The sequence below is a fragment of the Streptomyces sp. NPDC079141 genome, from assembly GCF_040686775.1.
GTDB lineage: Bacteria > Actinomycetota > Actinomycetes > Streptomycetales > Streptomycetaceae > Streptomyces.
Genome location: NZ_JBFBLP010000016.1, coordinates 167,063 through 223,076 on the forward strand (window position 1 = coordinate 167,063; position 56,014 = coordinate 223,076).

At 73.0% G+C, this 56,014-nt stretch carries 46 protein-coding genes (1 of these 46 only partly in view); 29 read left to right on the plus strand and 17 right to left on the minus strand.

Translation table 11 applies throughout. The features are described from left to right. The 6 genes in view from ccrA to AB0Q90_RS33370 are tightly spaced (at most 40 nt apart) and all read left to right on the plus strand, a layout consistent with a single transcriptional unit that may run on beyond the window. A protein-coding gene (gene ccrA / locus AB0Q90_RS33345) for a crotonyl-CoA carboxylase/reductase (protein ID WP_363165291.1) crosses the window boundary here: on the plus strand, positions 1-1,138 show its 3' portion. 206 nt of this gene lie to the left of the window's left edge; only the last 1,138 of its 1,344 coding nucleotides appear in the window; its start codon lies off the left edge, out of view; it ends in the stop codon at positions 1,136-1,138. Next, positions 1,135-2,640, plus strand: coding sequence for an amino acid adenylation domain-containing protein (locus AB0Q90_RS33350; RefSeq protein ID WP_363165292.1), 1,506 nt, complete (start codon positions 1,135-1,137; stop codon positions 2,638-2,640). Before ccrA ends, AB0Q90_RS33350 begins: the two co-directional genes overlap by 4 nt. Continuing rightward, a complete protein-coding gene (locus tag AB0Q90_RS33355) occupies positions 2,633-2,881 on the plus strand; it encodes a phosphopantetheine-binding protein (protein WP_363165293.1) in 249 nt (82 codons plus the stop codon). Before AB0Q90_RS33350 ends, AB0Q90_RS33355 begins: the two co-directional genes overlap by 8 nt. Further along, positions 2,865-4,133: an MFS transporter gene (locus tag AB0Q90_RS33360; protein ID WP_363165294.1), complete on the plus strand. Its 1,269-nt coding sequence runs from the start codon at positions 2,865-2,867 to the stop codon at positions 4,131-4,133. The genes AB0Q90_RS33355 and AB0Q90_RS33360 overlap by 17 nt, the downstream gene beginning before the upstream one ends. Before the next feature lie 40 nt (positions 4,134-4,173). Next, positions 4,174-7,008 carry a condensation domain-containing protein gene (locus tag AB0Q90_RS33365; RefSeq protein ID WP_363165295.1) on the plus strand — a complete coding sequence of 945 codons (2,835 nt, stop codon included), beginning with the start codon at positions 4,174-4,176 and terminating at the stop codon, positions 7,006-7,008. Next, positions 7,005-7,931, plus strand: coding sequence for a diiron oxygenase (locus AB0Q90_RS33370; protein ID WP_363165296.1), 927 nt, complete (start codon positions 7,005-7,007; stop codon positions 7,929-7,931). Before AB0Q90_RS33365 ends, AB0Q90_RS33370 begins: the two co-directional genes overlap by 4 nt. Positions 7,932-7,998: 67 nt before the next feature. Here the strand turns inward: AB0Q90_RS33370 and AB0Q90_RS33375 are convergent, their stop codons facing one another. From AB0Q90_RS33375 to asnB, 3 genes are read right to left on the minus strand one after another with little or no spacing between them, the layout of a single operon-like run. Further along, on the minus strand, positions 7,999-10,041 hold the full coding sequence (locus tag AB0Q90_RS33375) for a condensation domain-containing protein (protein ID WP_363165297.1): 2,043 nt from the start codon (positions 10,039-10,041) through the stop codon (positions 7,999-8,001). Continuing rightward, entirely contained in the window at positions 10,034-11,530 is a 1,497-nt protein-coding gene (locus AB0Q90_RS33380) for an amino acid adenylation domain-containing protein (RefSeq protein ID WP_363165298.1), read from the minus strand. Before AB0Q90_RS33380 ends, AB0Q90_RS33375 begins: the two co-directional genes overlap by 8 nt. After that, on the minus strand, positions 11,530-13,368 hold the full coding sequence (gene asnB / locus AB0Q90_RS33385) for an asparagine synthase (glutamine-hydrolyzing) (RefSeq protein WP_363165299.1): 1,839 nt from the start codon (positions 13,366-13,368) through the stop codon (positions 11,530-11,532). The genes AB0Q90_RS33380 and asnB overlap by 1 nt, the downstream gene beginning before the upstream one ends. 170 nt (positions 13,369-13,538) lie before the next feature. On the opposite strand from asnB, the gene hisC reads away from it, so the two are divergent. Next, positions 13,539-14,633 (plus strand): histidinol-phosphate transaminase, encoded by a 1,095-nt coding sequence (gene hisC, locus AB0Q90_RS33390; protein WP_363165300.1) that lies wholly within the window; start codon positions 13,539-13,541, stop codon positions 14,631-14,633. Between the two features lie 281 nt (positions 14,634-14,914). On the opposite strand, the gene AB0Q90_RS33395 is transcribed toward hisC, so the two are convergent. From AB0Q90_RS33395 to aroF, 7 genes are all read right to left on the minus strand, one after another. After that, positions 14,915-16,105, minus strand: a complete 1,191-nt coding sequence (locus tag AB0Q90_RS33395) for an FAD-dependent oxidoreductase (protein WP_363165301.1) — start codon at positions 16,103-16,105, stop codon at positions 14,915-14,917. After that, entirely contained in the window at positions 16,102-17,316 is a 1,215-nt protein-coding gene (larC, locus tag AB0Q90_RS33400; RefSeq protein ID WP_363165302.1) for a nickel pincer cofactor biosynthesis protein LarC, read from the minus strand. The genes AB0Q90_RS33395 and larC overlap by 4 nt, the downstream gene beginning before the upstream one ends. Next, entirely contained in the window at positions 17,313-18,101 is a 789-nt protein-coding gene (gene larB, locus AB0Q90_RS33405) for a nickel pincer cofactor biosynthesis protein LarB (RefSeq protein WP_363165303.1), read from the minus strand. The genes larC and larB overlap by 4 nt, the downstream gene beginning before the upstream one ends. Further along, positions 18,091-18,951, minus strand: a complete 861-nt coding sequence (locus tag AB0Q90_RS33410; protein WP_363165304.1) for an ATP-dependent sacrificial sulfur transferase LarE — start codon at positions 18,949-18,951, stop codon at positions 18,091-18,093. The genes larB and AB0Q90_RS33410 overlap by 11 nt, the downstream gene beginning before the upstream one ends. Then, positions 18,948-20,510: an isochorismate synthase gene (locus AB0Q90_RS33415; RefSeq protein ID WP_363165305.1), complete on the minus strand. Its 1,563-nt coding sequence runs from the start codon at positions 20,508-20,510 to the stop codon at positions 18,948-18,950. Before AB0Q90_RS33415 ends, AB0Q90_RS33410 begins: the two co-directional genes overlap by 4 nt. Positions 20,511-20,512: 2 nt before the next feature. After that, positions 20,513-21,616, minus strand: coding sequence for an AMP-binding protein (locus AB0Q90_RS33420; RefSeq protein WP_363165306.1), 1,104 nt, complete (start codon positions 21,614-21,616; stop codon positions 20,513-20,515). Between the two features lie 875 nt (positions 21,617-22,491). Further along, positions 22,492-23,580 carry a 3-deoxy-7-phosphoheptulonate synthase gene (aroF, locus tag AB0Q90_RS33425; protein WP_363165307.1) on the minus strand — a complete coding sequence of 363 codons (1,089 nt, stop codon included), beginning with the start codon at positions 23,578-23,580 and terminating at the stop codon, positions 22,492-22,494. Between the two features lie 347 nt (positions 23,581-23,927). Between aroF and AB0Q90_RS33430 the strand changes: the two genes are divergently transcribed. From AB0Q90_RS33430 to AB0Q90_RS33455, 6 genes are all read left to right on the plus strand, one after another. Continuing rightward, positions 23,928-24,599, plus strand: a complete 672-nt coding sequence (locus tag AB0Q90_RS33430; RefSeq protein ID WP_363165308.1) for a cyclase family protein — start codon at positions 23,928-23,930, stop codon at positions 24,597-24,599. Between the two features lie 37 nt (positions 24,600-24,636). Then, positions 24,637-25,854, plus strand: coding sequence for a DUF362 domain-containing protein (locus AB0Q90_RS33435; RefSeq protein ID WP_363165309.1), 1,218 nt, complete (start codon positions 24,637-24,639; stop codon positions 25,852-25,854). Beyond that, the gene (locus AB0Q90_RS33440) at positions 25,855-27,558 is read left to right on the plus strand and encodes an aldehyde dehydrogenase family protein (RefSeq protein WP_363165310.1); all 1,704 of its coding nucleotides are present in this window, start codon (positions 25,855-25,857) and stop codon (positions 27,556-27,558) included. Positions 27,559-27,609: 51 nt separating this feature from the next. Further along, positions 27,610-28,710 (plus strand): hypothetical protein, encoded by a 1,101-nt coding sequence (locus AB0Q90_RS33445; protein WP_363165311.1) that lies wholly within the window; start codon positions 27,610-27,612, stop codon positions 28,708-28,710. Positions 28,711-28,792: 82 nt separating this feature from the next. Then, positions 28,793-29,998 (plus strand): ATP-grasp domain-containing protein, encoded by a 1,206-nt coding sequence (locus AB0Q90_RS33450; RefSeq protein ID WP_363165312.1) that lies wholly within the window; start codon positions 28,793-28,795, stop codon positions 29,996-29,998. 2 nt (positions 29,999-30,000) lie between these two features. Next, positions 30,001-31,248 carry an ATP-grasp domain-containing protein gene (locus AB0Q90_RS33455; protein WP_363165314.1) on the plus strand — a complete coding sequence of 416 codons (1,248 nt, stop codon included), beginning with the start codon at positions 30,001-30,003 and terminating at the stop codon, positions 31,246-31,248. 62 nt (positions 31,249-31,310) lie between these two features. Here the strand turns inward: AB0Q90_RS33455 and AB0Q90_RS33460 are convergent, their stop codons facing one another. Next, positions 31,311-32,663, minus strand: coding sequence for a hypothetical protein (locus tag AB0Q90_RS33460; protein WP_363165315.1), 1,353 nt, complete (start codon positions 32,661-32,663; stop codon positions 31,311-31,313). Between the two features lie 143 nt (positions 32,664-32,806). Between AB0Q90_RS33460 and AB0Q90_RS33465 the strand changes: the two genes are divergently transcribed. Next, positions 32,807-34,000, plus strand: coding sequence for an MFS transporter (locus AB0Q90_RS33465; protein WP_363165316.1), 1,194 nt, complete (start codon positions 32,807-32,809; stop codon positions 33,998-34,000). Positions 34,001-34,082: 82 nt separating this feature from the next. Here the strand turns inward: AB0Q90_RS33465 and AB0Q90_RS33470 are convergent, their stop codons facing one another. Both AB0Q90_RS33470 and AB0Q90_RS33475 read right to left on the minus strand, forming a co-directional pair. Further along, entirely contained in the window at positions 34,083-35,435 is a 1,353-nt protein-coding gene (locus AB0Q90_RS33470) for an FAD-binding oxidoreductase (protein ID WP_363165317.1), read from the minus strand. Between the two features lie 128 nt (positions 35,436-35,563). Beyond that, entirely contained in the window at positions 35,564-36,565 is a 1,002-nt protein-coding gene (locus AB0Q90_RS33475; protein ID WP_363165318.1) for a DUF5937 family protein, read from the minus strand. A gap of 59 nt (positions 36,566-36,624) precedes the next feature. On the opposite strand from AB0Q90_RS33475, the gene AB0Q90_RS33480 reads away from it, so the two are divergent. Beyond that, positions 36,625-37,842 (plus strand): MFS transporter, encoded by a 1,218-nt coding sequence (locus AB0Q90_RS33480; protein WP_363165319.1) that lies wholly within the window; start codon positions 36,625-36,627, stop codon positions 37,840-37,842. 427 nt (positions 37,843-38,269) lie between these two features. Continuing rightward, positions 38,270-38,908: a uridine kinase gene (locus tag AB0Q90_RS33485; protein ID WP_363165320.1), complete on the plus strand. Its 639-nt coding sequence runs from the start codon at positions 38,270-38,272 to the stop codon at positions 38,906-38,908. Between the two features lie 178 nt (positions 38,909-39,086). On the opposite strand, the gene AB0Q90_RS33490 is transcribed toward AB0Q90_RS33485, so the two are convergent. After that, positions 39,087-39,830, minus strand: coding sequence for a SigE family RNA polymerase sigma factor (locus tag AB0Q90_RS33490; protein WP_363165321.1), 744 nt, complete (start codon positions 39,828-39,830; stop codon positions 39,087-39,089). A gap of 223 nt (positions 39,831-40,053) precedes the next feature. Here AB0Q90_RS33490 and afsQ1 point away from each other — a divergent pair, with 223 nt between their 5' ends. From afsQ1 to AB0Q90_RS33515, 5 genes are all read left to right on the plus strand, one after another. Beyond that, the gene (gene afsQ1, locus AB0Q90_RS33495) at positions 40,054-40,731 is read left to right on the plus strand and encodes a two-component system response regulator AfsQ1 (RefSeq protein WP_363165322.1); all 678 of its coding nucleotides are present in this window, start codon (positions 40,054-40,056) and stop codon (positions 40,729-40,731) included. Beyond that, complete coding sequence (locus tag AB0Q90_RS33500; protein ID WP_363165323.1) at positions 40,728-42,296, plus strand: HAMP domain-containing sensor histidine kinase; 1,569 nt, start codon at positions 40,728-40,730, stop codon at positions 42,294-42,296. Before afsQ1 ends, AB0Q90_RS33500 begins: the two co-directional genes overlap by 4 nt. Beyond that, positions 42,296-42,898, plus strand: coding sequence for a hypothetical protein (locus AB0Q90_RS33505; protein ID WP_363165324.1), 603 nt, complete (start codon positions 42,296-42,298; stop codon positions 42,896-42,898). Before AB0Q90_RS33500 ends, AB0Q90_RS33505 begins: the two co-directional genes overlap by 1 nt. Before the next feature lie 92 nt (positions 42,899-42,990). Then, positions 42,991-43,545 carry a VanZ family protein gene (locus tag AB0Q90_RS33510; RefSeq protein WP_363165325.1) on the plus strand — a complete coding sequence of 185 codons (555 nt, stop codon included), beginning with the start codon at positions 42,991-42,993 and terminating at the stop codon, positions 43,543-43,545. 93 nt (positions 43,546-43,638) lie between these two features. Then, positions 43,639-43,839 carry a PspC domain-containing protein gene (locus AB0Q90_RS33515; protein ID WP_363165327.1) on the plus strand — a complete coding sequence of 67 codons (201 nt, stop codon included), beginning with the start codon at positions 43,639-43,641 and terminating at the stop codon, positions 43,837-43,839. Positions 43,840-43,919: 80 nt separating this feature from the next. Here AB0Q90_RS33515 and AB0Q90_RS33520 read toward each other — a convergent pair whose 3' ends face one another. Then, complete coding sequence (locus tag AB0Q90_RS33520; RefSeq protein ID WP_363165328.1) at positions 43,920-44,279, minus strand: ATP-binding protein; 360 nt, start codon at positions 44,277-44,279, stop codon at positions 43,920-43,922. Between the two features lie 138 nt (positions 44,280-44,417). Beyond that, positions 44,418-45,575 (minus strand): adenosine deaminase, encoded by a 1,158-nt coding sequence (locus tag AB0Q90_RS33525; protein WP_363165329.1) that lies wholly within the window; start codon positions 45,573-45,575, stop codon positions 44,418-44,420. Positions 45,576-45,688: 113 nt separating this feature from the next. Here AB0Q90_RS33525 and AB0Q90_RS33530 point away from each other — a divergent pair, with 113 nt between their 5' ends. From AB0Q90_RS33530 to AB0Q90_RS33560, 7 genes are all read left to right on the plus strand, one after another. Next, positions 45,689-46,450 (plus strand): alpha/beta hydrolase, encoded by a 762-nt coding sequence (locus AB0Q90_RS33530; RefSeq protein ID WP_363165330.1) that lies wholly within the window; start codon positions 45,689-45,691, stop codon positions 46,448-46,450. 126 nt (positions 46,451-46,576) lie between these two features. Further along, on the plus strand, positions 46,577-47,224 hold the full coding sequence (locus tag AB0Q90_RS33535; protein ID WP_363165331.1) for a choice-of-anchor M domain-containing protein: 648 nt from the start codon (positions 46,577-46,579) through the stop codon (positions 47,222-47,224). 44 nt (positions 47,225-47,268) lie between these two features. After that, entirely contained in the window at positions 47,269-48,870 is a 1,602-nt protein-coding gene (locus tag AB0Q90_RS33540; protein ID WP_363165332.1) for a choice-of-anchor M domain-containing protein, read from the plus strand. After that, on the plus strand, positions 48,867-50,393 hold the full coding sequence (locus AB0Q90_RS33545) for an anchored repeat ABC transporter, substrate-binding protein (RefSeq protein WP_363165333.1): 1,527 nt from the start codon (positions 48,867-48,869) through the stop codon (positions 50,391-50,393). The genes AB0Q90_RS33540 and AB0Q90_RS33545 overlap by 4 nt, the downstream gene beginning before the upstream one ends. Further along, positions 50,393-51,841: a TIGR03773 family transporter-associated surface protein gene (locus AB0Q90_RS33550; RefSeq protein ID WP_363165334.1), complete on the plus strand. Its 1,449-nt coding sequence runs from the start codon at positions 50,393-50,395 to the stop codon at positions 51,839-51,841. The genes AB0Q90_RS33545 and AB0Q90_RS33550 overlap by 1 nt, the downstream gene beginning before the upstream one ends. Then, positions 51,838-52,548, plus strand: coding sequence for an anchored repeat-type ABC transporter ATP-binding subunit (locus tag AB0Q90_RS33555; protein ID WP_363165335.1), 711 nt, complete (start codon positions 51,838-51,840; stop codon positions 52,546-52,548). The genes AB0Q90_RS33550 and AB0Q90_RS33555 overlap by 4 nt, the downstream gene beginning before the upstream one ends. Further along, on the plus strand, positions 52,545-53,408 hold the full coding sequence (locus AB0Q90_RS33560; RefSeq protein ID WP_363165336.1) for an anchored repeat-type ABC transporter permease subunit: 864 nt from the start codon (positions 52,545-52,547) through the stop codon (positions 53,406-53,408). The genes AB0Q90_RS33555 and AB0Q90_RS33560 overlap by 4 nt, the downstream gene beginning before the upstream one ends. A 197-nt stretch (positions 53,409-53,605) precedes the next feature. On the opposite strand, the gene AB0Q90_RS33565 is transcribed toward AB0Q90_RS33560, so the two are convergent. Beyond that, complete coding sequence (locus AB0Q90_RS33565; protein WP_363165337.1) at positions 53,606-54,559, minus strand: LysR substrate-binding domain-containing protein; 954 nt, start codon at positions 54,557-54,559, stop codon at positions 53,606-53,608. A 63-nt stretch (positions 54,560-54,622) separates the two neighbouring features. Here AB0Q90_RS33565 and AB0Q90_RS33570 point away from each other — a divergent pair, with 63 nt between their 5' ends. Then, positions 54,623-55,903: an MFS transporter gene (locus tag AB0Q90_RS33570; RefSeq protein ID WP_363165338.1), complete on the plus strand. Its 1,281-nt coding sequence runs from the start codon at positions 54,623-54,625 to the stop codon at positions 55,901-55,903. Positions 55,904-56,014 lie beyond the last annotated feature (111 nt).

Sequence of the window (56,014 nt, forward strand, 5' to 3'; positions counted from 1 at the left end):
GGTCGCGGTGATGGCCTCGGCCGTCAACTACAACACCGTCTGGTCCGCGCTGTACGAGCCGGTCTCCACCTTCCGTTTCCTCGGCCAGTTCGCCCGGCAGGGCCGCTGGGAGGCGCGGCACGACCGGGACTACCAGGTCGTCGGCTCCGACGCGGCCGGTGTGGTGGTCCGGGTGGGCAGCGCCGTACGGCACTGGGCGCCCGGCGACCGGGTGGTGGTCAACCCGCCCTACATCGACGAACAGGACCCGGTGGCCCAGCGGGACGGCATGCTGACCACGGGCATGCTCGCCTGGGGCTTCGAGACCAACTTCGGCGCGTTCGGCGACTTCGCCGTGGTGCGCGCCTCCCAGCTCGTCCCCAAGCCGCCGCATCTGTCGTGGGAGGAGGCCGCCTGCAACACGCTGTGCCTGGGCACCTCCTACCGCATGCTGATCGGTGACCACGGCGCGCGGATCCGGGCCGGTGACATCGTGCTGGTCTGGGGCGCGGCCGGCGGGCTCGGCAGTTACGCCGTCCAGCTCGTGCGCCAGGCGGGCGGGATCGCCGTCGGTGTCGTCGGGTCCGCCGACAAGGGCGACCTCGTGGACCGGCTGGGCTGTCATCTCGTCATCGACCGCAACAGCGTGGGCCTGGGCGACGGCGAGGGCGACGCCTCCGCGTGGCGGGCGCTGGGTTCGGTCATCCGCAAGGAACTCGGCGAGGACCCGCACATCGCCTTCGAGCACGTCGGCCGCTCCACCTTCGAGACCTCGGTGAACGTGGTGCGGCGCGGCGGTGTGGTGGTGACCTGCGGCTCCAGCAGCGGCTACCGGCACGTCTACGACAACCGCTACCTGTGGATGAAGCTCAAGCGGGTCATCGGCAGCCACGGCGCGAACATCGACGAGGCCTGGGAGGCGAACCGGCTGCTGCGCCTCGGCATGGTCGTGCCCGCGCTGTCGCGGGTGTTCCCGCTGGAGCAGGCCCCGGAGGCCACCCGCTCGGTGCATCTCAACGCGCACGAGGGCAAGGTGGGCCTGCTGAACCTGGCGACCGCCGAGGGCCAGGGTGTGGAGGATCCCGGGCTGCGCGAGCGGATCGGCGAGGACCGGCTGCGGCTCTTCCGCGACCACGCCGAGCGGGCGGTGCGGTCGTGACCCCCGCGCCGCCGCCCCGCAGTGTGCCCGAGGCCTTCCGCCTCCAGGCCGCCCGTACGCCGGACGCGGTCGCCGTCGCCTGCGCGGGCGAGGAGTTGACGTACGGCGAACTCGACCGCCGTTCCGACGCGTTGGCGGCGGCACTGGCCGCGCGCGGCGTCGGGCCCGGCGACCGTGTCCTGGTGTGCCTGGAGCGGTCCGCCGCGCTGGTGGTGAGCCTGCTCGCGGTGCTCAAGGCGTCGGCGGCGTACCTTCCGGTGGACCGGGGCGAGGCGCCCGAACGTCTGGCGGGGATCGTCGCGGACGCCGAGGTGCGGCTCGCCCTGTGCGACCCGGTGGGCGCCGGACTGCTGGCGGCCCACGGCGTGCCGCTGCTCCTGGCCGGCCGGGCCGCCCCGGAGCCCGCCCCCGAACTGCGGGCCGTCCCCGAGGACGTCGCCTGCGTGATGTACACCTCCGGCTCCACCGGCCGGCCCAAGGGCGTCATGGTCCCGCACCGGGCGGTGCTGAACCTGGTACGGGACCCCAACTACGTGACCCTGGACGCCGGCGACCGGCTCCTCCAGCTCGCCCCGGTCGCCTTCGACGCGGCCACCTTCGAGATCTGGGGCGCGCTGCTGAACGGCGCCCGCCTTGAGGTGGCGCCGCCCGGCCCGCTGGACCCGGCCGCGCTGGGCGCGCTGCTGCGCGACCGCGGGATCAGTGTCCTGTGGCTGACGGCCGCACTGTTCCACCGTCAGATCGACTTCGCACCCAAGTCGTTGGGCTCGCTGCGGGTGGTGCTGGCCGGCGGTGACGTGCTGTCCGTGGAGCACGTGCGGCGGCTGCGCGCGGCCGCCCCCGGCCTGGAGATCGTCAACGGCTACGGCCCGACCGAGGCCACCACCTTCTCGCTGTGCCATCGGATCGCGCCGGACGAGGAGTTCCCCCGCTCGGTGCCGATCGGCGTGCCCGTCCAGGGTGCCGAGGCCGAGCTGCGGGACGACTCCGGCGCGGTCGTGCCCGAGGGCGCCGAGGGCGAGTTGTGGGTGGCCGGGGCGGGGGTCGGACTCGGGTACTGGCGCCGCCCCGACCTGACCGCCGAGCGGTTCGTCACGGACGGCACCGGACGCACCTGGTACCGCACCGGCGACCTGGCCCGCCGACGGGCCGACGGCACCCATGAGTTCCTCGGCCGGATCGACGGGCAGGTCAAGCTGCTCGGGCACCGGGTGGAGCCGGGCGAGATCGAGAACCTGCTGGCGGAGTGCGAGCACATCGGCCAGGCCGCCGTGGGCGTCCGCACCAACCTCGTGGGCGATCCCAAGCTGGTCGCCTGGGTGACCCTCACCGGCCCGCTGGACCGCCGTGCGCTGCGCGCCCGGCTGCGCCGCCGGCTGCCCGACTACATGGTGCCGACGCTCTTCGCGGCCGTCGACGCGCTGCCCGTCACCGCCAACGGCAAGGTCGACCGGACCGCGCTGCCGACCCCCGACTGGCGACGTAAGGAGAACTATGTCTGAGGTGCGCAACCGGCTGGCGGACTCCGTCGCCGCCGTCTGGACCGAGGTCCTCGGGATCGACGGGATCACGGACACCGACGACTTCTTCGACCTCGGCGGCGACTCCCTGGTGGCGACCAGGCTGACCGCGGTGCTGAGCGAGCGGCTCGGGGTCGAGGTGCCGGCCCTGCTGGTGTTCGACCACCCCACCGTCGGCGAACTCGCCGCAGAACTGGAGAAGGCCCATGGCGACCGCATCTGAGCCGCAGCCCGCCGGGACCCCGGGCAAGCGGGACGTCCGGCTGTGGATCGCCGGAACCACCGTCTCGCTGTTCGGCGACGCCGCGCTGTGGATCGCGCTCGGCATCTGGATGAAGGACCTCACCGATTCCAACGGCGCGGCCGGGCTGGCCTTCGCCGCCTATGTGCTGCCCCGGCTCGGCGCCCCGTTCCTCGGCCTGGTCGTGGACCGCTACCGCCGCCGCCCGCTCATCGCGCTGATCAACTTCTCCCTGGCCGGCTGGGTCTGCCTGGCCTTCCTCGTCCAGGACAAGGACCAGGCCTGGCTGCTGTACCTGGTGCTGTTCGGCATCGGTCTGGGCGTCGGCATGCACAACGCGGCGGGCAGCGCGCTGCTGACGCGTCTGGTGCCGGCCGACGACCTGGGCACCACCAACGCGCTGATGCGCACGCTCCAGGAGGGCGGCATGCTCGTCGCGCCCGCCGTCGGCACCCTGCTGTACACCACGGCCGGCCCGCGCGCCGTGGCCGCCCTGGAAGTGGTCACCTTCCTGCTGTGCGGGCTGTGCGTGCTCGCGGTACGGGTGGACGAGCCGAAGCCGCAGAAGCCGGACGGGCGGCTCGCCCAGGAACTCCTGGCGGGCGTACGGCATCTGGCCCGCACCCCCCGGCTGCGGGCGGTGTCCCTGGCCATGGGGTTCGGTCTGCTGGGCTTCGGCTTCATCGAGACCCTGATCTACGCCGTCGCCGACGAGGGCCTGCACCGCAGCGCGTCGTTCGTCGGTGTGCTCACCGTCGCCAAGGGCGTCGGCTCGGTGCTGGGCGGGCTGGCCGGTGTGCGGGTGCTCAAGCGGGTGGGGCCGGGCCGGGAGGCGGTGCTGACCGCGCTCGGGCTCGGCACGATGGGCCTGGGCTGCGCCCTGCTCGTCCTGCCCGGTGTGGCGGCGGCGCTGGTGGGCGTGTTCGTCATCGGCCTGGGCATCCCCGGCGCGGTCGTCGGCCTGTACACCTCCGTGCAGCGCAACTCCCCGGACGCCCTCCAGGGCCGGGTCGCCTCGGCGGCCTCCATGCTCGCCACCGCGCCCCAGGTGCTGGCGGTGGCGACCAGCGCCGCGCTGGTCGCCACCGTCGACTACCGGCTGCTGCTGGGCGTCATGGTCGTCCTGATCGTGGGCAGCGCCTGCTATCTCGGCCTGCGGGTGCGCACGTTCGCGGCCGCCACGGAGCCCGGGCCGGCCGCACAGCCGCAGGCGGCGTCCGCCGCCGCGGAGTGACGGCCCCGACGGGCCGCCCCGACACCTACGGAGAAACCCCATGACCAGCGCACCCCTGGTGCTGCCTCTGACGCCCCAGCAACGAGGGGTGTACTTCCTGCACTGTCTGGCCCCGGACAGTGCGGTGTACAACGTGCCCATCGTGCTCAGGGTGCGCGGCGGCCTGGACCGCACCCGGCTCCAGCGGGCGGTGGACGTCCTGGTGGCCCGGCACCAGGCGCTGCGGCTGACGGTCCGGGAGAGCGACGGCCAGGTGCTCCAGCTGATCCACGCCGCGGACTCGGCTCCGCGGGTCGAGGTGAACTGGACGCGGCTGCCGGGTGCGGACCTGCCCTCGGCCGCCGTCGAGGTCGTCCGGTACGCCGGCCTGCCCTTCGACGTGGTGCGCGGCCCGCTGACGCGGGTGGACGTGGTGGAGCTGGGGCCCGCGGAGCACGCGCTGGCGCTGTGCTTCCACCATCTGATCATCGACGAGGTCGCCGCGACCGCGCTGGCCGGTGAGCTGCACCGGCTGTACGAGGACCCGGCGGCGCTGCCCGCCTCCGGCCCCGAGCACGCGTACGCCGAGTTCTGCTCCGGGCTGCTGGCCGAACCCGACCCGGCGGGCCTTGAGTTCTGGCGGGAGCGGCTGGACGGGCTGCCGGTGCTTCCGCTGCCCGAGGAGCATGTCCCCGAGGAGCACGGGCTGTTCACCGGCGACCGGGTCGGCTTCACCGTGCCGGAGGCCGTCTCCGTGCGGCTGGCCGAGGTGAGCCGCGCCCACCGGGTCTCGGAGTTCATGGTGTTCCACGCCGCGCTGCTGGTGCTGCTGCACCGGTGGACCGGCGCCACGGACATCGCGGTCGGCACCCCGATGAGCGGCCGGACCGACCAGCGGTTCGCCGAGACCGTGGGCTTCTTCCAGAACACGGTCGTGCTGCGCGGCGGGATCGCACCCGGGCAGAGCTTCGCCGAGCTCCTCAAGGCCTCCCGGCGGACCGTGCTCGAAGGGCTCCAGCGGCAGCACGTGCCCTTCGAGGCGGTCGTGGACGCCACCCGGCCCTCGCGCGAGGCCACGCGCAACCCGCTGTTCCAGGTCGCCCTGGTCTTCAACCGCCGCAAGGTCGAGCAGGACTGGAGCCTGCCCGGCCTGACGGTGGAGCCGCTGCCGTTCCCGTGGCCGACCTCGCACTTCGATCTGGCGCTCACCCTGCTGCACGAGTACGGGGTGCTCAAGGGCGACTTCGCCTACAGCGCGCAGCGGTTCTCCCGGGCGACGGCCGAGCGGCTGGTCGCGGTGTTCCTGCGACTGCTCGACGGGCTGCTGGCGGACCCGGAAGCGCCGGTCGCCGAGGCCGAGTTGACCGACCCTCAGGAGGTTGAGCAGCTACGGGAGTTCGCCGCCCGCGCCGGCCGGCAGGTGCTGGACGAGCGGCTGCGCCCACTGCCCCTGGGCTTCCACGGCGCGGTGCACACCGAGGATCCGGCGACCGGGGAGCTCGTCCCGACCGGGGAACGCGGCCGGTTCACCCCGGACGGGCGCTTCGAGCTGTGGCGGGACCCCGCCGAGGCGGCCCTGGCGGCCCATCCCGGGGTGCAGGCCGCCGCGGTGGTGCGCGGCACGGACGGCGACCAGGCAGTGGCCTGTGTCGTCCCGCGTCCGGGGCCCGCCCAGCCTGGCCGGCGGGAGCTGGCGGCACATGTGCAGGCCCGGGTACCGGCGCATCTGCTGCCGCAGCGGATCACCGTCGTGGACGCGCTCCCCACCGGCCCCGACGGGCGCCTGGACCCGGTCGCGCTGGCCGCCCTGGCCGCCGTACCGCCGCAAGGCGAGCGCGGGGACGACGGGGCCGACGGGGCCGACGGGGACGACGCGCCGCGCGACGAGGTCGAGCGGCTGCTGGCGGGGCTGTTCGAGGAGCTGCTGGGTGTGCCCGGGCTCGGGCGGTACGACAACTTCTTCGACTTCGGCGGCCAGTCGCTGCTGGCGGTCCGGCTGGTGGCCCGGGTCAGCGAGGAGCTGGGCCGGCCGCTGGGCGTGGGCGTGTTCATGAACAACCCGACCGTGGCCGCGCTGGCCCGCGCCCTCGCCGAGGGCGCCGCCGAACCCGGCGGCCTGGTGCGACTGCGGACCCCTGCGTCCGGCTCCGCCGACGTGGCGGTGGCGCTGATCCATCCGGTCGGCGGCACCCTCATGTGCTACGGCGGCCTGGTCGGCCTGCTGCCCGGCGACACGGAGGTCGTGGGGCTGGAGCGGGTGGCGAGCGCGCACCCCGACGACGCCTCCTACCAGGACCTGGTCAACCGGTACGCCGCCACCCTGGCCGAGGCCCTGCCCGGCCGGCGGATCGCGCTGCTCGGCTGGTCGCTCGGCGGGGTGCTGGCCCACTCGGTGGCGGACCGGCTGGCCGAACTGGGCCACGAGGTCGTCCTGGTGGCCCTGCTGGACTCGCTCGCGCAGCGCACCGACGAGGACGCCGAGCGGATGGCGGCCACCGGCGCCGACCTGTTCGCGCTCGCCGAGTCGGTGCGCCGGGACGGCACCTCGGTGCTGGGGGCCACCGCCGGACAGCGGCTGCTGATGCGGCGCTTCGGCGTCGACCTGGACCTGCTGCGCGAGACGCCGGCCGAGCAGGCCGCGCGGATGCTGACGGACTGGGGGCGACTGCTCGGGCTGGTGGCCGGGTGCCGCCCGGCGAAGACGGCCGTACCTCTCCAGCTGTTCCTGTGCGCGGACAACCCTGCCGGCTATCCGGAGGCGCTGGCCGCGAGCTGGGAGGGGCTGAGCGGCGCGCTGGAGGTGCTCCGGGTGCCCGGCACGCATGTCGAGGTGCTCGGCTCGCCGGCCGTGGAGCAGGTCGCGGCGGCGTTCGCAGAGGGGATCCGACGGTCATGACGCAGCCCGCGGTCGCCGGGGACTGGTACGAGAGCGCCGGGGTGCGCAGCGGTCCGCGCCGAATGCTGGAGGAGGACCGTGAGGCGGGGCTGAAGGTCTTCCCCGAGCACCTGGTCCCGCACCTCCGTCACGAGGGTCTTGCCGAGTACGGCACCGGCACCCGCCGGGAGCTGCTCACCCAGCACTTCTACCAGTACATGCTGTTCACCTCGCACCTGGAGACCAAGGTGGTCAACCGGGGCGCGGCGCTGGTGGCGCACGGCGAGACCGACGTCGAACTCGGTGCCGACGCCCGGCTGGACGCGTTGAAGATCTACAGCGACGAGGCGTACCACGCCCTGTTCAGCCTGGACGTGGTGCAGCAGGTGGAGAAGACCACGGCGGTGCCGGTGCTGCCGTACGACTTCCGTCCGCGGATGGCGCGGCTGGAACGCACCGGGCAGGAGTTCCTGCCCGACAACGGCTCGCTGGCCCATCTGCTCCAGGTCGTGGCCTTCGAGACGGTCGTGACGCGGATGCTGGCCCGGATACCGCGGGACGAGACGGTCTTCCGGGTGGTGCGTGAGGTCGTGGGCGACCACGTCCGCGACGAGGTGCACCACCACGCCTACTTCTCCCGCTACTTCAAGGAGCTGTGGGCGGGACTGTCACCGGCTGTGCGGACGAAGGTGGCGTGCAGCATGCCGCACTTCGTCAACGACTGTCTGCGTCCGGACCTCGCGCCGGTGCGCGCCGCGCTGCTCGCGTCCGGCGTACCCGCCGAGCGCGCCGAGGAGGTGCTGCGGGACTGCTACCGCGAGGAGGTCCTGGCGGCGGGCGTACGCGACGCGGGCCGGCACACGCTGGGCCTGTGCGAGTCGGTGGGCGCGTTCGACATCCCCGAGGCGCGCGAGCAGCTGCATCTGCTGGGGCTGGCCGGCTGAGCCCGTGCGGGATGTGACCGGGCCCCGGCTGCTTGGACAGCCGGGGCCCGGGTTCTTTTGCCGGCCCTCAGGGGGCGAGGAGCGTGGCCGTGGCGGCCGTGTCCACCTCGCCCGACGGCAGGCGGGGCAGCTGGTCGAGGACGTGCACCGTGGCCGGCGGCCAGCCCGCGGGCCAGGCCCGCCGGACGGCACGGCGCCACAGACGGGGGTCGGGGTCGGCGTCCGCGTTCGGCACGACGGCGGCCCGCACCCGGGGCGCCGCTCCGGCGCCGGGGGCGACCAGCACCGCGGCCTCGTGAACGCCGGGCAGCGCGGCGACCGCCGCGTCGGCCTCGGCCCGGTCCAGGGTGCGCCCGACCCAGTGCAGCACCTGGTCCGCACGGCCGAGCAGCCACACCCGGCCGGCCAGGTCGATCCAGGCGCGGAACACGCCGGGGCGCGGATCGCCGTCGAGCCCGAGCAGCCCCTCCACCCCGTACGGCAGGGTGCGCCCCGCCGCGTCGGTCACCCGCAGCCGGCACCCGGGCGCCGGATCGGTGAGCCGGATCCCGTACGGCCCCCCGGCCTGCCAGGCGCAGACGCCGAGCCGCCCGAGAGCGGGGTCGACGACGTCCAGCAGCACCCGGCCGCCCGCCTCGCAGTACGCGGTCACGGCGGGCGTCGGCAGGAACTGCTCGACCGGGCAGTGGGCGACCGGCGTGGTGCCCGGCCCCGCCTCCGCGGCGGCGGCGAGCCGGGCGAACGACCCGCGGGCGGTGGGCGGTTGGTGACCCTCGTCCTCCGGACCAGGCTGCTCCGCGGGGCGTACGAAGGGGGTCGTGAGGGTGTGCAGGGGTGCGTCGGGGTGGTGGGTGAGTACGTCCAGCAGGTGGGCGAAGTCGGACGTGAAGCGGGTCGCGGCCGCCGGGGCGAGGGTGGTCGGGGTGAAGTCCAGGCGGCCGTAGGCCGTGTCGCCCTCGCGGCGCAGTTGCAGGATCAGGTCGAAGGACCGGGTGGAGTTGGGGGCGAAGAAGTCCCAGTCGAACGCCAGGCCCGGCACCTCGCCCAGGTCCCGCACCACCGACGGTGAGGAGATCCCGAGTCGGTCGAAGGCGCCCTGGCTGACGTCCACGCCGTGGCGTCGGCGCAGTTCGCGCAGCACCCAGCTGAACGGCACCCGGCGGTGGCGGTGGACGAGGCCCAGTGCCTCTCCGCCGGCCGCAAGGAGGTCCCGGAACGTCGTCTCGGGCCCGGCCTCGATCAGGCACGGTACGACGTTGATCTGGAGGCCGATCCGGTCCCGGGTCTCGGGCACGCTCGTGTCCACCGGGATGCCCAGCACGAAGCGCTGGTTGCCGTAGGAGTGCAGCACCGCGGCGGCGCAGGCGAGCAGGCCCGTGAAGAAGCTGACGCCCGTCTGCCGGGTCAGCTCGCGCAGTCGGGCGCAGTGCTCGGCGGGCAGGTCGAAGCGGGGCGTCGGGCGGACCGTGCCGTCCGGGGCGGCCTCGGCGGCCCGGGGCAGCACCAGGGCGGGGAGGTCGGTCAGGCCGGCGGACAGCCAGTACGCGACGACCTGCTCCAGGTCCTCGTCGATCGCCGGGTGCTCGGGGACCGTCCCTTCCTCGCACGGGGGCTGGGGGCCGTCCGCGCGTACGCCGGCCAGGGCCTGGAGGAACTGGCGGGCGAAGACGAACTTGGAACGGCCGTCGAAGGCGATGTGGTGGACGCCGACGACCAGGGTGCGCCGGTCCGGGGCGTGGGTCAGCAGCGCGAAGGTGATGGGCGAGCGGCTGGTCAGGTCCCAGGGGCCGACCCGGTGCGCGCGGTACCAGGCGCGGGCCTCGGTGAGCTCCTGCCCCGGCGCCGCCGCCAGCGGCAGCTCCTCGAACTGGAGCACGGCCGCTGCCGGATGGACGGCGATCCGGGCCTCGGGGCCGTCCACGACCAGGCCGCGCAGTTGCGGGTTGTCCCGGCACACCGTCATACAGGCGGCCCGCACCTGGTCGGCGGTCACCTCGCCGGTGACGAGGACGGACAGGAAGCCGCCGTTGATGGAGTGCGGGTGCAGCTGCTGCTCCAGCCACATCGCCTCCTGCGCCGGGGACAGCCGGACCAGGTGCGGATCAGCCATGAGTCGTCAACTTCCGTACCGCTTCGGGCAGTTCCTGCCTCGCGATCTTCCCGTTGGCCGTCAGCGGCAGTTCGGGGACGACGACGAAGCGGGCCGGGACCATGTAGTCGGGCAGGGCGGCGGCGCAGGCCGCGCGCAGGGCGTCGGCGTCGGGGGCCCGGTCCTCGCCGGCGGGGACGACGTACGCGTGCAGGGCCGTCGTACGGGCCGTGCCGTGTCCGACGACCGCGGCCCGGCGCACCCCGGGGACCCGGCTCAGGACGGCCTCGATCTCACCCGGCTCCACGCGGTAGCCGCGGACCTTGAGCTGGTCGTCGATACGGCCCACGAAGTGCAGCAGACCGTCCTCCAGGCGCACCCGGTCCCCGGTGAGATAGCCGCGCCGGGTGCCGCCCGTCTCGTACGGCAGCGTGCGGAAGCGGTCCTCGGTCAGCCGCTCGTCGCCGAGGTACCCCGTGGCCAGGCAGCGGCCGGTGACGACGAGTTCGGCCTCCTCGCCCTCGGCGAAGGGCCCGAGGACGCCGTCGCGCAGGCGCAGCAGGCCCGCGTCGGCCACGGGGCCGCCGAGCGGGGGGTGGGCGGGCCAGGTCGCCGGGTCGGGCGGCAGGCGGTACTCGGTCACGACGTGGGTCTCGCTGGGGCCGTACTGGTTGACCAGGGTCGCGTCGCGGTCCGCGAAGAGGGCGCGCACCTCGTCGTTGACGACGAGCCGCTCCCCCGCGACGACGGCCTCGCGCAGCGCGGGCAGCCGGTGGCCGGTCACCGGCACCGCGACGGCCAGGGCGTGCAGCGAGGCCACCGGGAGGAAGGCGCGGGCGATGTCGTGCCGCTCCAGCAGGGCCGCGAGCAGGAAGGGGTCCCGGCGGGTCACGTCGTCGGCCACGACCAGGGCTGCGCCCGCGGCCCAGGCGGTGACCAGCTCCTGGAACCCGACGTCGAAGCCGACCGAGGCGGCGTGCAGGGTGCGCGGCGGCTCGTCCCGCTGCCAGGCGTCCAGGTGCCAGGTCGCCAGGTCCTCCAGGACGACGGGGGGCACGGCCACGCACTTGGGGGTGCCGGTGGATCCGGAGGTGGCGACGACGTAGGCGGTCGGCCCGGTGACGTCGGGCGCGGGGTCCCGGTCGGTGGCCGCGGATCCGGCGAGGCTGTCGACCCACAGAGGGCCGGATTCGGTGTCGGTCAGGGTCAGTTGCACCCCCGCCGCCGTGGTGATGCGGGTCAGGCGCTGCTCGGGCAGGGCCGGGTCCAGGGCCACGACCGCCGCGCCCGCGCGCCAGACGCCCAGGACCGCCGCGCACCGCCACCAGCCGCGCGGTGCCGACACGCCGACCGGGCACCCGCGGGTCACGCCCCGCGCGGCCAGCCCGGTCGCGATCCGGGCGGAGGCGCTGTCCAGGTCCGCGTAGGTGTACTCGGTGTCCGCGTCCACCACCGCGATCCGGTTCGCGTACTTCTCGCAGGCGGTGACCAGCAGGTCGGTCAGCGGCATCACAGCTCGACCCGCACACCGGAGTCGAACCAGTGGTGCAGCTGCACCGCCGCCTCGATGCTCATCCGGGTCACCCCGGCCCGCAGGCCGAAGGTCGGGTCGGTGAGGACCGACTCGACCCGGGCGGGGTCGAGCAGGTCGTTCACCCGGGCTCCGGGCTGCGCCGTGATGTCCTTCAACTGGGCCCGCAGGGCGGTGCGGTAGGCGGGGTCCTGGACGGTCGGGTACGGGGACTTCTTGCGCTCCAGCACCGACTGCGGCAGCAGATCGCGCACCGCGGCCCGCAGCAGGCTCTTCTCCCGCCCGTCGGCGACCTTCATCTCCCAGGGCACGTTGTAGACGTACTCGGCGAGTTCGTGGTCGCAGAACGGCACCCGGCCCTCGATCGAGGCGGCCATCCCGAGCCGGTCCTTGCGGTCCAGAATGACCCGCAGGTAGCGGGTCATGTTGAGGTACGTGATCTCCCGCATCCGGCGCTCGTGCGCGGACTCCTCGCCGGACAGCGGGACTTCGGCGAGCGCCTCCTCGTAGCGCGCCTGCGTGTACCCGGCGAAGTCGAGCTCGTGGTAGAGCTCGCGGTCCAGCAGTCCGGACAGGAACTCCATCTGGTGCGAGGCGCCGAGCCAGGGGAAGGTCCGGGACTTCACGTAGAACGGGTCGTGGAACCACATGTAGCCGCCGAACAGTTCGTCCGAGCCGTCGCCGGTCAGCGTGACGGTGCAGAAGCGGCGGACCTCCTGCGAGAGCCGGTACAGCGACACGTACATGTCGAGGCCGGCGACGGGCCGGTCATGGGCCCGTACGACGGCCGCCTGACCCTCGGGGTCGGCCAGGTGGTCCCGGTCGATCAGCAGCTCCCGGTGCTCGCTGCCCAGGTGCGCGGCCATCTTGGCGACGTAGGGGGCGTCCGGGGAGTCGTGCACCTCGTCCGGGCGGAAGTTCTCCAGGTGGTAGGCGAACTCCATGGAGAAGGTCTGGAGCCGGTCGCCGCCGCCGAGGGAGCGGTTGACCAGGGCGCAGACGGCGCTGGAGTCCAGGCCGCCGGAGAGCATGGAGGAGATCGGCACGTCCGCGGTCACCTGACGCCGGACGATGTCCTCCAGCATCTCGCGCACGGTGCGTTCCGTGGTGGCGAGGTCGTCGGTGTGCTCGCGGGGGGTGAAGTTCCAGTAGCGGGCGCGGCTGACGCCGGAGCGTGAGTAGCGGACCACCTCGCCGGGGATCACCTCGCGGGTGTGCTTGAACACCGACAGGCCCGGCGTGGGCGTGAACGACAGGGCCTCCAGCAGGCCCGCGCGGTCCACGACCGGGTCGACGAGGCCGGTGGTGAACAGTGCCTTGGGCTCGGAGCCGAAGGCGAATCCGTCCGGCGTCTCGGCGTAGAACAGCGGGTAGATGCCGAAGCGGTCGCGGATCAGGACGAGTTCCTCGCGCTGTACGTCCCACACGGCGAAGGCGAACATGCCGCGCAGCCGTTCGGCGCAGGCCGGGCCCCACTCCTGGTAGGCGCGCAGCACTACCTCGGTGTCGCTGCGGTCGCGGAACTCGTGTCCGCGGCGGCGCAGTTCCTCGCGGAGCTCGGTGAAGTTGAAGACCTCGCCGGTGTAGCTGAGGACGACGGTCTCGCGGCCGGCCGCGTCCGTGGCGAGCGCGGGCTGGTGGCCGCCCTCCAGGTCGACCACGGCCAGCCGGCGGGGCACGAACAGCGCCCTGGGGGAGGACCAGTCGCTGACTTCGTCCGGACCGCGCAACGGGAGCGCGCCCCGCATCGACTCGACCAGGTCCCGGCGGTGCGAGAGGTCTTGGGAGAAGGAGACGAGGCCGACTATGCCGCACATGGAAAGGGCGCTCCAGCGGTGGTGGACGACGGTGACGGAGGTCGAGGATCACGCGCGCGGTGCCGCACGTCACCCCGATTGGCAGGTATCTGCCAGGTCTGCCGTTCCGGCTTCCGGTCGCGCTCGCCCCGCGCGGAAGGTCGACGGGAGAACCCGAGGCTGGAGAGTGCATGTCCGAACCCACCCGCACCGAGGCGGCGCCGCGTCTGCGCCCGGTGCTCGACAGAATCGTGAGCTACAAGCCGGGCGGCGCGGTCCGCTCCCCCGACGGCCGGTCGTATCCACTGGCGGCGAACGAGTCCCCCGACGAGCCGCTGCCCGCGGTGGTGAAGGCGATCGGCGAGGCCGCGCTCGGGATCCACCGCTACCCGGACAACGCCGCGGCCGAGTTGGTCTCCGAGCTGTCCCGGCACCTCGGTGTCGCCGAGGAGTCCGTCGCCGTCGGCTGCGGTTCGGTCGGGATCTGCCAGATGCTGCTGGCGGCGGTCGCCGAGCCGGGCGCCGAAGTGGTGTACGCGTGGCGGTCGTTCGAGGCCTATCCGATCCTCACCGCGCTGTCGGGCGCCACGTCCGTGCAGGTTCCGCTCCGCGACGGGGCGCACGACCTCGCCGCGATGGCGGACGCCGTCACCGAACGGACGCGCCTGGTCTTCGTGTGCAACCCCAACAACCCGACCGGGACGGGCGTGCACCGGGCCGAGCTGGAGGCCTTCCTCGACCGGATCCCGGCCGACTGCCTGGTGGTCCTCGACGAGGCCTATCGCGAGTACGTCCGTGACGACCGCGTCCCCGACGGCCTCACGCTGTTGGCGGGACGCCCCAACGTGGTGGTCCTGCGCACCTTCTCCAAGGCCTACGGCCTGGCCGCGCTGCGCATCGGCTACGCGGTCGGCGACCCGGCGCTGATCACTGCCGTCCGCAAGGCCTACCTCCCCTTCAGCGTCAACGCCGTCGCCCAGGCCGCCGCCCTCGCCGCCCTCCGCTCGGAGGCGGAGCTGATGGCCCGCGTGCAGGCCACGGTCGAGGAGCGCAGCCGGGTCCGCACGACGCTCACGGACCGGGGCTACTCCGTACCCGCCACCGAGGCCAACTTCCTCTGGCTGCAACTCGGCGACCGCTCCACCGCCTTCGCCGCGGCCTGCGCGGCCGAGGGCGTGGCGGTACGCGCCTTCGCGGGCGACGGCGTCCGCGTGTCGATCGGCTCACCCGAGGAGAACGACAGGTTCCTCGCCGCGGCGGCGGGGTTCGCGGTGGGGCAGGGCTGAGCTCGGCGCTCCCCTGTTGTGGGGGGCGTCGGCAGTGGCGGGGCCGGCCCTGGCGCCCCACGCCCCCTGCTGCGGGGGGGCGAGCCGTCCTACGCAAAGGGGTGGCGGCACGGCTGCCAGAGCCGGATCCCCGGGCGTGCCCGAGCTGACCCCGACGCCCCACCCCCCTGCTGCGGGAGGCGGGCCGTCCTACGCAAAGGGGTGGCGGCACGGCTGCCAGAGCCGGATCCCCGGGCGTACCCGAGCTGACCCCGGTGCCCCCTGCTGCGGAGGCCGGTAGGTCAGTGGCGGGCCGTTTTGCGCAACGGGGTCGTGGGGTCGGCTGCCAGGGCCGGGTCCAGGGGAGTTCCGGATTCGATGAGGCGGCGGCCCTGGGTCATGTCGCGGGGGCGGTTGACCGTCAGGAGGGCGGTCAGGTGGTCGTTGGTGAACCAGAGGACGGACCAGTCGGGGTCGTCGGGGGAGCCGCGGTGGAGCATCCGGTCGGCGGGGCGGTGGTGGCCCGCGTACTGCACCATCCGGCCGAACTGCTCCGACCAGAAGTACGGTGCGGGGTCGTAGGCGGCCTCCTGGCCCAGCAGGGCGGCCGCGGCGACGGCGGGGGCGTTCAGGGCCGTGTCCCAGTGCTCGACCAGCAGCCGGCGTCCGTAGCGCGCCGACCACCAGGCGGCGCAGTCCCCCACCGCCACGACCTCGGGCCGGGACGTGCGCAGTGAGCCGTCGACGACGATCCCGCGGTCGATGTCCAGCCCCGAGCCCGCCAGCCAGCCGACCTCGGGCCGGGCGCCGATGCCGGTCACGACCGCGTCGGCGGGCAGGAACTCCCCGTCGGCGGTGGTCAGTCCGCCGGGGTCGACCGAGACGGCCTTGACCCCGCAGCGCAGTTCGACGCCCGCCTCGGCGTACCAGCCGGCGGTCAGCGCGCCGAGCGCCTCGTCGAGCACCCCGGCGAGCGGGGTCCCGCCCGCCTCCAGCACGGTCACCCGGCAGCCGCGCCGCGCGGCCAGCGTGGCCACTTCGGCGCCGATCCAGCCCGCGCCGACGATCACCACCCGTGCGCCCTCGCGCAGTTCCGCGCGCAGGGCCCGGGCGTCGTCCACCGTCCGCAGGACGTGCTGGGGGCCCGTGCCGGGCAGCCGCAGCGGCGCGGCCCCCGTGGCGATGACCAGCCCGTCGAAGTCCAGGGGTCCGGCGGAGGTGCGCAGCACCCCGCCGGGGCGGTCCGGGTGCAGGACGAGTTCCTCGGCGCGGTGGCCGAGGCGCAGGGCGCAGCCCAGACGGCCCCAGTCGACGGGGAACGTGGTGTCCTCGCCGTCCCCGGCCAGCACGGCCTTGGACAGCGGCGGCCGGTCGTAGGGCTCGTGGCGTTCCGCCCCGACCAGGGTCAGCTCCCCCTCGTACCCCCGCTCGCGCAGTGCCTCGACCGCGCGCAGTCCGGCGAGACCGCCGCCGACGACGATGACCTTCTTCATCCGTCCAGCTCCCGTTCCTGCTTCTGCATGGTGTCCTCGGCCGCGGCCACGGCCCTCGCCAGCACCCGCTTGACCGGCATGCCCAGCGACCGGGCCGCCGCGGCCACGTCCTCGTACTCCGGCTGGGCGTTGACGACGCGCCCCCGGTGGGTGGCGACCTTGACCCGGATCACGGCCCCGGCCACCTCGACGGTGACGAACGACCGGCCCAACTCGTGCTTGGTCACCGGGTGTTCGCGCAGCCCGATGGCGGAGGTCTCGGTCAGTACGGTCTCCCGGACGGCCGGGAGCAGCGCGGGCGGGCAGAGCACCGACAGCGTGTGCGCGGGCCGCCCCTTCTTCATCAGCACGGGCGTGAGCCAGGCGTCGGACGCCCCGGCGTCCATCAGCCGGGCCAGCACGCCGGGCCACACACGCGGGTCGAGGTCGTCCACGTTGCTCTCCACGACCACCGCCTCCCGGGCCGCCGGCCCGGCCTGCGTCTGCTGTCCGAGCACGACCCGTACGACATTGGGGACGCCCGGCAGATCGCGGGTGCCCGCGCCCGTGCCGGTGCCGAGCACGCGCAGCGGGGGCAGCCCGCCCCACCCGGAGCAGAACTCCAGGACGAGGGCGGCGCCGGTCGGCGTACACATCTCGTAGGGCAGCTCACCGGAGTGGGCGGGTGCCCCGTGGTCGGCGAGCAGCCGCAGCACGGCCGGCACGGGCACGGGGATCTCCCCGTGGGCGCTGCGGGTCCAGCCGCCGCCCAGGGCGAGGGGGGTCGCCGTCGCCGTACCGATGCCGAGGTCGTGGAAGGCGGCGCAGGCGCCGACGACGTCGCCGATCGCGTCGAGGGCGCCGACCTCGTGGAAGTGGACGTCGTCCGCGGCGACCCCGTGCACGGCGGCCTCGGCGTGCGCCAGCCGGGTGAACGCGGACAGCGCCGACTCCCGTACGGGGGCGGGCAGTTCGGCCTCGGCCAGCAGGGTCCTGAGCGAGCGCCAGGTGCGGTGCGGGGGCTGGGGGGCGGTGTCCACGTGCACCTTGGTCGCGGCCAGTCCGCAGCGTGTGACCCGCTCGGTCCGCAGGGTGATCGCCCCGGGTGCGACCGCCTCGACGGCCCGCTGTACGGCTGCCGGGGAGGCCCCGGCGTCGAGCAGGGCGCCCAGGATCATGTCGCCGGCCGCTCCGGAGGAACAGTCGAACCAGGCGGCGGTGCGCGGCGTCATGCGCTCACCTTCACCATGCGGCGGGTCATCCGGGCCGCCGCCACGGCCGCGCCGAAGCCGTTGTCGATGTTGCACACCACTACGCCGGGACCGCACGAGTTGAGCATGGCGAGCAGCGGCGCGATGCCGCCGAAGGCGCTGCCGTAGCCGACGCTGGTGGGCACCGCCACGACCGGCACGCCGACCAGCCCGGCGACCACGCTGGGCAGTGCGCCGTCCATGCCGGCCACCACGATCAGGCAGTCCGCCGCGTCCAGTTCGTCCCGGACGGCGAGCACGCGGTGGATGCCGGCCACGCCGACGTCGCGCACCTGGCCGGTGTCGCAGCCGAACTCGGCGGCGACGAAGGCGGCTTCCCGGGCCACCGGTTCGTCCGAGGTCCCGGCGCTGACCACCAGGACCCGGCCGGCGGGTTCGGGCCGGTCGCCGAGGGCGGCGCAGCGGGCCACGGGGTCGAGGCGCGCTTCGGGGAACGCCTCGCCCACCGCCCGCAGTGCGTCGTCCGTCAGCCGGGTGGCCAGGGCGGGCCGGTGCCCGGGGCGGTCGCGCAGGGCCCGGAGCAGGGCGACGTTCTGGTCGGCCGTCTTGCCCGCTCCGTAGACGACCTCGGGGTCGCCGGTGCGCAGGGCGCGATGGGTGTCGAGGCGGGCGAACCCGAGGTCCGCCACGCCGCTGCCCGCGCTGCCGTCGAGGGGTCCGCGCACCAGGTCCGCCAGCGCCTCGTCGGCCGTCGCCGTCCCCTCGGACACCCGCTCCAGCAGCGCCCGTACTTCGTCACGGTCCATGGTTCGGCCCCTCCTGGGTGGTGCTCACGCTCGTATGCGCCTCGTTGAGGGCGCCGGACCGGAAGCCGCGCGGGTCGACGTCCACCGTGGCGAAGCCCGCGCGCCGTACGGAGTCCAGCGCGTCCGCGCAGGCCCGGACGGCGGGTACGGCGGCCCGGTCGACCTGGATCAGGGCCCGCTCGCCGAGGTCGCGCACCCGGAGGTCGTAGCTGTCGATGCCCGCGCGCCGAAGGCTCTCCCGCAGGGACCGCTCGGCGTCGTCGATGCGGACCAGCCGCTCCCGGGTGATGCCAAGGCCGTAGGCGACCCGGCTGGACAGACAGGGCGAGGCCGGCTTGTCCCAGGTGGGCAGGGCCCAGGCCCGGCTCACCGCCCGGACCTGGGCCTTGGTCAGGCCTGCGTCGGCCAGCGGGGTGACCACGCCGTGCCGGTCGGCGGCGCCGATGCCGGGGCGGAACCGGTCCAGCCGGTCGTCCGCGTTGGTGCCGGTGGCGACGTGCGCGAAGCCGCGCTCGACGGCCAGGGCGCGCAGCCGGCCGGCCAGTTCGTCCTTGCAGAACCAGCAGCGGGAGCGCGCGTTCTCGCGGTATCCGTCCGAGTCCAGCTCGTGGGTGCTCACGAAGGTGTGGGGCGCGCCCAGTTCCCGGGCGATGTCCCGCACCGCGGCGCGCTCGGCGCGCGCCAGGCTCGCCGAGTCGCCGGTGGCGGCGAGCACCCGGTCCGGGCCCAGCGCACGCAGCGCGGCGGCCAGCAGCAGCGCGGAGTCCGCACCGCCGGAGAACGCCACGACCACGGAGCCCAGCTCGGTCAACTGCCGGTGGAGTGCGCCGAGTTGACGCTCCGGGGTCATTCGAGCTCCAGCGCGGACAGCATCGGGCGCAGCTTCGCGCAGGTCTCCGCGTACTCCACGGCGGGGTCGGAGTCGGCGACGAGACCGCAGCCGGCGTAGAGCGAGGCGGCCGCTCCGGAGAGCAGGGCGGAGCGGATGGCGACGGCGAACTGGCCCTGTCCGGACGGATCGGCCCAGCCCACCACGCCCGCGTACCAGCCGCGGTCGAAGCCCTCGTTCTCCGCCAGCCAGCTCAAAGCCTGCCGGCGCGGCTGGCCGCCGAGCGCGGGGGTCGGATGCAGCCGCTCCACGAAGTCGAGGACGCCGGTGCCGGGTTCGGCGCCCAGCGTGCCGCGGACCTTGGTGGACAGGTGCTGCACATGGGCGAGCTTGACGACCCGGGGCGGTGTCTCGGCGGTGACCTCGGCGCAGCCGTGGGCGAGGGCGTCGCACAGCATCCGTACGACGACGTCGTGCTCGTGCTGGATCTTGGCGCTGTCGACGAGTTCGCGCTCGCGGACCGCGTCCTCCTCGGGGGTGCCGCCGCGCGGGGTGGTCCCGGCCAGGCCCAAGGCATGGACCTCGCGGCCCTCGACGCGGACCAGGTACTCGGGGGTGGCGCCGAGGAAGGTGTCCTCGCCGTGGCCGACGGCGAAGACGGTGGTGCCGGGGTTGACGGCCCGCAGCCGGTCCACGGCCGCCGCCACGTCGAAGTCGGCGGAGGCGGTGACCCTCAGCTCACGGGCCAGGACCACCTTCTCGAACGTACCGGCGCGGATGCTGCCGGTGGCCCGGCGGACCAGTTCCCGCCAGTCGTCGGCCGCGGGTATCTCGGTGCTGTCCCAGGTGCGCGGGCCGGCGGGCGCGGCGGAGCCGCCGGCGGGGGTGCTGACGGGGGTGCTGACGGGGGTGCTGACGGGGGTGCTGACGGGGGTGCTGACGGGGGTGCTGACGGGGGTCTCGTGATCGAGGTACTGCTCGGCGATCCGGCCGAGTTCCTTGGCCGTCCGCTCGGGGTCGTCGTCCCGGGTCAGGACGGCGTTCAGGCGGAGCTCGGCCGGTCCCGGGAGGTCGCCGGCCGCGGCCGACCGGGAGCGGAGCTGGAACGCGGGCACCCAGACCAGGGTGTCCGGTAGCCGTCCCTGCGGCCCGGTGCCGTCGGGGCTGAACGCGAACCCGCCGATCGCCAGCGGGCCGCCGCCGGAGGGCTGCGACGGGTCGGCGGTGCCGCCGTCGACCGGCTCGTGCGAGAGCCGCGCCCAGGCGTCGCGGACGGACCGGACCCGGTCGGCGCCCCGGCCCGGCAGCTCGTGCGCGGTGTCGAGGGCGACGACGCAACCCTGGTCCCAGGCAGACCGCCACAGCATGGAGCGCCGGGTCAGCACGCGGCCGCGGCGCCATACGGCCATGACGTCGACGGCAGGCAGCGGTTTCGCCCAGCTGACGAGGACGGGGCGGTCGTCGCGTTCGGCCCGGGTACGGGCGTTGCGGCACAGGTCGAGCAGGATCGCGCGGTCGCTGTCGTCGAACCCGGGGACGGAGCCTGTCGGTGCGGATGCGGTCGGGGTGGGGGCGGTCATGCCTAGTACACCCCTTCCACGACGGTGGAGCCGCCGTCCACGGTGAGGGGCTGGACGTCCGCGAGCCCGTCCTGCGGGTAGCGCGAGGTGGGTTCGACGCGGATCACGGAGTCGCGCTCCAGGGTCCACGGCAGCAGCAGGTCCCGGGTGACCAGGGAGATCCTGGCCTGGCCGCGCTCGCCGTAACCGACGGGGACGAGGGGGTTGTCGGGGTCGACGACCGTGACACGGCTGAAGGGGTGGAAGGGCACGAAGACGCACCCGTCGGTGGCTTGGGCGGCCTCCGGTGCGGCGGGGCGCTGCGGGGCGATGCCCATCATGGTGTTGCCGTACAGGCCCACGACGGGGGCCTGCGGGAAGATCTCCTCCTCGAAGGCGCGCAACGTCTCGGGGCTGACGCTGGTACCGGCCCAGATGATCCCGCGCACCTTGCGCTGGACCAGGTCGAGCAGCTTCTCGTCGGCCGCCAGTGCCTCCAGCACGGGGGGCGTGGCGAAGAGCACGGAGACGGGCTGGGTGGACAGTACGTCGTAGGCCTGGGCCAGGATGTGCCGCACGTACCGCCCGGCCTCCTCGCGCAGGCCGTCCTTGACCGCCTTCTTGACCCAGCGCGGGTCGAAGTCGATGTAGTGGCAGAACGTACGCCGCAGTTGGGCGAGGAGCCCGATCGACCGGCCGACGATGTGCGGCCCGGTGGGCCCGATGTGCAGCCAGTGCCCCTCGCCCTCGCCCGGGATGCCGTGCTCGGCGAGCACCTCGCTCACCCACAGGACGCCGTTGCGCCGCGACGTCGACTCCACGATGCGCTTGGGCCGGCCGGTCGTACCGCCACTGTCGAAGACCTGGAAGTCCCAGCCGGCCCGGTCGATCCCGACCGGCACCAACTCATCGACGGAGACGTCCCGCCACTCCTCACTGACGTCCGGAAAGCGGTCCAGGTCCGCCCAGGTACGCACGTCGGTCAGCGGGTCGAAGCCCAGCCGGGCAGCCCGCTTCACCCAGAACGGCGACCCCGTCGCCGGCGAGAAGTGCCACTCCATGGCGGCCTGAACGAATGCGTCGGGCGCAAGATCCGCGCCAAAGGGCTCTGCCGTGCTGTCGATCATGTCTGCCTCCAGGCAGGGGTGACGAAGGGAGAGGACGGACGGGTGCGGGCGCCGGGGCGGAGCTGCGGTTGGGGGCGCGGCTCGGCGGGGGCTGACGGGGGGTGGGGCGGCGGAGGGGTGGCGTGTCCGGGGCGGGCATCCGGGTGGGCGCGTCGGGGTGGCATGTGCGGCTCGACCGTCCGGATCAGCCCACCCGAGTCGGCCGCCCGGGTCGGCACGTCCGAGTCAGTCGCCCGAGTCGGCACGTCCGAGTCGGCCGCCCGGGTCGGCACGTCCGAGTCAGCCGCCCGGGTTGGCCCACCCGGACCCGGCCCACCCGCATCGACCACCCGCACAACGGCCGTACGGCGAAGCCGAGTCGGACCGGCCCCGCATCGGACAGACGGCCACGGAGGCCAGGCCCAGGCGTCCGGGCCGGACGCCCGAAGCGCAGCCCGAATCGGACCGACCTCGCATCACACAGGCGCCCACGGCGGCCAAGCCCAGGCATCCTGACCGGACGCCCGAATCGACCGCCCGGAACCAGCCCACCCGGATCTGCCATCGGGATCGACCGCCCCCTCAACAGCGGTACGGCGAACCCGAATCCGACCCGACCCCGCACCAGACAGGCGCCCACGGCGGCCAGACCCAGACATCCGGGCCGGACACCCGAACCAACCGCCCGTATCGACCGCCCAGACCAACCCACCCGGATCGCCTCCGGATCGACCGCCCCGCAACACCCGTACGGCGAGCCCGAATCCGACCCGACCCCGCATCACACAGGCGCCCACGGCGGCCGGCCCCAGGCATCCATGCCCGAACCCCCGACCGCCCGACGAGCGCCGCCCCCGGGACGCCGGCCCGAGGGCCCCGCCCCGGGCGGCCTGCCGTCAGACCGACGCCAGCGAAGGGGTCCGAGGCGTCGACAGGGTGCGGCCGACCGCTTCTGCCACCGGGGCGAGGCGGGTCATGAGGGAGGCGAACTCCGTCGCGTCGAGGGCCTGGGCGCCGTCGCACAGTGCGCTGCGGGCGTCGGTGTGGACGTCGATGATCAGACCGTCCGCCCCGGCTGCCGCCGCGGCCAGGGACATCGGCGCGACCAGGTGCGGCCGGCCGGTGCTGTGGCTGGGGTCGACGATCACCGGCAGATGGGTGATCCGCTTCGCCTCGGCCACCGCGCTGAGGTCGAGGGTGAACCGGGTGCTGCGGTCGTAGCTGCGAATCCCCCGCTCGCACAGCACGACATCACCGTTGCCCGCATGCATGACGTACTCGGCGGCGAGCATCCACTCCTCGATCGTGGCGGCCATCCCGCGCTTGAGCAGCACGGGCTTGCCCGCGGCGCCCGCCTCCCGCAGGAGTTCGAAGTTCTGCATGTTGCGGGTGCCGATCTGCAGCATGTCGCTCTCCTCCGCGACACACTCCACGTCCTTCGGCGTGACCACCTCGGTGACCACCGGCAGCCCGGTGCGCGTGCGCTGCTCCGCGAGGAGGGTCAGCCCGGCCAGGCCCAGGCCCTGAAAGCTGTACGGGGAGGAGCGGGGCTTGAAGGCGCCGCCGCGCAGCATCGCCGCGCCGTGGGACACGACCGCGTCCACGGCCGCCGTCATCTGCTCCCGGCTCTCCACGGCGCAGGGCCCGGCGATCACGGCGAACTCGGGTCCGCCGATCACCGTGTCCCCGCGGGCGCCCACGGAAACCCGGGTGCCCTCCTCGCTGAACGCCCTGCTGGTGAGCCGCTGGGCGCCGGGGACGACCGTCACGCGTTCGACGGCCGGCGACTTCTCGACGCGGCTCGCCAGTTCCGGGGTTCCGTTGCCTTCCGTCACCACGGTCACGCGATTGCGTACGGCCGTGGAAACGGCGGACTGGCCCCCTTCATGAAGTATCTGGATAACGGAATCTATCTGTTCACGTGTGGCACGCGGATCGAACACCACAATCACTGGCGGACACCTTCCGATGGGGCCGTCGTTCATGTTCTGGATTCAGAAGCCGCCGCAAGCTAACGCGAAGAATTTTGACGCCGCAACTCTTTCTCGACCCGGTCAACATAACCCAAACAAAGAGCTTGCGGACCGTTTTCCGATCTTCCTGTCATGAAGCTGCCACGCCGCAACCACGGAGGGTCCGGATTACGCCGTCACGTTCCAGCCAATAGTTCATGAATCTCATATTCCGCTTCAGTTTTGGCAGGTCAGAGCCATAGCGCTAGATCGATCAGCCACGCCGCACCGCACAGAAGAAGCCACTTGCCACGACGGAAACCTGTCCGTAAGGTCACCTCGGCGCATTCACAGAGCCAAAAACGAGGGAGCCGGATCTCATGCAGATGATTGACATCAGCCAGGGCTGGTACGAGGGAATGCCGTCCTATGACGCACCCTGGTACCCGGAATTCGGAATCCGCCGGGCCATGACTCCGGAGACCGACCCGGCAAGCGGCGGCCGCACCTTCTCGGATCTCCAGATCTTCCCGCACAACGGCACCCACGTGGAATCCGGCTACCACTTCTTCGAGGACCGCGAGAAGATCGACGAGGTCCCGCTGGAGACCTTCGTCGGCCGCACCTGCATCGCGGACCTCTCCTACAAGGGCGACCTCGACCCGGTCACCGGCGAGGACCTGGAGAAGGCCCTGCGCGACATCTGGCAGCCGGGCGACCGCCTGCTGGTCCGCACCGACCACCCCAAGCGCTACCTGGGCCGGCCCGACTACTGGGACAACCCCCCGTACCTCACCCTGTCCTCCGCGGACTGGATGGTGGACAACGGCGCCGCCCTCGTCGGCATGGACTGCATCACCGAGCGCCCCACCGACCGCAGCGGCCAGGTGCACCGCCGGCTGCTGGAGTCCGGCATCCCGATCCTGGAGAACATCCAGAACCTCGACCGGATCACCAACCCCGTCGTGCAGCTGATGGCCCTGCCGATCAAGATCTCCGACGTGGAGGCGGCCCCCGCCCGCGCCGTCGTCTTCGACGGATGGCAGTTCTGACCAACCGTCACCACGGCTACACAGGCAGGGAGTTGTCATGACGGGGGACAGCACGGCCGTCGCGCTGACCAGAACCGCGTCCGATACGGCCACCGCGGTCGACCGGGCGGTCGAGGAGGCCCTCGACCTGCTCGGCGATCCGCTGCGGGACGTGGGCAGGGGCGACCGGGTCGTCATCAAGCCCAATATGTTCCAGCGCAAGCCGGGCTTCAGAACCAGCCCCGACCTGCTGCTCGCCGTGGCGAAGCGGGCCTCGACGCGCGGCGCCGAGGTCTTCGTGGCCGAACGCACCCAGGTGCTCAAGGAGATCCTCGACGGCAGCCCCCTGCACCGCTACGCGCAGGTGGTGAGCTTCGACGACCGGCCGCTGCGCGTGGTGCAGATCCCGGGCGCCACCTCGCTGCGGGTGCCGGTGGCGATGCCCGACCTCGTCACCGACTGCGACTTCTTCATCGGGGCGCCCCAACTGCGCACCCATTCCAGCGTCGTTCTCACCAACGCGATGAAGAACCTGGTCGGGCTCTTCCCCGGATTCACCACCCGGATCGTCCACATGGCCGGCGTGGAGGAGTCGATCGTCGACCTCAACCTGCTCCGCCCGCAGCACCTCGTGGTCTGCGACGCCGTCACCGTCATCGAGGGCAACTACCCGATGGCGGGCCGCACCCGCCCGGTGGGCCTGGTCGCGGCCTCCCGCAACGCCGTCGCCCTGGACGTCACCATGGCCGCGGTCGCCGGGGTGCGGACCTGGGAGCTCGCGTATCTGCGCGACGCCCACCGCCGGGGCCTCGGACCCGCCGACCTGAGGGAGATCGAGGTCCGCGGCGCCGCCGTCGAGGAGGTCGCCTTCACCCTCGACCGGGCGCCCGTCGACCTCACCCCGCCCCGGGACGGCATCCATGTCCACGCCGACACGGCGTGCGAGGACTGCCGCCGCTGGCTGGCCGCGGCCCTGCATCTGCTCCGCGACGAACTGCTGGCCCACAAGGGCGAGTTGACGATCGTGTCCGGCCCCATGGAACGACTGCCCGAACTGCGCGGCGCGGTGGTCCTGGTGGGCAACGCCATGTACGAGCACCGCGAGGCCGGTGTCTATCTGGAGGGCTGCCCGCCGCGGGCGATCCAGACGGCCGGCATCCGCTACGCGATGGGCCACCCCGTCACCGACCAGGAGCGCACCCAGTTCCGGGTCCCGTCGACCGACGGGCCGGAGGCCGAGGGTCTGCCCTGGCCGGCACCCGAGGAGTTGATCTAGATGCTGCCGTCCGTACCCGTGCTCCGGGACGGCCAGGAGCGGACCTCACGCGACACCCGCGTCCTGCACGACGTGCACGGCGAGCCCCTCGCCGAGATCCACGAGGCCCCCGCCCTGGTGACGAGAACGACGGTCCGTGCCATGCGCCGTGCCGCGACCGTCCCCCAGGACGACCGGCTGGCGGCCCTCGCCGAGGCCGGCCGACTGTTCGCCAAGGGCACACCGGGCGGCCAGTCGCCCGAGGAGTACTGCCACATGCAGGCACTCGCCTCCGGCGTCCCGGTCTCCGTGGCCCGAGCCACCCTCAACCGCGTCGCCGACGACTGCGCACGACTCGGCGAGATCATCGCCCGACAGACCCCGGCCGGAGCCACCACCGAAGACTCCACGCCGCTCGGCTGGACCGTAGCCCGGCACATCCCGGCTGGAGCCGCCACCGACCACGCATCGCCCGGCTGGACCGTCGCCCGGCACACCCCAGCCGGAGCCGCCACCAACAACGCGCTGCCCGGCGAAGCCTCCACCCGGCGGGCCCCGGGCGGGGCGGCCACCGAAGACTCCGGGCCGCTCGGCAGAAACGTCGCCCGGCACATCCCGACGGGTGCCACCACCGACGACTATGCGCCGCTCGGCTGGACCGTCGCCCGGCAGACCCCGACGGGTGCCGCCATCGACGACTCCGCACTGCCCGGCGAAACCGCCACCCACCAGCCCCCGGCCGCCCCCGCCCGTACCGCCCGCTGGGTGCGCCGCGGCCGTGTCTTCGGGGTGGTCGCGCCGAGCAATCACCCCGCGACGCACGGCGCCTGGCTTCAGGCCGTGGCGATGGGCTATCGGGTCGCGGTGCGCCCGGGTGCCCGGGACCCGTTCACCCCGCTGCGTCTGGTCCGCTCCCTGCTCGAAGCGGGCCTTGCCCCGGACTCGATCGCCCTGCTGCCCGGCAGCCACGCCGCGGCCGACGCGCTCGTCGACGCGGCCGACCTGGCCCTGGTCTACGGCGGCGAGGACACCGTCGCCCGGATGCGCGGCAACGACCGGGTGCTGGTGCGCGGCCCGGGACGCAGCAAGGTCCTCGTCGACCGGCCGCTGGACGATGCCACGCTCGACCACCTGGTCACCGAGATCGCCTCGGACGGCGGGGTGCGCTGCACCAACACCACCGCCGTGCTCACCAGCGGCGACCCGCGTGAGCTGGCCGAGGCCCTCGCGGAGCGGCTCGCCCGGCTGCCGGTGCACCCGGTCACCGACGAGCGGGCGGTCCTGCCGGTACGGCCGCTGCGGGAGGCGGAGGGTCTGCGGGCGCTGCTCGCCAACTCCCTCGACGGCGCACTGGATGTGACGGCACGTCACTATTCCGACGGCCCCCTCGGCGTACTCGGCGAGGGCGAGGGCGCCGCCGCGCTGCGGCCCGCGGTGCTGTGCGCGGACCGCTCCGACCACCCGGGGCTGCGCCTGGAACTGCCGTTCCCCTGTGTGTGGGTGGCGCCCTGGCGACGCGCGGAGGGCATCGGGCCGCTGGACGACTCGCTGGCCCTGACCCTGCTCACCGAGGACTCCGCGCTCGTCGAGGAGGCCCTGGACTCCCCCGGCGTGCGCACCGTGCTGCACGGCCGGGTTCCCGGCTGGTGGAGGGACCCCTTCCTGCCGCACGACGGATACCTGGGGCAGTTCCTCCAGGAGGCACGCGGCTACGCCGCTCCCTGAGGCCGGCGTCTCCGCACGGCCGTTGTTGACCATTCCCGAGGTGATTGAGACATGTCTGCTGCCTGCCCCGACCTCCCCATCGTCGTCCTGCCCGAGAACCAGCGGGTGCGGGCCCTCACCCGTCCCGCCGCCCCGGTCGAGTCCGCCCTGGCGGAGACGGTCGAGGCGCTGCTGAACCTGCGCGCCGAGCTGCTCAACCCGGCCGGGGCGCGGGGCTCCCTGAAGGACGCGGCCGACGCCGCGGTGAAGCGGACCGACCGGCTGGCGGCCGTGGCCCGCCTGGCCCCGATGGACACCGCGTCGATGGTCCCGATCGTGCCCAACCACACCTACTTCGGCGTCCGTACGGCCCCCGTCGACGACGCCCGGCTGGTCTCCGAGGTGACGACGGTCCTCGCGCGGGCCCTCGCCGACCTGGTCGAGGCCCGGCTGGACCTCAACGACCAGGCGGCGGAGGTCCTTTCGATGGTCCAGGTGCTGCGCGGCCTGGCTCCGGCCGACGCCCCGGCCGACGCCCCGCAAACCACCCAGGAGGCCGGCGCCGAGCCGCCCGCCCCGTCCGCCGTCGGCCGCGACGAGCTGACCCGGTGGGTCATCACCCACCACTTCTACTTCGTGCTCAACCTCGCCGCCGCGGACGCCGTCTCCCGTGCGACGGCGGCGCTGAAGGAGCAGGACCGGGAGGCGGCCCGGACCGCGCTCGACGAGGCCACGGTGTACGTCCGCGGATTCACCGCGGCCATGATGCACTCCGGTGACATGTCGGCGCCGGCCTACGACGCGATGGTCCGCCCGACCATGCATCCGCCGGCCGTGCCGGTGGCCCTGACCGGCCGTACGCAGCCGGAGCACAAGGCCTACCGCAAGGCGATGCGCACCCTGGTCAAGGTCTCCGCCGAGTCCTTCGCCGAGCTGGCCGCGGCCGACCCGGAGCTGGCCCTGGCCCGCGACGCCCTGCTGGAGGCCGATCTCCAGGACATCGAGCGGCACATCGCGGTGACGGCGGCGCTGGTCGGCGACGACCGTTCCCTCGTGCAGGGGGAGGCGTCCGAGAGCGCGATCGCCGTTCTGCGCACGATGCGGCACGCCCGGGCCGAGTCGTACCGGCCGCTGATGCGGTTCGGCGACCCGGTCACGCTGGTCACCGCCTGACCCGGACGGCCCCGTCCCGTCAGACATCTGCGCGACACCGGCCCCGGCGCGGGCCGGTGTCGCCTACCTGGGAGGTTCCTTTATGGCTGCGCGCATCGCCCTGCTGGGCGGCCGGCCCAACGTGCTGAGGTCCGCCGCGGACCTGGGCTGCGAAGTGGTCCTGGTGCACACACCGGGGAGGTACGACACCGAAGCCGCCGCCCAGTACTGCGTGGAGGTGGTGGAGGCGACCCTGGGCGACGAGGAGGCGGCGGTCGCCGCGGGCCGCGCGCTGTTCGCCCGGCAGCCGGTGGCCCGCTTCTTCTCGCCCAGTGAGCTGGGCCTGGTCCCGGCCGCCCGGCTGAACGAGGAGTTCGGCCTCGGCGGGAACTCGGTGGACACCGTACGCCTGCTGAAGGACAAGTCCGCGATGCGCCGCCGGCTGGCCGAGCTCGGCCTGTCCCCGGTGCGCTTCCGCGTGGTGCACGGCGCGGGTGAACTGGCCGCGTTCCTCACGGAGTTGGGCGGCCCCGCGATGGTGAAGCCGCTGGACCACGGCGGCAGCATGCACGTCTACAAGGCCGGCACCCCGGCCGACGCGGCCGGCATCTGGGCGAAGGCCGAGACGGCGGGCCGTACCCGCATGCTGGCCGAGGAGTTCCTGGCCGGCCACGAGGTCAGCGTGGAGGCGTTCACCGACGCCGGTGTGCACTCGGTGATCGCGGTGACCGACAAGCTGCTGGGCGCCGGCGGTTTCATCGAGGCCGGTCACTCCGTGCCGTCCCGGATCGACGAGGCCACCCGGCAGGAGATCGTCGAGCTGACGACCCGGCTGCTGGACGCGGTCGGCCTCGTGGAGGGGCCCTCGCACACCGAGATCATGATCACCGCCGACGGGCTGCGGATCATCGAGTCCCACAACCGCGCGGGCGGCGACAGCATCCCCGAACTGGTCCGGCTGGCCTACGGCGTGGACCTGGTGCGCGCCGCGGTCGCGGTGCCGCTCGGCATCGAGCCGTGGCAGCCCGGCACCGGACGTCCCACCGCCGGGTCGGCGATCCGGTTCCTGTCCGCCGAGCCGGGTGTGGTGACCGGCGTCGAGGTGCCCGAGGACCTGCCCGAGGGCGTCACCCTCAGCCTGTCCGCCCGCCCCGGCCTGGTCGTACCGCCGCTGACCTGGTCCGTCGACCGGGTCTGCGGCCATGTGATCGCGGTCGGCGCGGACGCGGCGGACGCCGCCGAGCGCTGCGAGAAGGCCGCGGCCGCCGTCCGGATCACCACCCGCCCCGCGGGTGAGGCAGGAGCATGACCATGAGCAACGGCACGGTCGTCATCGTCGACGCGTTCGCCAGCGCCCGCTGCCTGGCCCCGCTGTTCCGGGCCCGTGGCTACGACTGCGTTCACGTCCAGAGCACCCCGGAGATCCCGGCGGCGTACGAACCGAGCTTCCGGCCGGGGGACTTCGTCGCCAACCTCGTGCACGACGGGGACGTGGCCGGGACCGTCGCCGCCATCGCCGCCCACTCCCCCGTCGGCCTGCTGGCCGGCATCGAGCGGGCGGTCGTCCTCGCGGACGAGCTGGGCGAGAAGCTGGGCCTGCCCACGAACGGCACCGCGCTCAGCGCCGCCCGCCGCGACAAGTTCCTGATGATCGAGACGGTCCGCGAGGCCGGGGTGCCCGGCACCGAGCAGCTCCTGGCCTCCGACGCCGACACCCTGCTGAGCTGGTACGAGCGTTTCGGCGGCGGCCGTGTGGTGCTGAAGCCGGTGAGCAGCGCGGGCAGCGACGGCGTCCACTTCTGCGACGGCCCCGACGAGGTCCGCAAGGCGTTCGAGGCGCTCATCGGCACCAGGAGCGCGCTGGGCCAGGACAATCACGCGGTGCTGGCCCAGGAGTACCTGGTGGGCGGCGAGTACATCGTCAACACCGTGAGCCGGGACGGCCGTCACCATGTCACCGACATCTGGAAGATGCACCACCTCGGCGCCAACGGGGTCAAGGACCTGCCGGCCGGCGCGGAGCTGATGTCCCGGCACGGCGAGGAGCAGGACCAGCTGGCCGAGCACACCTTCCAGGTGCTCGACGCCCTGGGCGTCCGCAACGGCCCCGCCCACTCGGAGCTCAAGCTCACGCCGCAGGGCCCGCGACTGGTCGAGACGGGCGCCCGGGTGTGCGGGGCGGACGTGCATGTGCCCACCGGTGCCGCCCTCGGCGAGAGCCAGCTCGACTGGGCGGTGGACGCCGTGGTCGACCCCGGGCGGTTCCTGGAGCGCTGCGACACCGCCTACGAGGTCCAGCGGCACGCGCGGATCGTCAACATGGTCTCGCCGGGCACCGGAACGCTCGTGTCGTATCCGCGGATGGCGGAACTGCAGGAGCTGGAGAGCTTCCACGACGTGCTGTACCGGGTGCGCCCGGGGGCGCCGGTGCACCGCTCGGTCGACGACTGGACGTTCCCGCTGCGGGTGTACCTGCTGCACCCGACGGCGGCCACGGTCGCGCGCGACGCGCTGACCACGCGGTACATGGACGGCGAGGGCTTCTACGAGATCGCCTGACCGATCGCGTGGAAGAGAAGGGGCCGGGCACTCAGCCCGGCCCCTTTCCGTCGTACCGCCCGTCACTCCTCGTGCAGGACCGCCCCCGCGTGCGCGCCGCCCGCGGTGTTCACCACGACCTCACCGGAGTCCACGGTGGTCGCCCGGGCGAAGGCGCCGCCGTAGCCGTTGGCCACGGTGAACACGCCCCACAGGGCCGTCCACGGCCGCAGTTCGCCCCGCTCGTCGGGGAACAGCTCCAGCGTCGGCCGGATCCTGCGCTGGACGATGTACGGCCCGTCGAGCGCGGCGGTGATCTGCTCGCGCCATTCCTCCGCGCTCAGCCCGGGCGCCCAGCCGAGCACCACGCCGTTGCCGCCGGACATCAGGGTCGGCTTGAGCGCGAGGTCCTGCTGGTTGGCCAGCGCGTACTCGACCAGGTCCACGCGCTCGCCGCCCTCCAGCGTGACCTCGCCCGGGCGGACCATACGGGTCCAGGGCAGGATGCGGTCGAGGCTGTCGAGTTCCTCGGCGCTGAACAGATGACGGTTGCGCTCGTCGGAGAGCATCGCGAGCGCGCCCTTGCTGGCGTACGCGGAGCAGTCCATCGGCGTGAAGATCTTCACCTCGCCCCGCTCGGCGGCGTCGAGGACCGGGTCCATCAGGGCCGGGGCCTCGGGCGACTCCAGCAGATCGGCGATGAGGAAGGTGCGGAAGACGATGTCCACGGGACGCTCGCCGAGCCACACCCGGCCGTCGCGGGCCTCCAGCTGGCCGAGGTGGCAGGGGTGGGCCTCCAGCCCGAGCTCGCCCCAGCGTCCGCACAGCAGCTCCATGTACGGGATCATGGTGTCGTAGCTGCTGGGCCAGTCGGTGAGGGCGACCACGGGGCGGTCCTCCAGCGTGAAGCCGCTCTCCACCACGATGTTGTTCACCTGCTCGCGCAGGGTGTCGACATAGCCGAGTCCGCGCTCGCCGGCGTAGTCGGCCAGCACCGGGTGTTCCAGCAGGGCCCGGCACATGTCGGCGTTGTCCATGCCGCCGACGGCGCTGCCGATGTTGAGTTCGAGCAGCTTGAAGCCGCTGTCGTCCACGTACAGATCGGCGCGGGTCTGCCGGGTCAGGGACGGGCCGCGGCCGCGCATGATGGCGGAGACCTGGACCTCGGCCATGCCCACCGCCCGTGCGAACGCGGCGAGATCGCCGCCGAAGAGCCGCTCGGGAAGGCTGCCCAGCGCCGCCAGCAGGTTCTCCAGGTCGGCGTGGAGCCGGGTCCGCTCGTCCCTGCCGAGAAAGAGCGGCCGGGACAGGTACTTGCCCTTGTAGAACGTGTTGAGGAACTCGGACTCCGGCTGCCCGCCCACCAACTCGTCGGCCTTGGCGCCGCTTTCGGCAACCCTGGCCAGATACTCCGTCGTCAGAGAGACGCGATCCATCAACGGACCCTTCCTTGCTGCGGTCGACACACTCCGACGCAGCCTTGCGAACACCGCGGTGCGGGGCGAGTGTTCTGCAGGTTCCTGCCGCTCCGGGCGCTCGGCGGCACGGTTCCGGCCGCCCGGTGTCATGATCGTCGGCCATGACTTCCGACAGCGGCGCCGTGCGGCGGACCCTGAAACTCCTGGTGCTCGTCAACACCGTCGGCAACGGGATGTACATGACCGCGGGGGTGCTGTACTTCACCCGCGTGGTGGGGCTCTCGGCCGCCGAGGTCGGCGCGGGGCTCAGTGTCGCGGGGCTGGTGGCGCTGCTGGCCGGGGTGCCGGTCGGGCATCTGGCGGACCGCCGGGGCCCGCGCGGCGTCTATGCCGCGACGCTCGTCACTAGCGGCCTGGGCATGGCCTCGTTCCTGCTGGTGGGCGGGTTCTGGCAGTTCCTGGCCGTGGCCTGTCTGTGCGGGCTGGCGCAGAACGCGGGCGCGGCGGCCCGGGGGCCGATCGTCCGGGCGTACGGCGGTGAGCAACCGCAGCGGTTCCGGGCGCGGTTGCGGGTGGTGACCAACATCGGCATCTCGGTGGGCGCGGTCCTGGCGGGCGCCGTCGTGCAGGCCGACACCCGGACCGCGTATGTGCTGCTGATCGCGGGCAACGCGCTGTCGTTCCTGGCCTCCGCCGCGCTGACGGCGGCGATACCGGCGCTCGCCCCGGCGGATCCGGGCCCTGCCGCCCCGAGTTGGACGGCGGCGCTGCGGGACGGCCCGTTCGTCCTGGTGACCGTGCTGGACGGGCTGATGAGCATTCAGTTCCGGGTGGTCACCGTGCTCTTCCCGCTGTGGGCGGTGACGCACACGTCCGCGCCCGGCTGGATCGTCGGTGCCGGGATGCTCGCCAACACCGTGCTGGTGGTGGTCTGTCAGGTCCGGGCGGGCCGTGGCGTGGACAGCCCGCCGGCCGCGAGTGCCGCGATGCGGCGGGCGGGTCTTGCGTTCCTGCTGGCCTGCGGTGTCTTCGCGGCCGCCGAGGACCGGCCGGGCTGGGCGGCCGCGCTGCTCCTGCTGACCGGCATGGCCGTCCACACCCTGGGCGAACTCTGGCACTCCGCCGCCGGTTTCGAGCTGCCCTACGCCCTCGCGCCGGAGCACGCCACGGGCCAGTACCAGGGCCTGTGGTCCATGGGCATGGGCCTGGGCGGCGCGTTCGCCCCCGCCCTGCTGACCACCCTGTGCCTGTCCTGGGGCCGGCCCGGCTGGGCGGTACTGGGCACCCTGTTCCTGGTCACCGGCCTGCTCTCGCCGGCGGCGACCCGGCGGGCGGTACGCACCAAGGCGACGTGACCGGCGCCCCATAGGGGCGCGGGGAACTGCGCGACCAGCCACAACGCAGCCGCGCCCAAAAACCGGCCCAACGCGGCACCCCCTACAACAGCACCCCCGGGTTGAGCACCCCCGCAGGATCCAGCGCCGCCTTCACCGACCGCATCACCGCGATCTCGGCCGCACTCCGACTCAGGTGCAGATAACGGGCCTTGGCCCGCCCCACCCCGTGCTCGGCGCTGATGCTGCCGCCGACGGCCGCGACCCGCTCCAGCACCTGCCCGGTGACCGCCGCCGCGTCGGCCGCCGCCACGTCGAGCAGGTTGACGTGCAGATTGCCCTCGGCCAAGTGCCCGAAGAGATACGGCCGGGCCCGTCCGGCCAGCAGTGCGGGCAGGTCGGCGACGAACGCGGGGAGTTCGGCGAGCGGCACGGTGACGTCGAGCTTGACCGGGACGCCCGCGGCGTTGATCGACTCGGTGTGCCGTTCCCGGTAGGCGGCCAGCCGCCGACGGTCGGCGTCCTGGAGCGCGACGGCCGTCTCCAGCGGGCCCGGCTTGTCGAGTATGTCGAACAGTTCCTCGGCCGGGTCGCGCCGCCCGGCGCACTCGACGAGCAGATAGACGGGGTACTCGGTGCGGAACGGGGCGGGCAGCCCGCTCTTGTCCAGCACCAGCGCCAGGCCGTCGGCCATGAAGAACTCGGCCAGTTCGAGGGAGTCCAGCGCGCGCAGCCGCGACACCAGCTCCAGGGCGTCCTCCGTCGAGTCCAGCGCCACCAGGGCGGTGACCCGCTCCGGCAGCCGGGGCACCAGCCGCAGCCGCGCCCGGGTCACCACGGCCAGGGTGCCCTCGCTGCCGGCCAGCAGCTGGTTGAGGTCGTAGCCGGTGTTGTCCTTGGGCAGCGCGGCCAGCCGGTCCAGCACCGTGCCGTCGGCCAGCACCGCCTCAAGACCCACCACGTTGGCCCGGGTGGTGCCGTGGCGCACGACGCGCTCTCCGCCCGCGTTGGTGGCGATCATGCCGCCCAGGGTGGCCGAGTCCCGGGCGGCCAGGTCCACGCCGAACTCCAGTCCGTGGGCGGCGACTTCGCGGTGCAGGCCGGACAGGACGACGCCCGCGCCCACGGTCACCTGGCGCACCGCGGTGTCGACCGGGCCGATCCCGTCGAGCCGTTGCAGCGACAGCACGACCTGGGTGCCGTCCGGGGTGGGCACCGAGCCGCCGACCAGCCCCGTGTTGCCGCCCTGGGGCACGACCGGCACCGCCGCCCGGTGACACAGCCGCAGCACCTCGGCCACCTGGGCGGTGTCGGCGGGCCGGACCACGAGCCGGGCCCGGCCGGCGTAACGGCCGGTGAAATCGGTCTCGTACGAGGCGCACAGGGCGGGGTCGCTCAGCACATGGGCGGCTCCGACCACGGCGGCGAGCTGCTGGGCGAGACGATCGGTTTCCACGGTGTCCGGCCACTCCTCATCGGTTGCGCGGGGTGAGCCCCCGGTCATGGGGCGAACCCCTGGGCATCGGGTGAACGCGCAGGGCAGGAACGCCTTTTGGGCCGCCCCCGTCCGCAAACCCCCCGATCCTACGGATGCGCCGCGCCGAGCAGGGACTCGGCGACCGAGGTCCGGGCGTAGAGCACGAACCGCCCGGCCCGGTGGGCGCTGACCAGCCCGGCGTCCCGCATCGCCGTCAGCTGCTGGGACACCGCGGCCGGGGACAGGCCGGTCCGGGCGGCCAGTTCGGCGGTGGAGGCGGGCGCCTGCAGCTCGGCCAGCAGCAGCGTGCGCGAACGCCCCAGTACGGCGGCCAGGGCGTCGCTCCTGAGGACGGGGCGGGACTCCCACAGGGCGCCCACCCCGCGGGCCGGGTAGGCGAGTTGGGGCGGTTCGGGCTGGCGCACCCGGCTCAGCAGACCGGGCCAGGCGAAGGCCGAGGGGATCAGCAGCAGCCCGGAGCCGGCCGCCTGCCGGGTCAGCCCGCGCCGGCGTCTGAGCAGCCGCAGCGCGTTGTCGTTCCAGCTCACCGACTCGTGCAGGTCGTTGAAGAGATGGCCCGCGCCGTGCTCGGCGACCTGCCGGGCCCGGTGGAAGACATCGGCGTCGAGCACCGACCGGATGCGCGCCCAGTAGGGTGCCAGGGCCAGCTCCCAGTAGGCCTCGATCTCCTCGGCGACCTTGCCGATACGGGCGCCCGGATCGGCGTACAGGGTCCGCAACCGGGGCCCGCGCGCGCCCAGATGGCCCGAGAGGTGGTCCAGGTCGTGCCGTATCCGGTCCTCGGGCACGGCCGCGATGGCGGCGAGTTCCTCGGCGATCGCCGGTGCCGGGCGGTCGGGGGCGGGGTTGAGGAAGTCGGGCAGATAGCCGGCCGGCGGGATCAGCTCGGCCAGCCACCCCTGGTCGAGCCCGGCGGCGGCGACGCGCGGCCGCACCTGCTCCGTCCAGCCGCGGTGCACCGGGTGCGCGGCGCCGGAGGCCAGCAGCCGGAAGCTGGTCACGACCTCCCACATCGGGGAGACGGCGAACCGCATCTGCGCCAGGTCGCTCGCCGAGAACGCCAGCTCCGCCAGCGCCACCACCCCCATGGATTCACCTATGTCCGAATCAATGGCCGCCAGCCTATCGAGCCGCGATGATCCCCGGCATGCTCTCCACCTTCAGCGGCCTGCCCCGAACCGCCTGGATCGTCTTCGCCGGCACGATCGTGAACCGGCTCGGCTTCATGGTGACCCCGTTCCTGGTCTACTACCTGGGCTCGCGCGGCGTGAGCACCGACCAGGTGCCCTACGTCCTGGGGGCCCTGGGCGCGGGCAACCTGGTCGGCCCGATCCTGGGCGGCTTCCTCGCGGACCGCCGCGGACGCCGGCCGACCATGGTGGCCGGTCTGATCGGCGTGGCCGCCTCGCACGGTCTGCTGTACGCGGCGCCGAACGTTTTCTTCCTCGCACTCGCTGCCGTCCTGCTCAGCATCACCGGCAGCATGGTCAGCCCGGCCGCGTCCGCGCTGGTCGCCGAGTCCGTCGGCCCCGAGCGCCGCCGGGCCGCGTTCTCGCTGGTCCACTGGGCGGTGAACATCGGCACGGCGGGCGCCGGCATGCTCGGCGGCTTCCTGGCCACCAAGGGCTACTGGCTGCTGTTCCTGGTGGACGCCTCCGGCTCGCTCGCCTACGCCGTGATCGCGGCCACCATGCTGCCCCTGGGCGCCAAGTCGAAGGCCACCGCCGCCGACGGCGGCATCGGCTACGGCGTCGTCTTCCGCGATCCGCTGATGCGGCTGCTCCTGCCGCTGTTCGGCACCTCCATCGCGATCTACTCGCTCACCGAGGCCGGTCTGCCGCTCGCCATCCGCGACGACGGCCTGTCCCCGACCGTCCTCGGCCTGATGGCCACCGTCAACGCCGTACTGGTCGTGCTGCTCCAGCCGATCGCGACCTCGGTCCTCTCCGGCCTGCCGCAGCTACGCGTGTACATCGCGGCCAGCATCCTCATCGCACTCGGCGTGGCCCTGACCGGCGTCGCCGACACCCCCTGGGCCTACGCCGGCACGGTCGTCCTGTGGTCCCTCGGCGAAACCTCGATCGGCGGCATCCACTCCTCGATCATCCAGAGCATCGCCCCCGAGCACGCCCGCGGCCGCTACCAGGGCGCCTTCCAGTGGTCCTGGGGAATCGCCCGCTTCTCCGCCCTGACCATCGGCACCGCCGTCTACGCCCACGCCGGCCCCGCGGTCCTGTGGTGGTTCAGCGCGATAGCAGGAGTGACCGCGGCCCTCACCGTGGGCGCCCTGTCCCCCGCAATCGCCAAGCGCACGGCCACCCCGGACCCGACCCCCGACCACCAGAACGAACCCGTCGCAAGCTGACGCCCGCACCCGGACCGACTTCGACGGCACCGCCGGACCCACCGCCAGGCGTGACCGCCACCCCCGAAGTCGACACCCCGACCCCCGCAATCACCGGACGCACACCCACCCTCGATCCGGCCCCCGACCACCAGGACGAATCCATGGCGGGCTGACAGCCTCGCCCGGCAGGGTTCGGCGGCACCACCGTCCACACCCACCCCGGACCCGCCGCCCGGCGTGACCGCTCCCCTCAGAGTCAATGCCCCGGCCCCCGCATTCACCGGACGCACGCCCACCCCCCATCCGGCCCCCGACCACCAGGACGAACCCGTCGCAAGCTGACGACCCGCCCGGGCCGGCTTCCGTGGCAGGGATAATGGTTCGGGAGGTTCCCCGCGGGAACCCCCTAGACCGCCCATAAACCCGCAGGTGAGAAGGACAGACAGTGGGTTCCCACCCCCCGATACCGACCCGGGTCGTGCTGCTCTGCGGCCCCTCCGGCTCCGGCAAGTCCCTTCTCGCGGCCCGCTCCGGCCTGCCGGTGCTGCGGCTCGACGACTTCTACAAGGAGGGCGACGACCCGACGCTGCCGCAGGTCCTCGGGAGCTCCGACATCGACTGGGACCACCCCGACTCCTGGGACGCCGACACGGCCGTAGCGGCGATCGAGCGCCTGTGCCGCACGGGCCGTACCAGCATCCCGGTCTACGACATCTCGCTCAGCGCCCGCACCGGCGAGGAGTCCGTGGACATCGGGCGCACCCCGGTGTTCATCGCGGAGGGCATCTTCGCCGCCGAGATCGTCACGCGCTGCGAGGAGCTCGGGCTCCTCGCCGACGCGCTGTGCCTGAGCCGCGGCCCGGTGAAGACCTTCCGCCGCCGTTTCCTGCGGGATCTGAAGGAGGGCCGCAAGTCGGTTCCGTTCCTGCTGCGCCGCGGCTGGCGGCTGATGCGCGCCGAGCGGGCGATCGTGGCCCGCCAGGCGGCGCTGGGCGCCTACCCCTGCGACCGGGACGAGGCCCTGGGCCGGCTCAAGGACGCGGAATGGGCCCTGCGGCCCCGCAAGGGCGCGACGACGACCTGAGGCCCGTAGGCACAAGAAAAAGCGGGACTGGACGGACCCCCCGGCCCTCCAGTCCCGCTTCCTTTTCCCTTTGGTGCTCCCCCGTGGTGCTTTCCCCCGTTGGTCCCCCGTTGGTCCCCCGTGACCCCCGTTGGTCCCCCCTGTTACCGCTCCCCCGTTACCTGCTCCCCCCGGACCTTCAGGCCACCAGCTCGCCGAAGGCGTCCTCCTCGTCACGGCCGAAGCTGAGGACCTCGTCCTCGCGCAGCCGGCGGAGCGACCGCCAGATGCTGGACTTCACCGTGCCGACACTGATGTCGAGGATCTCCGCGATCTCCGGGTCGGTGCGGCCCTCGTAGTAGCGCAGGACCAGCATCGTCCGCTGGAGCTCGGGCAGCCGGGCCAGCGCCTGCCACAGGACCGCGCGCAGTTCGGTGCCGCGCATCGCGTCCGTGTCGCCGGGCGTCTCCGGCAGCTCCTCGGTCGGGTACTCGTTCAGCTTGCGGCGGCGCCACGCGCTGATGTGGAGATTGGTCATCGTCCGCCGCAGGTATCCCCCGACAGCGGCCTTGTCACTGATCCGGTCCCACGCCTTGTACGTCGAGAACAGCGCGCTCTGCAGCAGGTCCTCGGCCTCGAAGCGGTCACCGGTGAGGTGGTAGGCGGTTGCGTACAGGGAGGCGCGGCGCTCCTGGACGTAGGCGGTGAACTCCGCCTCCGACAGCGAACGACGCTCCCCCGAGTCCTCCCTGTACGCGCTTCCCCCGTGCGTTTCCCCCGTGAAACCGTCAACCACCGTCATGTACGCGGTGTGCTGACGCCCGGCGCCGCGAGCGCACCCCCGCCCGCTCACGGCACCGGACTTCTCCGAACCCCGGCCCCCGTTCACGTCGTGCAGACGCGTGACAACTGCGCTGGTGCTGGAGCTGTGCAGCGTGTTCATCTCGCGCCCCCCGTCGTGGACTTCCCCGGTGTTTCGGCTTGCTTCCTTGCCTGTGCCGAAAAGCTTGCCCGGGCCACTTCATGGCCGTGTCCGCCGACTGTCACAGACCTGTCACAGGGGTTCGTCGTAGTTCTCGCACAGGGTGGTCACAGAGCGGAGCGGTACTGGTACGTAGCCGTACAGGTGTCGAAACCGCGCCCCGCCATGGGCCAGAATGAGCCCCGTGCCTTCCCTGTTGCTGATCGAGGACGACGACGCCATCCGGACGGCCCTGGAGCTCTCACTGACGCGCCAGGGGCACCGCGTGGCCACTGCTGCCACCGGCGAGGACGGGCTGAAGCTGCTGCGTGAGCAGCGGCCGGACCTGATCGTGCTGGACGTGATGCTGCCCGGCATCGACGGCTTCGAGGTGTGCCGTCGCATCCGGCGCACCGACCAGCTGCCGATCATTCTGCTGACCGCGCGCAGCGACGACATCGACGTGGTGGTCGGCCTGGAGTCCGGTGCCGACGACTACGTCGTCAAACCCGTGCAGGGGCGGGTGCTCGACGCCCGGATCCGGGCCGTGCTGCGGCGCGGGGAGCGGGAGTCGAACGACTCGGCGAGCTTCGGCAGCCTGGTCATCGACCGTGCGGCGATGACCGTGACCAAGAACGGCGAGGACCTCCAGCTCACGCCGACCGAGCTCAGGCTGCTGCTGGAGCTGAGCCGGCGGCCGGGCCAGGCGCTGTCGCGGCAGCAGCTGCTGCGGCTGGTGTGGGAGCACGACTACCTCGGTGACTCGCGGCTGGTGGACGCCTGTGTGCAGCGGCTGCGCGCCAAGGTCGAGGACGTGCCGTCGTCCCCGACGCTGATCCGTACGGTCCGCGGAGTCGGCTACCGGCTGGACGCGCCTCAGTGACACAGGCGCAAGGGGGGTTCCGCGGCTGGGTCGCGGCTCGCAAGGGAGTCTGGTCCCGGCTGCGCTTCACCAGTCTGCGGCTGCGCCTGGTCGTCGTGTTCGGTCTGGTGGCACTCACCGCCGCCGTCTCCGCGTCCGGGATCGCCTACTGGCTCAACCGCGAGGCCGTGCTCACCCGTACCCAGGACGCGGTGCTGCGCGACTTCCGGCAGGAGATGCAGAATCGGGCGGGTGTGCTGCCCGAGCGGCCGACGCAGTTCGAGCTCCAGCGCACCGCGGAGCAGATGTCCAACAGCAGCCAGAAGTTCAGCGTGCTGCTCATCGGCGAGAACGCCGACGGCGAGACCGTGTCCGGCAGTTCGGGCGGGCTCAACGGCTTCATGCTGAAGGACGTTCCCAAGTCGCTGCGCGAGGCGGTCAACGACGAGCAGACGGTCGGCTCCACCAACAAGTACGCCTACCACCTGTACTGGCAGCGGATCGTGGAGGACGACACCCCCTACCTGGTCGCCGGGACGAAGGTGATCGGCGGCGGGCCGACCGGCTACATGCTCAAGTCGCTGGAGCCGGAGGCCAAGGACCTCAACTCCCTCGCCTGGTCACTGGGGATCGCCACCGGTCTGGCGCTGATCGGCTCCGCGCTGCTCGCGCAGGCCGCCGCCACGACCGTGCTCAAACCCGTGCACCGGCTGGGAGTTGCCGCGCGGCGGCTCGGCGAGGGCAAGCTGGACACCCGGCTCAGGGTGTCGGGCACGGACGAACTGGCCGATCTGTCGCGGACGTTCAACAACGCGGCCGAGGCGCTGGAGAAACGGGTCGCGGACATGGCCGCGCGCGACGAGGCCTCCCGGCGGTTCGTCGCCGACATGTCCCACGAACTGCGCACGCCGCTCACCGCCATCACCGCCGTCACCGAGGTGCTGGAGGAGGAGCTGGAGGCGGAGACCGGCAGCATGGACCCGATGATCGAGCCGGCCGTCCGGCTCGTCGTCAGCGAGACACGGCGGCTGAACGACCTGGTCGAGAACCTGATGGAGGTCACCCGCTTCGACGCGGGCACCGCCCGGCTGGTTCTGGACGACGTCGACGTCGCCGACCAGATCACCGCGTGCATCGACGCGCGCGCCTGGCTCGACGCGGTCGACCTGGACGCCGAACGCGGTATCCACGCCCGGCTCGACCCGCGCCGCCTGGACGTCATCCTGGCCAACCTCATCGGCAACGCCCTCAAGCACGGGGGCTCGCCGGTGCGGGTGTCGGTGCGCGAGGCGGACGACGAGGTGGTGATCGCGGTACGGGACCACGGGCCCGGTATCCCCGAGGACGTCCTGCCGCACGTCTTCGACCGCTTCTACAAGGCGAGCGCCTCCCGCCCCCGTTCCGAGGGCAGCGGGCTCGGTCTGTCCATCGCCCTGGAGAACGCGCACATCCACGGCGGCGAGATCACTGCCGCCAACTCCCCCGACTCGGGCGCCGTGTTCACGCTGCGGCTGCCCCAGGACGCCTCGTCGCTGACGGAGGAGGCCGAGGAGCACAAGGCCGCGGACGCGAAGGGTGACGTCTGATGACCGTACGCCGGCTGCCGGCGCTCCTCCTGCTCGCCGGGCTGCTCGCCGGGTGCGGGATCCGGTCCACGGAGGTGCCGACCGACTTCGGCCCCGCGCCCTCACGGGTGCAGTGCTCGCTCGCCGGGCCGGAGGTGTCGACCCAGGCCTCGCGCGGGCTGCCCGCGCAGGTGTTCCTGCTGTGCCGCTCCTCGCTGGTGGCTGTCGACCGGACCGTACGGGTGCCGGACGGCGCCGCGGACTCGCAGCGGCGCATGCTGGTCGCCCAGGGGCTGCTGGACGAGCTGGCGGAGACACCGTCGGCCACCGAGGCGGAGGCCGGCTACACCACCGACGTCCCCACCGGACTGTCCGTGAAGGGCCCGCGCCCCGGCGACCCCGACGACGCCCTCCGCCTGAGCACCCCGCCCGACGCCCTCGCCCCCGCCGCCCTCGCCCAGATCGTCTGCACCTTCTCCGACTCGGCCGCGGCGGAGGGCGACGGCTCGGTCATCCTGGGCGGCCCGGACCACGACCCGCTGCACCGCTACGAGTGCACGGACGAGGTCAGGGCACGGCCGGACACGGAGGAACCGGCGTCGACAGAGGTGACGGACGGCTGAGAGGCGCCCGCCCGGCCCTCGGATGCCACCCAACCGATGTGGCACGCACCTCACCCGGAACCAAGACTCCCGGCCCCGGCGTCTAGGGGGTCGTGCAGCGTCCAGGCTCCAGCGGCAGCGACACCGCCGCGTTCCGCATCCGCGCGACGGGAGGCACCCTCCTCGTCGCACATCTCGCATTCGTCGCCTGGCTCACGCTGCGCCCCCTGGACGTCCCCTGGGTGATGCCACCCAACCTGCGCCCGTTCGCCGGCATCGAGGCGGAGCTGGCCCTGGGCTGGCAGGAGGCCGCCCGCCGCATCGTCGAGGGCCTGGCCCTGCTCGCCCCGCTCGGCGTACTGCTCCCCGCGGTGCACGGCAGAATCACCGTCTCCCCGCTCGGCTCACTGTTCCGCACGGTCCTCGCCGGCGCCCTGATCTCCCTCGGCATCGAACTGCTGCAGACCGGGGTGCCGGGCCAGGTCGTGGACGTCGACTCCCTGCTCCTGAACACCGTGGGGATCGCGCTCGCGCATACGGCGGTGGTACCGGCGGCACGCCACTGGCTCCGCCGCAGGACCGAGCGCGCACACGGCACGGCCACCCCTCAGGGGGAGGCTCCTCAGGGTCGGACCCCGACGATTCCCAGGGTCGGGATCGCACCGTAGAGCGACGCTTTGTTCCTTTGGTCTGCGTAGCGTGGATATCAGTTGAGGCAGCCAACGGGCCGCCTCCGGCCGACGCTCGCGAAGGAGCCGCAGATGTCCCGCCTCGCCCGACCCACCAACGGCCGCATGATCGGCGGAGTGTGCGCCGCGCTGGCGCGACGCTTCGGTACCTCCGCCACCACGATGCGTGTGATCTTCGTGCTCTCCTGTCTGCTGCCGGGCCCGCAGTTCCTGCTCTACATAGCGCTGTGGATCCTGCTGCCCTCGGAGAGCAAGGCACGCACCGCCTGGTGACCCCGCCCCCCTTCCGCATACGCCGACGGGGCGCACCCCGTGTCCAGGAGGTGCGCCCCGCCGGCGCGTTCGCGGGCCGCTCAGCCCAGCGGGATGCCGTTCACGGGCAGACCGCTCGTGGGCAGGCCCGTCTGGCCCACCGGCAGTCCGCCGAGGAGACCGGCGACCGGCTTGGTCGGGCCGTCGGCGAGGACCTTCTCCGCAACCGGCTGGGCGGCGGCCAGGCTGGTGCCCAGCGCGCTCTGGCCCTGCGCCAGGGCCTGGCCGGCACCCGGCAGCGCCTTGGAGACGTTCTCGGCGGGGAGCGTCCGGGTGACCGTGTCCAGCGCCGAGCCGGCGTCCGGCGCGGCAGGGGCCGCGCTCGCGGCACCCGCGCCGGTGGCGGCGAAGGCGGCACCGAGGGCGGCGACACCGAGGGTCTTGGCAGCAGACTGCTTCATTGAATGCGTCCTCGAAATGGATGACGGGGATGTGAGCGGTCCAAGACCGTAAACATGACGAGGCACCGGCCGCAAACATCGAAATGCGGACGGATTGTGAACGCCCATCCGCATTTCCTCGGTCCGTAAATTCCCCGGTCAGCCCTGTTCTTCGACAGAACCGCTGGTGGAGGCGGTCTGCCGGAACAGCCACTCGGACTTCAGCTCGGCATATCCGGGCTTGACGACGTCATTGATCATCGCGAGTCGTTCATCGAAAGGAATGAACGCTGATTTCATCGCATTGACGGAGAACCACTGCAGGTCGTCGAGCGTGTAACCGAATGCGTCGACAAGATGCTCGAATTCCCGGCTCATGCTGGTGTGGGACATCAGCCGGTTGTCGGTGTTCACCGTCGCCCGGAAGTGCAGTCGGCGCAGCAGGCCGATCGGGTGCGCGGCATAGGAGTCCGCGGCCCCGGTCTGGAGGTTGGAGCTGGGGCACAGCTCCAGCGGGATGCGCTTGTCCCGTACATAGGAGGCGAGCCGGCCGAGCTTGACCGAGCCGTCGGCGTGCACCTGGATGTCGTCGATGATGCGCACCCCGTGCCCGAGCCGGTCGGCGCCGCACCACTGGAGGGCCTGCCAGATCGACGGCAGCCCGAAGGCCTCGCCCGCGTGGATGGTGAAGTGGTTGTTCTCGCGCTTGAGGTACTCGAAGGCGTCGAGGTGCCGGGTGGGCGGGTGACCGGCCTCGGCGCCGGCGATGTCGAAACCGACCACGCCCAGGTCCCGGTAGCGGTTGGCGAGTTCGGCGATCTCCAGGGCGCGGGCGGCGTGCCGCATGGCGGTGAGCAGGGCGCCGACGCGGATGCGGTGGCCGTTCTCGCGGGCCTGCCGTTCGCCTTCCCGGAAGCCCTCGTTGACGGCCTCGACGACCTGTTCCAGGGTGAGGCCGCCCTCCAGGTGCTGCTCGGGGGCGTAGCGCACCTCGGCGTAGACGACGCCGTCCTCGGCGAGGTCGACGGCGCACTCGGTGGCGACCCGCACGAGGGCCTCGCGGGTCTGCATCACGCCGACGGTGTGCGAGAAGGTCTCCAGATAGCGTTCCAGGGAGCCGGAGTCGGCGGCCTCGTGGAACCAGACGCCGAGCTTGTCGGGGTCGGTCTCGGGGAGCTGGGAGTACCCGCTGTCGCGGGCGAGTTCGACGATGGTCCCGGGGCGGAGGCCGCCGTCGAGGTGGTCGTGCAGCAGAACCTTGGGCGCCCGGCGGATCTGATCCGGAGTCGGGGTGTTCGCGATGGTCTGGCTCGTCATTTCCGCATTCTAATTCCTACGCGCGTAGAGCGCTTGTTGTACGAATCCGTCGATACGTAACGGTGACCGCACGGACGGGTGGCGTACACCCATGCTTCTGACACTGTTCTGTCATGGCACAGCAAGCGACGCCGGTTCGGACCGCCCGGCTGGGGAGGCCGCTCGGCCCGGAACCGACGACCGTGAGCGGGGTGGTGCTGCTGCTCCCCGGAGGTGACGAGACCTCACATCGGCGCCCCTCGCCGATGTTGGCGGCGGCATCGGTGCGCGCCCTGGGGCGGCGGCTGACCCGCGCGGCGCGCGAGGACGGCCTGGCCGTGCACGTCGTGCACTACCGCTACCGCGGCTGGAACGGCGCCGAGGCCGGCCTCGCGCACGACGCAAACTGGGCCGCGGACGAGGCCGTACGGCGCTATGGCGACGTTCCCGTCTGCCTTGCCGGGTTCGACATGGGCGGCCGGGCCGCGCTGCACGCGGGCGGGCATGAGGCCGTCAACTCCGTACTGGCGATCGCCCCTTGGCTGCCGGAGGAGGACGTGGCCGTGCCACCCGAACCGGTGAAGCAGCTCGTCGGGCGGCAGGTGCTGATGGTGCACGGCACGAACGACCAGCGGACCGACCCCGAGCTGTCGTTCCGGCTGGCGGCGCGGGCGAAGAAGGCGAACCGGGACGTGTGCCGGTTCGAAGTGCACTCCGACGGCCATGGGTTGCACCAGCACCGCGACGAAGTCCTCGCTCTGGCCGAGGACTTTGTCATGGGGGCGCTGTTCGGGCGGGCCTTCTCCCGGCCGGTCGCGGACGCGTTCGCGGCGCCGCCCCCGCTGGGGCTGCGGATGCCGCTGGCGGCGGGCTTCGGCCGGTCGCTGCGGCGGTAACGACCTTCACGCTTCTCCCCCGGATCCCTCAAGACCCCCTTGCACCTCGTTACTGAAAATGATTATCGTCTTTACATGCCCGACTGGGCATGCCCATGACCGAGGTCTGATCCAGGGGGGATCATTTTGCGTACCTTCACCCGCACTCTGACCGTTTCCGGCACCGCCGCCGCGGCCCTCGCGCTCGGCGCACTCGCGGCCACCCCGGCCGTCGCCGCCACCGCCCTCTCCTCCGGCCACGTCGACGTGCTCGACGCCGAGTGGGACGGCACCGCCCTGCACCTGCACGTCCACGACGAGGAGACCAACACCGAGTACGAACCGGCGGACGTCACCCTGAACGTGCCCGCCGCCGCCAAGGTCACCAACCCGGGCTACGGCTTCCTCGGCACCGGCAGCCAGATCTGGCTGCTGCCGGACACCGAGGCCGAGGCCGACGCGGCCGGCGTGCTCTTCCCGGGCATCTCCACCGAGCACCTGACCACCGGCGTCTTCGCCAACGACACCGTCACCTACACCCTGGTCAGCTCCACCAGAAACGGCGCCGCCACCGACGACTTCAGCGTCTACGCGGGCGCCGGTGTCCGCTGGTACGACAGCAACACCGCCACCACCAGCTACAAGTCCAAGTCCTTCGGCGTCGCCACCCACAACCACGCCAACTGGGCCTTCGAGGAGGCCGGCACCTACCGGCTGACGTTCCGTGTCTCCGGCACGGTCGGCGGGGTCGCCAAGACCGCCACCGAGACGTACACCGTCGTCGTCAGCTCGTGATGAGGGCCCTGACGCGCGGCGGACGCGCATGGACGACCGCGGCTGTGACCGCGGCGGTCGCGGTACTCGTGGGCGCGGCAGGGCTGGTCGCCGGCGGCAGCGGGGATGCCCGCGCCGCCGGCGGTGCCGTCGTGCTGGACGACGGCGAGCTGGACTTCACCCCCCGGGTCGTCGACGGAGAGCTCCAGTTGCAGATCGACGACCGCAGTGGCGGCACTCCGGTCGTGCGCGAACCGTCGGCCGTGGTCCTGCACGTACCGCAGCTGTCCCTGCAGTACACCCCGAACCCGGCCGCCAACCAGCTCGGCACCACGGACCAGGACACCTGGCAGCTCAACGGCTGGGCGTCCGCGGACCTCTTCGCGCCCGAGCCCGGCTGGCAGGGAACCGAGGCGGGCGGCGACACCGAGGTGACGCTGTCCGGGTACGACGGACCCGGCGACTTCGGCATGTTCACCCACACCCAGGAGATGGACTGGTCGGACCAGGCCCCGGACATCCACCTCGGAAGCACCGCCGCCGCCCCGCGGTCCTTCACGCTGTCCGGCGACCGTGAACGGCTGCTGCCCATCTGGATGTTCACCACCGAGGGCGTGTACCGCCTGACCTTCACCGTGACCCACGGCACCGCCACCGACACCGAGACCCTCGCCGTGGTCGTGGGCGACGACGTCGACCCGGCCGGCGTACTGCCCGGCGACGGCGCCACACCGACGGCTAGCCCGACCCCGAGCCCGACGGACTCCGCGACCACGAGCCCCACGCCCACCGGTCCGGCGGCGCATGTCATCGCCAAGGGCCACCTCGACCTGGCGGCCCGCAACCTGGACGGCGACCTGGAGTTCCGGATCAAGGAAGGGACCGCGGAGGACTACGACTGGTACGAGCCGGGCGAGGTCGTCCTCCATGTGGGCGCCGTCGCGCGCCGGAAGATCCCCGAGGGCCACGAGTTCCTGGGCACCCCCGGTGACCCGGTGTGGTGGCTGCCGATGAGCCAGCACCCGGACATCGTGTGGCCCGGCTGGTCCACCTCGGAGTGGCCCCGGACCGCGCTCGACGGCAGGATCACCTACCGGCTCGACTCCCTCCAGGGCCCCGGGAACGTCGCGGTGTTCGACTCGGACGCGCTGTCCGGCCAGGACATCCAGATCAACAGCGGCGACGGACTGCCCGACGCGCTGACCATCAACGGCGGCACCCACCGGCACAACTACTGGGCCTTCACCGCCGAGGGCGTCTACCGCACCACTTGGACCGTCAGCGCCACCCGCGCCGACGGCACGCAGGTCAGCGACACCGAGACGGTCGCCTGGGTCGTCGGCGACGACGTGGACCCGGGGACGGTGCGGCCGGGCACGGGCGACGAGCCGACGGCGACGCCGACCGCGACGGCCTCGGCGACGCCGTCCCCGTCGGAGCCGGATCCGACGTCGACGTCGCCGTCCCCGTCGGATCCCGTCACGCCTTCGCCGTCCGCCCCGGCCACCACCGGCACGACCGGCGGTTCGGGCACCACCGTCACCGGCTCGCTCGCCTCGACCGGTTCCGGTGCCGCCGTCCTCGCGGGGACCGCGCTGGCCGCGCTGCTGCTCGGCGCGGGTGCGGTGTTCGTCGTACGGCGCCGACAGCGTCGTAGCGCGTCATGAGGGCGGGACGAGGGGTGCTCGCCTCGCTGGCCGCGGGGTGTGTGCTGCTGAGCGGGTGCCGGGCGGGCGAACAGGGGGCGTCGGACGCCGAGTTGAGGGTGTCGACGACCACCGCGATCATCGCCGACCTGGTGCGCCGGGTAGGTGGTGACCGCGTGGACGTGACGTCGATCGTGCCGCACCACGGCGACCCGCACTCCTACGAGCCGAGCCCCGGCGACGCGGCGACCGTCGCCCGGGCCGACCTCGTCTTCAGCAACGGACTGCTGCTCGAAGAGCCCGGGATCATGAAGATGGTCCACAACAACGCGCCGAAGTCCGCGCCGAAGATCGAGATCGCCGAGCGGCTGGAGCAGTACGGCGGCCAGGTCATCGAGCTGGAGGAGGACCTCGGGCTCGACGTCCTCTGGCTCGGCTGGGCCGTCGAGGGCGAGGTCGCGGGCGAGGGCTCCCAAGTCCGTACGACCGCTACGAAGTTGGAGGGGCCGGGCGAGCTGCGCGTCTATCTCACCGACACGCTCGGCAAGCCGAAGGTGTACGTCGACTCCGCCGACGGCTTCGACGGCTCGGACTCCTTCGCCCTGCCGCCCGAGGCGCACACGCACGTCAACTGGGCGTTCAGCGAGCCGGGCACCTACCGGCTCACCGTCGAGGGCCGCACCGAGGCGCTCGACGGCACGGCGTCGCAGGCGTTCGGCAGCGGGACGTTCACGTTCGCCGTCGGCGACGGCACCGAGGCGCCCGAGGGTGCCACCGTGCTCGACGGCGGGCACGCCGACGTCGCGCTCGACGCCGAGTCGGGGAAGGTGTACGTCCGCACCGACGACAAGGAGACCGGCGAGCGGACCCGGCTCGACGCCGACGAGGTCGTCCTCGACGTGCCCGACCGGGCCCGGGAGTCGGTGCCGAAGGAGGCGCCGTACTCCTTCCTCGGCGAGGCCGGCGACCCGCTGTGGGTGCTGCCGCAGGCCGTGCTCGGCAAGCATGTGCACGGCGACACCGACCCGCACGCCTGGGAGGACGTCGCCAACGCCGAGGCCTATGTCCGCCGGATCGAGGCCGAGTTGAGCAAGGCCGACCCCAAGGGCCGCAAGGCGTACGAGAGGAACGCCGCGGCCTTCCTCAAGGAGCTGGGCGCGCTCGACCAGGAGGTCGCCGAGAAGCTCGCGACCGTCCCGGAGCGCAACCGCAAACTCATCACCACGCACGACGCCTTCGGCTATCTCGCCGAGGCGTACGGCATGGAGATCGCCGGCTTCGTCGTGCCCGTGCCCAACCAGGAGCCCAGCGCCGCCGAGGTCGAACGGCTCGGCGACACCATCCGCGAGCAGCGCGTCCCGTCCGTGTTCCTGGAGCCCAACCTGGCCGCACGCGCCGATGTGCTCCAACGGGTCGCCCAGGACGAGGGCGTCGGGGTCTGCACGATCTACGGCGACTCCTTCGACGACAAGATCCACGACTACGTATCGATGATGCGGCACAACGCGACGGAGCTCGCCAAGTGCCTTGGGAAGGAAGCCTGATGAGGGCCAGGGAACGGATCGCGGTGGCCGTGGCGCTCGCCGCCACGCTCGCGGGCGGCCCGGCAGCCGTCGCCGCGGACGAGGGTACGCAGGAGCCCGGCCTCGGCCGGATCGCCTGGGCGGACGGCGCGCTGAGCCTCGACCCCGCCGAGGGCACCCACCTGATCGAGGTCGCCGAGGCAGGCGCCGCGGAGGCCTCGGCGCCCGGCTGGGACACCACCGGGGTGCCGGCCGGGGCCGTGGCCAAAGACACCGTGCACTGGTCGCTGACCGGGCTCGACGGCCCGGGCGAGCTGAAGGTGTACGGGCAGGACGCGACCCTCTTCGACACGGCGGACGAGCAGGAGGACCGGGTCGCTCTCCCCGTGGGCGAACGGGACGACACGCGTTGGGAGTTCAGCGAGGAGGGGACGTACCGGCTGATCTTCTCCGCGGACGCCACGGGGGCGGACGGGGAGGAGCGGTCCGTGGGGACCGCTTACACGGTGGTGGTCGGGGAGACTTCGGTTGCGGAGGAGGAGCCGGTCGCCGCCGTCCCCTCGACCGCGCCCTCCCCGACGCCGACGCTGTCGGCCCCGGAGGCCAAGTCGGCGCTCACCTCGGCCCGTACGTCCGTCGCCGCGGCCGCCGACGATGTCGTGTCCGAGAAGAAGGTCCTCGACGAGGGGCACATCGACTTCGCCGCCCGGGTCGTGGACCGCAGGCTCCAGATTCACGTCAAGGACGGCACCGTGCCCGGGGAGACCACCTGGCGTGAGCCCTCCTCCGTCGTCCTGCACGTGAAGCCGGCGGCGAAGAACACCCTGCCGGACGGGGACGAGTTCGCCTTCCTGGGCAAGAGCGGGGACCCGGTCTGGCTGCTCGACCAGGTGCAGCAGGAGGGCCTGCTGTGGCCCGGCTGGTCCACCGACAACATCGAGGCGGGCGCCACGAAGGGCGGGGTCACCTTCTCCCTCACCGGCGCCCAGGGGCCGGGCACGTACGCGCTGTACACGTACGACGCGATGTCGGGCGCCGAGGTCCTGTTCAACAGCGAGGACGGAGTGCCGGACTCGATCGAGGTGCCGCGCAACACACACGCCCACGGCGGCTGGGCGTTCACGAAGGAGGGCACCTACCGGCTCACCTTCAGGATGAGCGGAAAGCTGGCCGACGGCACGGCGGTGAGCGACACCGAGACGGTGACGTTCGTGGTCGGGGACGGGGATCCGAACTCGGTGAGTCCCGGGGGTGGTTCGGGCTCGTCGGCCGAGCCGTCGACGGATGCGCCGGGCTCCACGGGCTCCTCCTCGGCGCAGAACGCGAAGGGTTCGGATTCCTCCGGGTCCATGGCCAGCACGGGCGCCGGCAGCCCCGCGCTCGTCGGCGCGACGGCCGCGGGGCTGGCGCTCGCCGGGGGCGGCGCCGTGTGGGCCGTACGGCGTCGGCGGCGGGGCGGGGAAGCGTGAAGCCGCTGCTCGGCGTGGAGTCGGTGTCCGTCGTGCTCGGCGGGCGCCACGCCCTTGAGGACGCCTCGCTCACTGTGGCGGGCGGTGAGCTGGTGGGGCTGATCGGGCCCAACGGCGCAGGAAAGACGACCTTGTTGCGGGCGGTCCTCGGGCTGGTCCCGCTCGCCGCGGGGACGGTATCGGTGGCCTCCCGGCCCGGCTATGTGCCGCAACGGCACGAATTCGCCTGGGACTTCCCCATCGACGTCGCCGGAGCGGTGCTGACCGGACGTACCCGCTCCATCGGCTGGCTGCGGCGACCGCGGGCGGCCGACCGGGAGGCCGCCGCGCGGGCGCTGGAGCTGGCCGGGCTCACCGGCCTGGCCCGCCGGCCGGTCGGCGAACTGTCCGGCGGCCAGCGTCAACGGGTGCTGGTGGCACGGGCGTTGGCGGCCGAGCCGCGGATCCTGCTGCTCGACGAGCCGTTCACCGGCGTGGACGTGCCCACGCAGGAGCTCCTCAACGAGCTCTTCGGCCGGCTGGCCGCCGAGGGCACGGCACTGCTGATGACCACCCACGACCTGGCCGCCGCCGCCCGCACCTGCGACCGCGTGGTGCTGATCAACCGGACGGTCGTCGCGGAGGGCGGGCCGGAGCTGCTCGCCCAGCCGGAGCAGATGCTGCGGGCGTTCGGCCTGGACCGCGCGATGGGGGCGGTGGCAGGGTGATCGACTTTCTCCTGGAACCCTGGGACCTGCCGTTCATGCAGCGGGCGTTCGCCGTCGCCGCCGTCATCGGGGTGGTCTGCGGGGTCGTAGGTGTGTACGTCGTGCTGCGCGGAATGGCGTTCATCGGGGACGCGGTGGCGCACTCGGCGTTCCCGGGCGTGGCCCTCGCCTACACCTTCGAGGGCAACCTGCTGCTCGGGGGCGCGGTGGCCGGCGTCGTCACCTCGGTGCTCATCGCGTTCGTGTCGCAGAACCGGCGGCTGAAGGAGGACACCGTCATCGGCGTGTTCTTCGCGTTCGCGTTCGGGCTCGGGATCGTGCTCGTGTCGACGCGGGACAGCTGGACGACCGACCTGTCGTCGTTCCTCTTCGGACAGGTACTGGCCGTGTCGCCGGGCGACGTGTGGACGGTCGCCGGGATCGGCGCGGTGCTCGTGGCCGTCGTCCTCGCCCTGCGCAAGGAGCTGCTCGCGGTCAGCCTGGACCGGGAGACGGCACGGGCGGCGGGCCTGCCGGTCTTCCGCCTCGACCTCACGCTGTACGTCGTCGTCACCTCCACGATCGTGATGTCCCTGGAAGCCGTCGGCAACGTGCTCGTACTCGCCCTCCTCATCACCCCGGCCGCAACCGCACGCATGCTGACCGAACGCCTGTGGGCCATGACCCTCCTCGCCTCCACGATCGGCTGCGCGGGCAGCCTGGCCGGGCTGTACCTGTCGTACAGCTACGACCTGGCGGCCGGCGGCTCCATCGTCGTCGTGCTGACGGGCCTGTTCCTGCTGGTGTGGTGCCTGGCACCTCGGCACGGGCTGGTGTTCCGGGGGCGGGTCGGGCGGAGGGCGCCGGTGGCAGTGCCGTGACGCCCGCCGCCGCCCCGGCGGCAGGTCAGGCGGGCAGCGGCAGCCGGGGCTGAACGCGATGACGCGACGCCCGCCGTCCGGCACCGGGCCCCTGCTCGCTCCGGCGGCACGGCGGCCGGGCAACGGCTGCCCGCCGCGGCCGGACGCAGTGACGTGACGCCCGCCGCCGCGACAGCGGCTGCCGCCCCGGCGGCCTGTCAGTCCGGCAGCAGGTGGCCGCGTTGGGACAGCAGGAACTTCTTGAAGGCCGCCACCGGTGGTGTGTCCGGGCGGCCGTCGAGCCAGGCGACGCCGATCTCGCGTACCGCGCGCGGGGCCGTGACCGTCAGTTCGACGACCCCCGGGCGGGGGACGGCGGGCGGGGGCAGCAGTGCCACGCCGAGACCCGCCGCCACCAGGCCCCGGAGGGTCTCCGCCTCCTCCCCCTCAAAGGCGATGCGCGGCTTGAAGCCGGCCTCCTTGCAGAACTCGTCGGTGATGCGGCGGAGGCCGTAGCCGGGTTCGAGGGTCACGAAGACCTCGTCGGCGGCCTCGGCGAGACGGATCCGTTTCCGGGCGGCGAGGCGGTGGTCGGCGGGGACCACCAGGCGCAGCTTCTGCTCGTCGAGGCGGCGGGCGACCAGGTCGGGGGCGTCCGGGACCGGCGAGGTCAGGCACAGGTCCAGCTCCCCCGCCCGCAGCCGCTCGATCATCGCCTCGCCGTAGTTCTGGACGAGGCTGAAACGGATCCGGGGATGGTCCTCGCGAAACGTGTGGAGCAGTCCGGGCACGGTCTCGGCGCCCATCGTGTGCAGAAAGCCGAAGGCGACCTTGCCGGTGGCCGGGTCGGCATCCGCACGGACCTCGTCGGCGGCGCGCTCGATCTCGGCGAGGGCGCGTTCGACGGAGGCCAGGAAGGTGCGCCCGGCCGGGGTGAGGGAGACGGTGCGGCCGCGGCGGGCGAACAGGTCGACGCCCAGGTCCTGTTCGAGCCGGACCATGGCCCGGGACAGGGTGGACTGCGGAACCTGCATCTCCTGCGCGGCGCGGGTGACGTGCTCGGTGCGGGCGACTCCGGCGAAGTACGCCAGGCGTGGCGCCAGCAACATCACCATGTCTTCTGTGTCACTGGATGGTGACAGGCGCGCCTGTGACCTCTGCTGATGCTCCATGGGAACGATTATGACGATTCCATGCATTGGACGGATCAACACGGGCGTCCGTACCTTCGAGGCATGTCTCCCGCCAGTACCGGGGCGTCCACCATCGTGGGCGCCGCTGCAACCGTCCCCGTCTCCGACTCCCGTATGACCCCGGGCGGCCCCGGCTACCGCCGGATGAGCTTCGCCCTCTTCCTCGCGGGCGTGGCGACCTTCGCGCTGCTGTACTCCACACAGGCCCTTCTGCCGCTGATCTCCGGCGAGTTCGGGGTGGCGGCGAGCGAAGCGAGCTGGACGGTGGCGGCGGCGACGGGTGGTCTGGCGCTGTTCGTGCTCCCGATGAGCGCGCTGTCGGAGCGGTACGGCCGCCGTACGGTGATGACGGCCTCGCTGGCGGTCGCGGTGACCGTGGGTCTGCTGGTTCCCTTCGCCCCCTCGCTGCCCGCGCTGGTGGCGCTGCGGGCCGTGCAGGGCGCGGCGCTGGCCGGGCTGCCGGCCTCGGCGACGGCGTATCTGGCGGAGGAGGTCCGCCCGAAGGCGCTGATCACGGCGATCGGTCTGTTCGTCGCGGGCAACAGCGTGGGCGGGATGAGCGGCCGGGTCGTCACCGGCTGGGTCGCGCAGGAGTGGGGCTGGCGGGTCGCCCTCGGGGTGATCGGTGCGGTCGCGGTGGCGTGCGCGGTGGCCTTCCGGCTGCTGCTGCCGGCGCCGAAGCACTTCAGGACGGGTTCCCTGCGGCCGCGTGTCCTGGCCCGGACGGTCCGCGACCACCTGTCCGACCCGCTGCTGCGTCGCCTGTACGCGATCGGCGCGCTGTTCATGACGGTGTTCGGCGGCGTCTACACGGTGATCGGCTACCGCCTGACCGAGGAACCCTTCTCGCTGCCGCAGGGCATCGTGGGCTCGATCTTCCTCGTCTACCTGGTGGGTACGGTGTCGGCGTCGACGGCCGGCCGGCTGGTGGGCCGCCTCGGGCGCCGGGGTGCGCTGTACGCGGCGGGCGGTACGACGGCGGCGGGGCTGCTGCTGTCCCTGGCGGACTCGCTTGTGCTGGTGCTGCTGGGGCTGGTGCTGATCACCGGTGGCTTCTTCGCGGGCCACGCGGTGGCGTCGTCGGCGGTCAGCAAGGCGGCGACGCGGGGGCGGGCGCAGGCCTCGGCGCTGTACCAGTCCGCGTACTACATCGGCTCCAGTGTCGGCAGTACGGTCGGCGCGATGGCGTTCCACTCGGGTGGCTGGGCCGGGACGGTGGGCGTGGGCGTGCTGGCAGTGCTCGGCGTCGTGACGATCACGGTTCTCGGCTCGCGAGCGGCCCGGGTCGCCGCGCGGCGGGGGGCGGTGGCGGCGGCGCACTGAGCCGGCCGCCCGGGACTTTTTTCGCCCCCGCCGCCCTTACCCATTCCCGTCCCCTGGGGGCTGCCGCCCCCAGACCCCCGCTTCGGCCTGGACCCCCACTCCTCAAACGCC

Excerpts from the sequence above, each read along its gene's own strand:
- AB0Q90_RS33530 (WP_363165330.1), top strand. The coding sequence starts at position 45,689 with ATGGCACAGCAAGCGACGCCGGTTCGGACCGCCCGGCTGGGGAGGCCG.
- larB (WP_363165303.1), bottom strand. The coding sequence starts at position 18,101 with ATGGACCGTGACGAAGTACGGGCGCTGCTGGAGCGGGTGTCCGAGGGG.
- AB0Q90_RS33565 (WP_363165337.1), bottom strand. The coding sequence starts at position 54,559 with ATGGAGCATCAGCAGAGGTCACAGGCGCGCCTGTCACCATCCAGTGAC.
- AB0Q90_RS33450 (WP_363165312.1), top strand. The coding sequence starts at position 28,793 with ATGGCTGCGCGCATCGCCCTGCTGGGCGGCCGGCCCAACGTGCTGAGG.
- AB0Q90_RS33460 (WP_363165315.1), bottom strand. The coding sequence starts at position 32,663 with ATGGATCGCGTCTCTCTGACGACGGAGTATCTGGCCAGGGTTGCCGAA.
- AB0Q90_RS33410 (WP_363165304.1), bottom strand. The coding sequence starts at position 18,951 with ATGACCCCGGAGCGTCAACTCGGCGCACTCCACCGGCAGTTGACCGAG.
- AB0Q90_RS33380 (WP_363165298.1), bottom strand. The coding sequence starts at position 11,530 with ATGCCGCTGACCGACCTGCTGGTCACCGCCTGCGAGAAGTACGCGAAC.
- AB0Q90_RS33525 (WP_363165329.1), bottom strand. The coding sequence starts at position 45,575 with ATGACGAGCCAGACCATCGCGAACACCCCGACTCCGGATCAGATCCGC.
- AB0Q90_RS33365 (WP_363165295.1), top strand. The coding sequence starts at position 4,174 with ATGACCAGCGCACCCCTGGTGCTGCCTCTGACGCCCCAGCAACGAGGG.
- AB0Q90_RS33415 (WP_363165305.1), bottom strand. The coding sequence starts at position 20,510 with ATGACCGCCCCCACCCCGACCGCATCCGCACCGACAGGCTCCGTCCCC.
- AB0Q90_RS33370 (WP_363165296.1), top strand. The coding sequence starts at position 7,005 with ATGACGCAGCCCGCGGTCGCCGGGGACTGGTACGAGAGCGCCGGGGTG.
- AB0Q90_RS33490 (WP_363165321.1), bottom strand. The coding sequence starts at position 39,830 with ATGAACACGCTGCACAGCTCCAGCACCAGCGCAGTTGTCACGCGTCTG.
- aroF (WP_363165307.1), bottom strand. The coding sequence starts at position 23,580 with ATGAACGACGGCCCCATCGGAAGGTGTCCGCCAGTGATTGTGGTGTTC.
- AB0Q90_RS33360 (WP_363165294.1), top strand. The coding sequence starts at position 2,865 with ATGGCGACCGCATCTGAGCCGCAGCCCGCCGGGACCCCGGGCAAGCGG.
- asnB (WP_363165299.1), bottom strand. The coding sequence starts at position 13,368 with ATGTGCGGCATAGTCGGCCTCGTCTCCTTCTCCCAAGACCTCTCGCAC.
- AB0Q90_RS33375 (WP_363165297.1), bottom strand. The coding sequence starts at position 10,041 with ATGGCTGATCCGCACCTGGTCCGGCTGTCCCCGGCGCAGGAGGCGATG.
- hisC (WP_363165300.1), top strand. The coding sequence starts at position 13,539 with ATGTCCGAACCCACCCGCACCGAGGCGGCGCCGCGTCTGCGCCCGGTG.
- AB0Q90_RS33570 (WP_363165338.1), top strand. The coding sequence starts at position 54,623 with ATGTCTCCCGCCAGTACCGGGGCGTCCACCATCGTGGGCGCCGCTGCA.
- AB0Q90_RS33545 (WP_363165333.1), top strand. The coding sequence starts at position 48,867 with ATGAGGGCGGGACGAGGGGTGCTCGCCTCGCTGGCCGCGGGGTGTGTG.
- AB0Q90_RS33515 (WP_363165327.1), top strand. The coding sequence starts at position 43,639 with ATGTCCCGCCTCGCCCGACCCACCAACGGCCGCATGATCGGCGGAGTG.
- AB0Q90_RS33420 (WP_363165306.1), bottom strand. The coding sequence starts at position 21,616 with ATGATCGACAGCACGGCAGAGCCCTTTGGCGCGGATCTTGCGCCCGAC.
- AB0Q90_RS33435 (WP_363165309.1), top strand. The coding sequence starts at position 24,637 with ATGACGGGGGACAGCACGGCCGTCGCGCTGACCAGAACCGCGTCCGAT.
- AB0Q90_RS33505 (WP_363165324.1), top strand. The coding sequence starts at position 42,296 with ATGACCGTACGCCGGCTGCCGGCGCTCCTCCTGCTCGCCGGGCTGCTC.
- AB0Q90_RS33445 (WP_363165311.1), top strand. The coding sequence starts at position 27,610 with ATGTCTGCTGCCTGCCCCGACCTCCCCATCGTCGTCCTGCCCGAGAAC.
- larC (WP_363165302.1), bottom strand. The coding sequence starts at position 17,316 with ATGACGCCGCGCACCGCCGCCTGGTTCGACTGTTCCTCCGGAGCGGCC.
- AB0Q90_RS33395 (WP_363165301.1), bottom strand. The coding sequence starts at position 16,105 with ATGAAGAAGGTCATCGTCGTCGGCGGCGGTCTCGCCGGACTGCGCGCG.
- AB0Q90_RS33520 (WP_363165328.1), bottom strand. The coding sequence starts at position 44,279 with ATGAAGCAGTCTGCTGCCAAGACCCTCGGTGTCGCCGCCCTCGGTGCC.
- AB0Q90_RS33430 (WP_363165308.1), top strand. The coding sequence starts at position 23,928 with ATGCAGATGATTGACATCAGCCAGGGCTGGTACGAGGGAATGCCGTCC.
- AB0Q90_RS33480 (WP_363165319.1), top strand. The coding sequence starts at position 36,625 with ATGCTCTCCACCTTCAGCGGCCTGCCCCGAACCGCCTGGATCGTCTTC.
- AB0Q90_RS33550 (WP_363165334.1), top strand. The coding sequence starts at position 50,393 with ATGAGGGCCAGGGAACGGATCGCGGTGGCCGTGGCGCTCGCCGCCACG.
- AB0Q90_RS33455 (WP_363165314.1), top strand. The coding sequence starts at position 30,001 with ATGAGCAACGGCACGGTCGTCATCGTCGACGCGTTCGCCAGCGCCCGC.
- AB0Q90_RS33355 (WP_363165293.1), top strand. The coding sequence starts at position 2,633 with ATGTCTGAGGTGCGCAACCGGCTGGCGGACTCCGTCGCCGCCGTCTGG.
- AB0Q90_RS33440 (WP_363165310.1), top strand. The coding sequence starts at position 25,855 with ATGCTGCCGTCCGTACCCGTGCTCCGGGACGGCCAGGAGCGGACCTCA.
- AB0Q90_RS33465 (WP_363165316.1), top strand. The coding sequence starts at position 32,807 with ATGACTTCCGACAGCGGCGCCGTGCGGCGGACCCTGAAACTCCTGGTG.
- AB0Q90_RS33475 (WP_363165318.1), bottom strand. The coding sequence starts at position 36,565 with ATGGGGGTGGTGGCGCTGGCGGAGCTGGCGTTCTCGGCGAGCGACCTG.